This window comes from Myxosarcina sp. GI1(2024), from assembly GCF_053543375.1.
Window position 1 is genome coordinate 1479526 of sequence record NZ_JBKGTY010000001.1, and the last position, 57671, is coordinate 1537196.

The 57671-nt window shown below is 41.9% G+C and carries 42 protein-coding genes, 13 pseudogenes and 1 riboswitch (1 of these 56 running past the window's edge); of the genes and pseudogenes, 24 read left to right on the plus strand and 31 right to left on the minus strand.

All coding sequences use genetic code 11. The annotated features are described in order from the left end of the window. Nucleotides 1–10: 10 nt before the first annotated feature. The 9 genes and pseudogenes from ACLFKQ_RS07080 to ACLFKQ_RS07120 form a co-directional block, all read right to left on the minus strand. Nucleotides 11–169: a hypothetical protein gene (locus ACLFKQ_RS07080; protein ID WP_448999123.1), complete on the minus strand. Its 159-nt coding sequence runs from the start codon at nt 167–169 to the stop codon at nt 11–13. A gap of 2 nt (nt 170–171) precedes the next feature. After that, nucleotides 172–543, minus strand: a complete 372-nt coding sequence (locus ACLFKQ_RS07085; RefSeq protein WP_448999124.1) for a Lin0512 family protein — start codon at nt 541–543, stop codon at nt 172–174. Nucleotides 544–924: 381 nt separating this feature from the next. Then, nucleotides 925–1188, minus strand: coding sequence for a type II toxin-antitoxin system RelE/ParE family toxin (locus tag ACLFKQ_RS07090; RefSeq protein WP_448999473.1), 264 nt, complete (start codon nt 1186–1188; stop codon nt 925–927). Between the two features lie 158 nt (nt 1189–1346). Further along, nucleotides 1347–2129, minus strand: a complete 783-nt coding sequence (locus ACLFKQ_RS07095) for a class I SAM-dependent methyltransferase (RefSeq protein WP_448999125.1) — start codon at nt 2127–2129, stop codon at nt 1347–1349. 43 nt (nt 2130–2172) lie between these two features. Continuing rightward, nucleotides 2173–4299, minus strand: a complete 2127-nt coding sequence (ptsP, locus tag ACLFKQ_RS07100; protein ID WP_448999474.1) for a phosphoenolpyruvate--protein phosphotransferase — start codon at nt 4297–4299, stop codon at nt 2173–2175. 57 nt (nt 4300–4356) lie between these two features. After that, a pseudogene (gene dhaM, locus ACLFKQ_RS07105) lies at nt 4357–4655 on the minus strand (dihydroxyacetone kinase phosphoryl donor subunit DhaM); the annotation flags it as partial. Nucleotides 4656–4819: 164 nt separating this feature from the next. Beyond that, complete coding sequence (gyrA, locus tag ACLFKQ_RS07110) at nt 4820–7372, minus strand: DNA gyrase subunit A (RefSeq protein WP_448999126.1); 2553 nt, start codon at nt 7370–7372, stop codon at nt 4820–4822. Nucleotides 7373–7595: 223 nt separating this feature from the next. Continuing rightward, a complete protein-coding gene (locus ACLFKQ_RS07115) occupies nt 7596–8600 on the minus strand; it encodes a glycosyltransferase (RefSeq protein WP_448999127.1) in 1005 nt (334 codons plus the stop codon). A 71-nt stretch (nt 8601–8671) separates the two neighbouring features. Beyond that, nucleotides 8672–9985 (minus strand): sensor histidine kinase, encoded by a 1314-nt coding sequence (locus ACLFKQ_RS07120; protein WP_448999128.1) that lies wholly within the window; start codon nt 9983–9985, stop codon nt 8672–8674. A gap of 359 nt (nt 9986–10344) precedes the next feature. On the opposite strand from ACLFKQ_RS07120, the gene ACLFKQ_RS07125 reads away from it, so the two are divergent. Then, nucleotides 10345–10671: a DUF3155 domain-containing protein gene (locus tag ACLFKQ_RS07125; RefSeq protein WP_448999129.1), complete on the plus strand. Its 327-nt coding sequence runs from the start codon at nt 10345–10347 to the stop codon at nt 10669–10671. A gap of 106 nt (nt 10672–10777) precedes the next feature. Here ACLFKQ_RS07125 and ACLFKQ_RS07130 read toward each other — a convergent pair whose 3' ends face one another. The 3 genes from ACLFKQ_RS07130 to ACLFKQ_RS07140 all read right to left on the minus strand — a co-directional run bounded on the left by ACLFKQ_RS07130 (nt 10778) and on the right by ACLFKQ_RS07140 (nt 15387). Beyond that, a complete protein-coding gene (locus tag ACLFKQ_RS07130; protein ID WP_448999130.1) occupies nt 10778–11296 on the minus strand; it encodes a cofactor assembly of complex C subunit B in 519 nt (172 codons plus the stop codon). A gap of 37 nt (nt 11297–11333) precedes the next feature. Beyond that, entirely contained in the window at nt 11334–13694 is a 2361-nt protein-coding gene (locus tag ACLFKQ_RS07135) for a GumC family protein (protein ID WP_448999131.1), read from the minus strand. A 103-nt stretch (nt 13695–13797) separates the two neighbouring features. After that, on the minus strand, nt 13798–15387 hold the full coding sequence (locus ACLFKQ_RS07140; protein ID WP_448999132.1) for a polysaccharide biosynthesis/export family protein: 1590 nt from the start codon (nt 15385–15387) through the stop codon (nt 13798–13800). A gap of 70 nt (nt 15388–15457) precedes the next feature. Here ACLFKQ_RS07140 and ACLFKQ_RS07145 point away from each other — a divergent pair, with 70 nt between their 5' ends. The 9 genes from ACLFKQ_RS07145 (at nt 15458) to ACLFKQ_RS07185 (ending at nt 24464) form a co-directional block, all read left to right on the plus strand. Further along, a complete protein-coding gene (locus ACLFKQ_RS07145; protein ID WP_448999133.1) occupies nt 15458–15736 on the plus strand; it encodes a TIGR02450 family Trp-rich protein in 279 nt (92 codons plus the stop codon). Nucleotides 15737–15999: 263 nt separating this feature from the next. Next, nucleotides 16000–17286, plus strand: a complete 1287-nt coding sequence (gene hisS, locus ACLFKQ_RS07150; RefSeq protein WP_448999134.1) for a histidine--tRNA ligase — start codon at nt 16000–16002, stop codon at nt 17284–17286. Nucleotides 17287–17377: 91 nt separating this feature from the next. Then, nucleotides 17378–17737, plus strand: a complete 360-nt coding sequence (locus tag ACLFKQ_RS07155; RefSeq protein ID WP_448999135.1) for a single-stranded DNA-binding protein — start codon at nt 17378–17380, stop codon at nt 17735–17737. Between the two features lie 8 nt (nt 17738–17745). After that, complete coding sequence (locus ACLFKQ_RS07160; RefSeq protein WP_448999136.1) at nt 17746–19320, plus strand: ArnT family glycosyltransferase; 1575 nt, start codon at nt 17746–17748, stop codon at nt 19318–19320. Between the two features lie 4 nt (nt 19321–19324). Next, nucleotides 19325–20077 (plus strand): class I SAM-dependent methyltransferase, encoded by a 753-nt coding sequence (locus tag ACLFKQ_RS07165; RefSeq protein ID WP_448999137.1) that lies wholly within the window; start codon nt 19325–19327, stop codon nt 20075–20077. Nucleotides 20078–20094: 17 nt separating this feature from the next. Further along, nucleotides 20095–21261, plus strand: a complete 1167-nt coding sequence (locus ACLFKQ_RS07170; protein WP_448999138.1) for a glycosyltransferase — start codon at nt 20095–20097, stop codon at nt 21259–21261. Nucleotides 21262–21336: 75 nt separating this feature from the next. Further along, nucleotides 21337–22068, plus strand: a complete 732-nt coding sequence (locus ACLFKQ_RS07175; RefSeq protein WP_448999139.1) for a sugar transferase — start codon at nt 21337–21339, stop codon at nt 22066–22068. Nucleotides 22069–22397: 329 nt separating this feature from the next. Next, entirely contained in the window at nt 22398–23474 is a 1077-nt protein-coding gene (gene gmd / locus ACLFKQ_RS07180; protein ID WP_448999140.1) for a GDP-mannose 4,6-dehydratase, read from the plus strand. Between the two features lie 51 nt (nt 23475–23525). Further along, the gene (locus ACLFKQ_RS07185) at nt 23526–24464 is read left to right on the plus strand and encodes a GDP-L-fucose synthase family protein (protein WP_448999475.1); all 939 of its coding nucleotides are present in this window, start codon (nt 23526–23528) and stop codon (nt 24462–24464) included. Here ACLFKQ_RS07185 and ACLFKQ_RS07190 read toward each other — a convergent pair. Both ACLFKQ_RS07190 and ACLFKQ_RS07195 read right to left on the minus strand, forming a co-directional pair. After that, nucleotides 24376–24738, minus strand: a complete 363-nt coding sequence (locus tag ACLFKQ_RS07190) for a DDE-type integrase/transposase/recombinase (RefSeq protein ID WP_448999141.1) — start codon at nt 24736–24738, stop codon at nt 24376–24378. The two genes, ACLFKQ_RS07185 and ACLFKQ_RS07190, sit on opposite strands and share 89 nt — an antisense overlap. A 23-nt stretch (nt 24739–24761) precedes the next feature. Beyond that, on the minus strand, nt 24762–25982 hold the full coding sequence (locus ACLFKQ_RS07195; RefSeq protein ID WP_448999142.1) for a PQQ-dependent sugar dehydrogenase: 1221 nt from the start codon (nt 25980–25982) through the stop codon (nt 24762–24764). Between the two features lie 509 nt (nt 25983–26491). Here ACLFKQ_RS07195 and tnpC (ACLFKQ_RS07200) point away from each other — a divergent pair. The 4 genes and pseudogenes from tnpC (ACLFKQ_RS07200) to ACLFKQ_RS07215 all read left to right on the plus strand — a co-directional run bounded on the left by tnpC (ACLFKQ_RS07200) (nt 26492) and on the right by ACLFKQ_RS07215 (nt 30728). Further along, nucleotides 26492–27950 (plus strand): annotated as a pseudogene (gene tnpC, locus ACLFKQ_RS07200) (IS66 family transposase). Nucleotides 27951–27971: 21 nt separating this feature from the next. After that, nucleotides 27972–28769 (plus strand): annotated as a pseudogene (locus tag ACLFKQ_RS07205) (glycoside hydrolase family 15 protein); the annotation flags it as partial. 36 nt (nt 28770–28805) lie between these two features. Next, a complete protein-coding gene (locus tag ACLFKQ_RS07210) occupies nt 28806–30386 on the plus strand; it encodes a glycoside hydrolase family 15 protein (RefSeq protein ID WP_448999476.1) in 1581 nt (526 codons plus the stop codon). 129 nt (nt 30387–30515) lie between these two features. Further along, entirely contained in the window at nt 30516–30728 is a 213-nt protein-coding gene (locus ACLFKQ_RS07215) for a hypothetical protein (RefSeq protein ID WP_448999143.1), read from the plus strand. Between the two features lie 121 nt (nt 30729–30849). Here the strand turns inward: ACLFKQ_RS07215 and ACLFKQ_RS07220 are convergent, their stop codons facing one another. The 6 genes and pseudogenes from ACLFKQ_RS07220 to sufB form a co-directional block, all read right to left on the minus strand. Beyond that, nucleotides 30850–32112: a SufS family cysteine desulfurase gene (locus tag ACLFKQ_RS07220; RefSeq protein ID WP_448999144.1), complete on the minus strand. Its 1263-nt coding sequence runs from the start codon at nt 32110–32112 to the stop codon at nt 30850–30852. A 16-nt stretch (nt 32113–32128) separates the two neighbouring features. Further along, a complete protein-coding gene (gene sufD / locus ACLFKQ_RS07225; protein WP_448999145.1) occupies nt 32129–33469 on the minus strand; it encodes a Fe-S cluster assembly protein SufD in 1341 nt (446 codons plus the stop codon). After that, on the minus strand, nt 33469–34245 hold the full coding sequence (sufC, locus tag ACLFKQ_RS07230; RefSeq protein WP_448999146.1) for a Fe-S cluster assembly ATPase SufC: 777 nt from the start codon (nt 34243–34245) through the stop codon (nt 33469–33471). Before sufC ends, sufD begins: the two co-directional genes overlap by 1 nt. A 247-nt stretch (nt 34246–34492) precedes the next feature. Next, nucleotides 34493–35022 (minus strand): annotated as a pseudogene (locus ACLFKQ_RS07235) (RNA 2'-phosphotransferase). A gap of 96 nt (nt 35023–35118) precedes the next feature. After that, nucleotides 35119–35583 carry a DUF29 domain-containing protein gene (locus ACLFKQ_RS07240; RefSeq protein ID WP_448999147.1) on the minus strand — a complete coding sequence of 155 codons (465 nt, stop codon included), beginning with the start codon at nt 35581–35583 and terminating at the stop codon, nt 35119–35121. A gap of 152 nt (nt 35584–35735) precedes the next feature. Then, nucleotides 35736–37178, minus strand: coding sequence for a Fe-S cluster assembly protein SufB (gene sufB / locus ACLFKQ_RS07245; protein ID WP_448999148.1), 1443 nt, complete (start codon nt 37176–37178; stop codon nt 35736–35738). A 258-nt stretch (nt 37179–37436) separates the two neighbouring features. Between sufB and sufR the strand changes: the two genes are divergently transcribed. The 7 genes and pseudogenes from sufR to ACLFKQ_RS07280 all read left to right on the plus strand — a co-directional run. Continuing rightward, entirely contained in the window at nt 37437–38084 is a 648-nt protein-coding gene (gene sufR / locus ACLFKQ_RS07250) for an iron-sulfur cluster biosynthesis transcriptional regulator SufR (RefSeq protein ID WP_448999149.1), read from the plus strand. A 295-nt stretch (nt 38085–38379) separates the two neighbouring features. Further along, nucleotides 38380–38450: riboswitch (Glutamine riboswitch) on the plus strand. 32 nt (nt 38451–38482) lie between these two features. After that, nucleotides 38483–38803 (plus strand): DUF4278 domain-containing protein, encoded by a 321-nt coding sequence (locus tag ACLFKQ_RS07255; RefSeq protein ID WP_448999150.1) that lies wholly within the window; start codon nt 38483–38485, stop codon nt 38801–38803. 272 nt (nt 38804–39075) lie between these two features. Next, the gene (locus ACLFKQ_RS07260; RefSeq protein ID WP_448999151.1) at nt 39076–40248 is read left to right on the plus strand and encodes a cysteine desulfurase family protein; all 1173 of its coding nucleotides are present in this window, start codon (nt 39076–39078) and stop codon (nt 40246–40248) included. A gap of 9 nt (nt 40249–40257) precedes the next feature. After that, nucleotides 40258–40764: a hypothetical protein gene (locus tag ACLFKQ_RS07265; RefSeq protein ID WP_448999152.1), complete on the plus strand. Its 507-nt coding sequence runs from the start codon at nt 40258–40260 to the stop codon at nt 40762–40764. A 126-nt stretch (nt 40765–40890) separates the two neighbouring features. Beyond that, nucleotides 40891–43344 carry an ATP-binding cassette domain-containing protein gene (locus ACLFKQ_RS07270; RefSeq protein ID WP_448999153.1) on the plus strand — a complete coding sequence of 818 codons (2454 nt, stop codon included), beginning with the start codon at nt 40891–40893 and terminating at the stop codon, nt 43342–43344. Between the two features lie 520 nt (nt 43345–43864). Next, nucleotides 43865–44554 (plus strand): annotated as a pseudogene (locus ACLFKQ_RS07275) (transposase); the annotation flags it as partial. Nucleotides 44555–44819: 265 nt separating this feature from the next. Beyond that, nucleotides 44820–45050 (plus strand): annotated as a pseudogene (locus tag ACLFKQ_RS07280) (IS21 family transposase); the annotation flags it as partial. Nucleotides 45051–45239: 189 nt separating this feature from the next. Here the strand turns inward: ACLFKQ_RS07280 and ACLFKQ_RS07285 are convergent. The 8 genes and pseudogenes from ACLFKQ_RS07285 to ACLFKQ_RS07320 form a co-directional block, all read right to left on the minus strand. Continuing rightward, on the minus strand, nt 45240–46418 hold the full coding sequence (locus ACLFKQ_RS07285; protein WP_448999154.1) for an IS4 family transposase: 1179 nt from the start codon (nt 46416–46418) through the stop codon (nt 45240–45242). A 263-nt stretch (nt 46419–46681) separates the two neighbouring features. Beyond that, a pseudogene (locus tag ACLFKQ_RS07290) lies at nt 46682–47745 on the minus strand (IS110 family transposase); the annotation flags it as partial. Between the two features lie 496 nt (nt 47746–48241). Next, nucleotides 48242–49837 carry a calcium-binding protein gene (locus ACLFKQ_RS07295; RefSeq protein WP_448999155.1) on the minus strand — a complete coding sequence of 532 codons (1596 nt, stop codon included), beginning with the start codon at nt 49835–49837 and terminating at the stop codon, nt 48242–48244. Between the two features lie 448 nt (nt 49838–50285). Continuing rightward, nucleotides 50286–50579 (minus strand): IS1/IS1595 family N-terminal zinc-binding domain-containing protein, encoded by a 294-nt coding sequence (locus tag ACLFKQ_RS07300; RefSeq protein WP_448999156.1) that lies wholly within the window; start codon nt 50577–50579, stop codon nt 50286–50288. Nucleotides 50580–50624: 45 nt separating this feature from the next. Then, the gene (locus tag ACLFKQ_RS07305; protein WP_448999157.1) at nt 50625–50981 is read right to left on the minus strand and encodes a transposase; all 357 of its coding nucleotides are present in this window, start codon (nt 50979–50981) and stop codon (nt 50625–50627) included. A gap of 23 nt (nt 50982–51004) precedes the next feature. After that, nucleotides 51005–51992, minus strand: a pseudogene (locus tag ACLFKQ_RS07310) (IS630 family transposase). Between the two features lie 37 nt (nt 51993–52029). After that, a complete protein-coding gene (locus ACLFKQ_RS07315; protein ID WP_448999158.1) occupies nt 52030–52254 on the minus strand; it encodes a hypothetical protein in 225 nt (74 codons plus the stop codon). 283 nt (nt 52255–52537) lie between these two features. After that, nucleotides 52538–53854: a hemolysin family protein gene (locus ACLFKQ_RS07320; RefSeq protein WP_448999159.1), complete on the minus strand. Its 1317-nt coding sequence runs from the start codon at nt 53852–53854 to the stop codon at nt 52538–52540. A gap of 342 nt (nt 53855–54196) precedes the next feature. Here ACLFKQ_RS07320 and ACLFKQ_RS07325 point away from each other — a divergent pair. Together ACLFKQ_RS07325 and ACLFKQ_RS07330 are read left to right on the plus strand one after the other, a co-directional pair. Further along, nucleotides 54197–54368: pseudogene (locus ACLFKQ_RS07325) on the plus strand (IS701 family transposase); the annotation flags it as partial. 57 nt (nt 54369–54425) lie between these two features. After that, nucleotides 54426–54567, plus strand: a pseudogene (locus ACLFKQ_RS07330) (IS701 family transposase); the annotation flags it as partial. A gap of 10 nt (nt 54568–54577) precedes the next feature. Here ACLFKQ_RS07330 and ACLFKQ_RS07335 read toward each other — a convergent pair. After that, on the minus strand, nt 54578–54769 hold the full coding sequence (locus ACLFKQ_RS07335; RefSeq protein ID WP_448999160.1) for a hypothetical protein: 192 nt from the start codon (nt 54767–54769) through the stop codon (nt 54578–54580). Between ACLFKQ_RS07335 and tnpC (ACLFKQ_RS07340) the strand changes: the two are divergent. Next, nucleotides 54768–56302, plus strand: a pseudogene (gene tnpC / locus ACLFKQ_RS07340) (IS66 family transposase). The gene ACLFKQ_RS07335 and the pseudogene tnpC (ACLFKQ_RS07340) sit on opposite strands and share 2 nt — an antisense overlap. Nucleotides 56303–56319: 17 nt before the next feature. Here tnpC (ACLFKQ_RS07340) and ACLFKQ_RS07345 read toward each other — a convergent pair. Together ACLFKQ_RS07345 and tnpC (ACLFKQ_RS07350) are read right to left on the minus strand one after the other, a co-directional pair. Continuing rightward, a pseudogene (locus ACLFKQ_RS07345) lies at nt 56320–56691 on the minus strand (IS630 family transposase); the annotation flags it as partial. 9 nt (nt 56692–56700) lie between these two features. After that, nucleotides 56701–57671: pseudogene (gene tnpC / locus ACLFKQ_RS07350) on the minus strand (IS66 family transposase); it runs 488 nt beyond the window's last position.

The window sequence follows — 57671 nt, forward strand, 5'->3', positions numbered from 1 at the left end:
TCATTATTGGCTACTTTAATCTCTTTTTCCTTTTTGTCAACCCTGATACCTGAATTCTTACGATAAAGTTAGGTTCTAGATTAATTTTAATCAATTCGGGATAAGCTAAAGCCATTCCTTCAAGGCTTTCGGGGACATAATTATCGGGATTATTAATTAATTTTTTCATAATTAATTGTTTTCAATTAAAACAGTTACAGCCGCAACTGCAATTAGTATTTCATCATTTTTATCCTTCAATTCTGCGATCGCTCGTCCCTCAACCACCATACCACCAGTCTCTACAGTCAGGGTTTTCCGTCCAAAAGGCAAGACAGCTAATACCTCTTTTTCCCTAACTTGCTCTGGATAAGGTACTGCTACTTTAACTTCTACAATCATTCGATCGGGATGGCTTAAACCAGCCACTTCCCAAACTCCAGGCAAGGCATTGTCAGCAATAGCATTACGTACTGCCCTTGCTGCTGCTACAGTAGGGTCTTGACCATGTTGGTCTACTCCCATACCCATTTCAATAATTAAACGTTTACGCTCTACAGTCATTTAAATTAAAATTTTAAATTAACAATACTCATGCCGTAGTTGTTTCACAGTTATCATTCTAAGTTTTTCTCAGTTTTTTGCTTGCCTTTAATAGCAATCTAGTTTAAGAATTTTCTTGCTGCTGCTGAATTCAACTGCAAAACAGAAAGAGCGATCGCTTTTCTCTTGTTGAATTAGGAAGTCCACAACTCGAGCTGCTTAAACCAACTCAGATCTCGATAATCTAATGTCCACACTGAAGCCTAGTGCTGAGTGGCGATCGCTACATTAGTTGATTTCTGTCTGATGGTCTAAATAAAATTAGTTGATCGGTAGGTTTTCTAGTTTAGTAGTGCGATCGCTCATTATTTTTAGTTTTTTATCTTTGTTTAAAACTATTAACTAATACACCTCATCGTGATTGCCAATATCAACTAAAACAGTGTTGCCATCATCTGTGAAAGTAAAAAAAAGTTCGTCGTATTCTACGCTAAAGCTCCATAAATCTTTTAGTTTTCCCGATAATTTATGAATTCTAAGACTTGGATCGAAAGAATCGTTGGTAAACACTTCCAGTTTTGACCAAACTCTTGATTCTAATTCTTTTTTTTCTTTAATTCTTTTTTTGAATGCTCGTCGAAAAGATGAACTAAAGCTAACTTTAATTCATTCATTAATCTTCCATTAGTTGTTTTAATTCATCAATATTCGAGGAAAAGTTTAATTCACCTTTTTGTTGTTCGCTGTTAAATTATTTTGAAATTAATTTAACATAATCTCACTGGTTTAAAATCGCGATCGCTTGTTGTGCTGCATCCGCATGGTTATACGGCTGGGCGATGAACAAAGCAATACCCAGCATCATACTGGCTTTGCTGGCGTAGATGTCCATATTTTCGATCCCACCTGCCTCTTTCCAAATCTTCACCTAAGCGGGAAAGACCACTATTTAGCTCACGAGCGTCAATCTTGTTAAACGAAGAAATTACCCTGCGAACACCACTATCTAGGTATAGTTCCGGTCTCGCCCAACCAACTGCTGCAAATGAGTCTGACAAGTCATTCGGCAAAGGAAAAGGAATCACATTCACCACACTATCTGCAATCGTTTGAATCTCCTCTACTAACTTTGGAATTGGTAAAAAAGTAGATTTAACCTCTCTAGTAAATGAGGGGAAATACTCGGACAACCAGAAGCTAGAAATCATCTCTGGATCGTATGTAAAGAATACAATTTGCCCATTACCTACAACTCTGTGAATCTCGTTCAACGCTTGTCGATAATCTGGGAAATGGTGAAAAGCAAGCATGATGATAGCTGCATCTACTGCTCGATCGGATAATGGTAGGTTCTCAGCGTATCCATCGATCCATTCAATTGCGGGATGGGAAATTGCCTGATTCCGCATTGTCGCTGAAGGCTCAATCGCTAAAACACGATACCCATGCTTGGCTAGAACAAGTGCATAAGAACCCGTACCAGCACCAATATCTGCAACAGTAGAAACCTGTGAGGATGCTAAAATCTCTAGCAAATTTTCAGCAATGCGCGTATCGCTTCTTCTCGTTTGGGCATAGGTTTTTCCGATCGCGTCATAGAGTGCCATCCTGTCTTCTCAAATCGTTGCAGTAAATTTACACTTGCTTGCATTACACTAACGCTACATTAGAGGCACACTTCCTTACTGCTGTTACTGAATCCAACTGCAAAACATTAATAGCGATCGCCCGTACTTCAGTTTTACTCAAACTCTCAATCATAGCTTTAATTACAGGTATAGCAGGGGGGTTAACACTCAATTCGTCTACTCCTAACCCCAATAAAATCGGCACTGCTTGAGGATCGCTGGCTAACTGACCGCAGACGCTGACGGTAATTCCTGCATTGTGAGCAGCATCGACGGTTTGGCGAATCATTCTCAATACCGCAGGTTGGTAGGCATCGGCTAAGGCTGCAACTTTGGGATTGGTGCGATCGGCTGCCATGATATATTGACTGAGGTCGTTAGTGCCAATACTGAAAAAATCTACTTCCTTTGCCAACAAGTCAGCCATAGTCACAGCAGCAGGGGGTTCTACCATAATACCGATCGCAATTTCTGGATCGAAATTAATTTTACTTTCTCTCAATTCTGCTTGTACTTCTAATACTAGTTGTTTGGCTGCTTTGACTTCTCTTACGGATGTCATCATCGGGAACATCAGTTTGATTTTATGTTCTGCAGCAGCTCGTAGTATGGCTCTTAATTGAGTTTTAAAGAGATCGGGACAATCTAAACTCTGACGAATACCGCGCCAGCCCAAACCAGGATTAGTTTCTGCGGGGAGATTTAAATATCCAACGGGTTTATCTGCACCGATATCGAGGGTGCGAATAGTTAGGGGACGCTCTTCCATAATTGCACCTATCTCGGTAAAGATGTTGAATTGTTCTGCTTCTGTTGGAGGATTAGAGCGATCGAGATACAGTAATTCAGTTCGCAATAACCCCACTCCATCCGCACCGCATTCTAGGGCATAGGTAGCATTATTTAAACCCACAATATTAGCTAAGACTGGAATTTTATAACCATCTAGGGTAATTGCTTCGGAAACGATCGCTTCTTTAAGATTACTTTGGGTTTGTATCTGTTGGCGTTGTTCCGTATTGGGTTCGAGCCAAATTTGACCAGTTGCTCCATCGATCGCGATTTCTGTCTTAGGTACGATAGAAAATAAATTTTGTCCTACTCCGACAACCATCGGTATTCCTAACTGACTGGCAACCAAAGCACTATGAGCCGTTGCATTACCCCCAGCCAGACAAATTCCCGATACCTGACCCAATTTTAGTTGCGCTACTTCGGAAACGGTTAGATCGTTAGCAGCCAGAATTACTCCTTGAGCAATATCAATGGGTTGTTTATCTACTCCTAATAAAAGACGCAGTATTCTTTGTCCTACATCTTCCACATCCGCAGCACGAGCTTGTAAATAAGAGTCTTCCCGAGCTTGATAGGATGCTGCTAGTTCTGCGATCGCTTTTTGCCAAGCGGTGGCAGCAGTTAAGGATTGCTCGAAAATTAGTTGGCGAGTTTTCTCGATTAATTCTGGGTCTTTTAAATAAAGTAAATAAGCGTTAAAGATACTGGCAGATTCTGCCGATCCTTCTTGGACGAATCGTTCTAGTTCTTCAATTCCCTGACCGATCGCTTGTTGTAGTTGCTGCCATTCTCGGTCAGGGTTGTCTGTTGTTTCGTCGATCTCTTCTAGGATAGGAGGTTGATAGAAAAAGACTGGTGCGATCACTTTTCCGGGAGCAGCAGGAATACCTGTTAGGAAGGATGGAGTGGATAAGGAAAATGGCGGCTGGAGTAGAGATGTTGCATCTAAGGTCTGTACAGTTGATTCGCCAAATTCTGCTGCGATTAATTCCTGTAAAGCTATTAAAGCTTCAGTAGCATCTTCCCCCGTAGCGGTAACAGCTATTTTGTCTCCCTGACGCACTCCCAAGAGCATGACTTGATTGATGCTTTTGGCACTTACTATCTGACTTTGGGTAGTTAGATTTTGCAGCTTAATTTCGGCTGAAAAACTAGAGGTTGTTGTTACCAACTTAGCTGCGGGGCGAGTATGAAGCCCATGAATATTAGGTACGGTAAGTTGTATTTGGTGTTCGGGGATAGTCATTTTTACCCCCCTAGCTCCCAGATCTTGAGGGAAACTATTATCCAAGTTTTCCTTGTCCCCTCTTAACTGGGATGTTTTGGCATTCAGAGAAGCTTGAGCCGATGCCATAACTCGCTCTAGGGAGGCACCAGATGTTGCTTCTACGACTGCGGCGATCGTTCCTTCTACCAACGGAGCTGGGCATAATCTGACTTTCTCGCGCTCCTCTTCTGGGAGAAATTCCACAGCCATTTCTGCACTCAGAATGGCACTCCCTAAGTCCATTAAGACAATTACTCCTGCTGAACTCTTACCGATTCGATGGCAGCCTGAATCTGAAGTGGATCGGTGCCAAAGGGATTTTCCGGGTCATCTATTCCTGCAGCGAGCGCCAAAGAAATATCGGTCTGAATCATTTGTTGGGCTAATTCTATGACCCCCGCTGCTAACTTGGCACTATGGGAAACAATAACAATCCCAACCATATCATATTCGCCTCATTAATCTTTTGTCTTATACATACATTTGTACTTAAATGAGGTTCTATTTTAAATCATTTAGGTCTAAACAGAATTTTGGTGCTTTCTCTTCTCAATTATATTTATGGGTAATCAAGCCGATTCGATCTAATCTGCTTAGTTTTACTTCATTATTCCGCTTCCTCGAGTGCTTCTTCGACTACTGGAGGTACTAAAGCAACGGCGGCAATCGCATCATCGCCATCGAGTTTTTGTACTCTAACTCCCGTAGCGTTACGCGATTGTTGAGATATAGCATCTACTGCTTGACGAATCATAATGCCTCGGTTGGTAATAATGAGGAATTCATCTTCTGGATTGACTACTCCAATTGCCGCTAGACAGTCTTCAGCAGATTTAAATTTAATCGCTCTAACTCCCATGCCGGCACGGTTTTGCAGACGAAATTTAGTTATGGGAACTCGTTTGCCATAGCCATTGGTGGTAATTGCCAGCACCCAAGGTCCTCGCTCACCTCCTTCGGAAATCAATTCTTCTGTGTCCTCGTCTTCGTCGTCACCGCTAGCATCGATGGTTGCCACAATTTGAGCGGGAATGATATCCATACTAATCAGTTCATCTTGACCCTTAAGCTTCATTGACTTTACGCCTTTGGTCGCTCTCCCTAGAGGACGTAGCTGCTGATTGTTAGCTTGAAAATGAATTGCCATTCCCTGACGAGTGCCAATAATGATGCTGTCTTCTTCTGTTGCCAAACGTACCCAGCGTAGTTCGTCACCTTCTTCTAAGCAAATGGCGATTAAGCCGTTAGAGCGAATGTTGCTAAAGGCAGAAAGTGCGGTTTTTTTGATATTACCTTTACTGGTCAGCATCACCAAATACCGTTCGGGGTCGAATTCGCTTACTGCTACGATGGAAGTAATTTTTTCCTCCTGGGAAATAGGCAGCATCTGCACTATAGGAATTCCCCTAGCGGTGCGAGAGGTAGCGGGAATTTGGTAGGCATAAAAAGAATACACTACACCCCGATCGCTAAAAAACAAGACCGTATCATGATCGCAACAGGTTATAAAGTGTTTGACTACATCATCGTCTTTAATTTTGGCAGCAGCTTTACCTCGAGTAGCCCGACTCTGAATGCCAAAACTGCCTACGGGCATCCGCTTGATGTAACCCTGTTCGGTTAACAAAATTACTGACTGTTCGTTAGCGATGAGATCTGTGTCTAATAGTTCTCCTTCACCCTGAAGAATTTCGGTGCGACGTGGAGTGGCATGAGTATTTTTAATTTCTGTAACTTCTGTCTGAATTATTGCCTCAATGCGCTCTCGTCTTGCCAGAATATCTCTCAAATCGGTAATTTGACGCTCCAGGTCTTCGTGTTCTGCCTGAATTTTTTCTGCTTCTAAAGCAGTCAGCCTTCTGAGCTGCATTTGTAAAATAGCATCGGCTTGAGTTTGCGAAAAACCAAATCTGGCAGTTAATTCTTCTCTAGCTGTAGAAGTATCGGCAGCATTGCGAATCAGCTGAATAATAGCATCGATGCTTTCTAGAGCAATTAACAAACCCTGTAATAAATGGTCTCTTTCTTCGGCTTTCCGCAGTTGATACTGAGTACGTCTGGTGATGGCTTCAATGCGGAAGTCAATAAATACCTGCAGGAATTGCTTGATGGTTAACAGTAGAGGTTCGCTACTGACTAGTGCCAACATATTTGCCCCAAAGTTGGCTTGCAGGGGAGTTTGTTTGTAGAGATTATTTAGTACGACGCGGGGATAGGCATCCCGTTTGAGTTCGATGACAATTCTCATGCCGTTGCGATCGCTTTCATCCCTAATATCGGAAATCCCTTCAATTTTTTTGTCGTTTACCAGGTCGGCAATTTTTTCAATTAGAGAAGCTTTATTAGTTTGATAGGGCAGTTGAGTAATAATAATCGCTTCTTTTTGTTGTCCGCCTCTGGGAGAAATAGTTTCAACTGATGCCACTCCACGCATGGTAATCGAACCCCGACCTGTAGTATACGCATCTTTAATTCCCCCTCGTCCGATGATTTGTCCTCCTGTGGGAAAGTCGGGACCCTTAATATGCCGCATCAACTCGCGATCGCTTATTTCGGGATTTTGAATCAGAGCGATCGTACCATCGATCAATTCTCCTAGATTGTGAGGAGGAATGTTAGTTGCCATCCCTACGGCGATCCCCGAAGAACCATTAAGTAGTAACTGGGGAATTCTGGCAGGAAGCACCACTGGTTCTTGTTGCGAACCGTCAAAGTTATCGGCAAAATCTACGGTTTCTGCTTCGATATCCCGCAATAAAGCATCAGTAGATAGAGCCTGTAGGCGACACTCGGTATAACGCATTGCCGCCGGGGGATCGTTATCAATGGAGCCAAAGTTGCCATGTCCGTCAATTAAAGGACTCCGCATCGAGAAACTTTGCGCCATTCTGACTAAGGCTTCATAGACCGCAGTGTCGCCGTGGGGATGATATTTACCCAATACTTCCCCGACTACACGAGCACACTTGCGAAACGGACGGTCTGAAGTGAGTCCCAATTCGTACATGGCATAGAGAATGCGACGATGAACTGGTTTGAGACCATCCCTAGCATCTGGTAGAGCTCGTCCTACAATTACGCTCATGGCGTATTCCAAATAAGAGCGAGACATTTCGTTACTCAGATCGGTGGGGATAATCCGTTCCTGGGAAGTGGTCATATAATTAAAAACTCCAAATATATGCCATAATTTGGATTAAAGGCTAATAAATTGCGCTTTTGTTGCTTTTTTAGCCTGGAAAACCCAATAAATTTGCATTTTATTCTAAAATTTTAACACAAAATGCCCCTCAAATGCAGGAAGAAGCGAGCCGCCCCACAAGGGCAAACTCATGGTTGTTTCTGTTGGTAGTTATACTGTTTCTCATAGAGTCGACTCGCTCCTATTTTCCCGTTAGCTTTAATTTTTGCTGCAGTTTAAACAGCGATCGCTGCAACCATAACTGCTTAATACGCCAAGAATTTAGCTCGGGAATTGGAGAATTATTTGAGGTTTGAAAGTCAAAAAAACGATTGATTTCCTCGAAAATAGTCATTAATCGCTGGCTCAAATGTTCGCGACGATATCGAGCGAAAAAAGACTCGGGCAATACCAAATGGTCGTCAGATTCTAGAACGGTCGCGATTCTCTGTAGATCGTACTCTAGAGAATAACCGGCAATTTTATGACAATTAAAGCCAGGATCTAGATAGTCAGCCAGAGCGTGATTGACGCTAGAGAATACCTGACAACCACAGGCTAAGGCTTCTAGAGGCGGTAAACCAAAACCTTCGCTAACGCCACTCGTCGCCCAGTATTCGGCAGAGTCATAAAGATAAATTCGGCTGCGATTAAACAGCCCTGCCAAATCTTTCACGTAACTGTCTACCAGTTCGACGCGAAAGCGCGATTGCATGGCGGGAACTAGTTTCTGGAGTAAATAAGTTGAAGATTTGCGAGTCTGCACCAAAACATCGATATCTCGCACTCGATTTAAGTTGCGAAACTCATCGCTAATTTGGTTGGGCAAATAGAAAATTAAATTATTCGCTCCTTGTTGTCCCCAATATCCCATCGTGTTGCGACTGACGGTAATTATGGGTATATTGCCTGGTAGTCTAAAACCGTAATTTGCACTATGGGCGTGATAGACGAGATGATAATTGCTAAGTCTAGCTACCAGTTGCGGTACATCAAAGCCCCAGCCAATAATAAAAATACTGTTTTCTAGACCGCTACCCTGTAAAACTGCTTCAATAAACGAATAGTTGGCTTCTCGTTGCCGATAAGTAACAATTTCTGCTTCGCAAATCTCCCTTGCCAAATTATAGGTCTTGATTTCTGCCCATAGCCCACCACCACTAAACTTGCCTGTAGTTCCTGGCAGTAAAAAGTAGAGTTTTCTCATTTAAATTCAACCTTCACTACTGTCTGAGGCTAGCGCTCGCGTTGTCGCTCGGGCAAATCGTTCATTAATTATTATTCTGCTACCAGTAGCCAAATAATAAAAGTCGTCCCCACAAAAGCCTCATCCTCTGCCAAATTATTGGGGCTAATTAATTCAATTTCGCCGTTCATCTGTTCCACCAACTCTTTGGCGATCGCTAAGCCCAAGCCACTACCGAGAATATCTCCTTCTGCCTGAACGCCGCGATAATGACGCTCGAAAATATGTTCTCTGTCTTGGGGACTAATTCCGCAACCGGTATCTTTAATGGCAATTCCCAGCCAGTTTTGCTTGTCGGTCGAACGCCGACACGTTAATATCTCTACTTTACCCCGAGCAGGGGTATATTTCAAAGCATTATCGATGAGATTATTCAAAACTTCTCTTAAAGCTTTTAAATCACCCCGAACTAAAGGTAAATTCTCTGGAAGATTAGTAATTAAAGTAATGTTTTTTTCTGTGGCGATCGCTTCAACTGTATCCAGTAAAGGTTCTAAAATCCGATCTAAGTCTACTGGTGCCGATTTGGTCTTAGATTCGGGTAACAAAAAATTGCTGCCTACAGCATCTTCTTCTAGTAAAGGTATGGAAGTCGCGCTGAGAGTTAGAGGTATCTCTCGATTTTCCTCATGGTCTATTTCATTTTCAAATTGTTCGAGTAATTCGGCAAAACGCTCGCCCTCTTTGAGGATATTTTTCGCAATCGAACGGTCTTTTTCTGGTAGAGAATGTTTGAGCAAGAGTTTACTAAAAGTTTTAATTGCCGTTAGGGGATTGCGCAACTGATGTAGCAGATCGTCTAGGCGATCGCGACCGATACGGCGCAGATTTTGTTCTGCCGCTAAGCGTGCTTGAGTAGACTGATACTGTATATCGAGCCACCTGGCTAGCGCCATAGTCCGGGCAATTTCTTCTACTGATGCTAATTCTGCTTCCTGCCAGTTGCGGTCTTGGCGTTCGGCAACTAATAAACCGAAAATTTGTTCTTCATACATTAAAGGCAAAAGCAATCTTCTGCCTTGAAGTTCTTCATTCCATTCTGATGTCTTAGCAGTAGCGATCGAGCCCATTTTGGGATCGCCGGTTAGCAGACGAGGCGAAGTATTTGAGAATTGAGTTGGTTGCTGCCAAATTTCTGATAATTTAATTGGCGGTAATTCTAAGAAACTCTTGCTATCGGTTTGGGGATAGATTGCAAAGGGAAACAGTCGCGCCTGCCAATCTTCATTTAGTCCTGAGGTTAAATAAACCACACTGCAAACAGCACCTACTCTGTAATCCAATAAAGCCATTTGAGATTGACACAAAGTAGCGAATTGGGAACTGGCAAGACGAGAATAAGACATAAAAGTTTGATGGACTTAGTTGTAAACAGGATAATCCAAAATTAATCCGACTGGATGCAACCGCAAGCGGATATATTATTAAATTTAGAGGGCTAAAAAACACTCCGCTCTTTCTATTTTGCTGATTTTCTTAAAAAAATGTAAAGGCTTATTAGGAAAAGTTGCGCGGTTTAAAAACTTCAATCCTACGAGCTATAGCAAGCAAAAGTACGATTAATCGAGCTTCTGTGCCAATTTTTCGCCTGGCATTTACTAGTATAGATGCTTGATTCTTTAAGCCTATCACGATACAATTCCTAAGTATTCTGTAACTATGATTACAACTATTTAATAATTAAATAAACTAGGAGGTAAGCGGATTGGCAAGGAAACGCAAACGTAAGAGCCGCCGTCGTCAAGAGGGACGCAAAATCTTAGAGCTTGTACCAAATTATAATATTGAAAGTGGTGATGAGAAACCCGTGACAGCTGCTCGCAAATATATAGCTTCTCTCGGCATCGTCCCCCCAGCTTTATTAATAGTAAAAAGAAACGAACACACTACAGACCGTTATTTCTGGGCTGAAAAAGGTTTGTTTGGAGCGCAATACGTAGAAGAAAATCATTTTCTTTTCCCAAGTCTGCAAGCGTTCGACCTTCAAGAATCAGGTAAAAACCAAGTAGTTGCCACAGCAATAAGACATTAAAACTATTTATTGTATATATTGGCAACTCCGGAAAAATGGCAATCGACAGGAGGCTATCTCCAGCCTCCTTTTTTATTTCTCGTAGTATTAAATCGTCAAATTGCTTCTACCAATCTATCATTTGAAAAGTTGAATTTTCTCGTAACTGAATTAATTCATCTCGATGAGCGGTAATGCTCAAAAGTTTTCGCTCTTCTGACTCGACCTTCAGTATAACTTTTTCCCACCGTCCTGCTTTACGCCAATAAAAAATACCCGAAATTGGTGCTAATGCTAGTAATAACCAAAACCAGCCGCCAAACCTGGGAAAAAGTAAAGTCAATACTAAGGCAATACAAGATAGACCAACTACCGCCAAGATAGTTAATAAAGTTGCTAAAAACCAACTCGGTCGAACGAAACCTTGGAATGTAACCTGCTTTTGAGTATCATTTACTTCTACTAGTTGATAAGCACGAGCCTCAAAGTGCTGTTGCAATCGAGCGATTAAAAGATCTGTAGACTCAACTGCTTTTAGTTGAATTTGCTGGGTTCGGTCTTTGACTGAAGCACGAATAAAGAAAAATAATCCTACTACCATGAGTAAGGTCAGTAGAAAAGTTGAAGCAGTAATCAGGGAGTTCACAATTTTAATTAAACTTGACAAGCAAACGAACGGTCGATTATTTTCGGTCAGCGTAGTAATGACTGTAGTAATGATAGCCACGAGAACTTCGATTGACCTGATTGGCAACTAATCCCAAAACAGGAACGTTATATACTCTGAGATTATCAATATTTTGCTTGAGCAGAGCGCGATCGGTATTACCAATTCTGACGACTAGAACCACACCATTGGTACGAGATGCCAAGATGCGACCATCAGCGAATCCCAAGATGGGAGGAGTATCGTAAATAATCAGATCGTAATCGGATTCGCTTTTCAATTGTTCCATCAAATGTCCCATTTTTTGAGACGAAAGCAAGCGTGTGGGATCTGGCGGTAGTTCTCCTGCTGTAATTACCGATAGATTTTCCCACTGAGGAACTTTAAGCACTGCATCATCCAAATCCACACCGGTAGCTAGAATATTGCTCAATCCTACTTGATTGGGAACTCCGAGCCAACTATGTACTTGTGGACGACGCAAGTCGGCGTCAATTAACAACACTTTTTGCCCCATTGCGGCAGCTGCTTGAGCTAAGTGGCTGGAAATAGTCGATTTGCCTTCAGAAGGAACAGAAGAACTAATAACAATAGAACGAATTGAAGTGTCCGAACCCAATAATTTGATGTTGGTATTTAGGGAACGGAAAGCTTCTAAAAAAGGAGAAGAGCCGTGCCATTGGGGTTGAGCTTCGGTGCGATCGCTTGAAGTTGAGGAACTGTCGATCTTGAGGGTAGTGTTACCAATGTTCAATTGTGGGATGCCAAATTTTTCTGTCTTGGAAAGGGTTACGGACTCGCCTAAAGGTTTGAGGTCTTTTTGTATGGGAATAGTACCGAGTATTGGCAGTTGAACGCTTTCTTTAAGTTCTTCAGGAGAGTGAAACACGGGATCGAGGCGTTCTGCTAACAAAGCTGCACCCATTCCCAACAGCAAACCGCCAAATAATCCTAGAGTCAGATTTCGAGGAGTATTTGGTGAAATGGGGTTTTCTCCCAAGTTCGTCCGGGCAATTAGCTGCCAGGGTGAACCCTGTTTTGCTCCTTCAAGTTGAAGCTCTTCTTGAGCGGCAAGAAAACGATTTAAACTCTCTGTAGCTACCGTTAGTTCTCGTTCTAAGTCCGTGTATTGACGAGCAATTACTGGCATCTGCTGGATTTGTCGTTCGAGTTTGGCGATCGCGTTTTGTAGTGCCTGCTCTCTAAGCGATAAAATTTGAACTTTGTTGGCAGCCTCGATATATTGCTTGCTCAATTCCAATCGCAAAGTACTGGGAGATGCGATGTTGGAATTATCGTTGACTGAGTTAGATAAAGTATTACCAAAAATTGCTGCTGCTTCTTTTTCTAGTAAAGGCAAGAGTTCTTTTCTTTTATCTTGTAATACTTGTATGTTAGGATTATCGGGCAAAAAACGTGCTGATTCTTTTGCCAACTCTACTTCTACTTCTTGGAGCTGGTCGAGTAAATTTTGATATCGAGGGGATTCGCTCAGATAACTGGCGGCTAATGCTTCTTCTGGTGCTAATCCTAGCTGTCCCTGAAGTAAATCGTATAAAGATGAAGTTTCATTGAGCTCGACTTGAGTTTCAAAGTATTTTTCTTCGAAGTTTGCCAGTTTTTCAGCTAGAAACACTGCTCTTCCTTGAGGATCGAGTAAATTATATTGTTGGCGAAATCTTTGCAATTTAGCCTGTAATTCATCTACTCTAGCTCTGACTCCAGGCAACTGCTCATCTACAAAATCGATACCCTGTTTGACCTGAGCTTTTTTTTCGTCTACAGAATAAGTTAAATAAGCTTCTGCTAGATTATCGAGAACGAAAGCAATTTCTTCAGGATCGCCATCGCTATAGGATACTTCCAAAATTTTGGTTTGGTTTAGCTGTTCGATCTGTAGAGGAGAATCTTTGGAACCGATGAGTTTTTTATACTCAATTTCGGGATATTTAGCGTTAAGCTCGGCAATTATTGGCTTTAGAACGCTAGGGCTTTTTAATACTTCTATTTGAGTTTCATAATCTAGACCAGATGAATCTTGAGACAGAATTGATAGAGGGGAATCAGTTTCATCTTGGCTTACCGGCTCTACCAAAAGCTGAAAGCTACCCCTGTATACAGGCTCTTGGATAAAAGTCAAAATCGCCGAAGTTGCAGTCACTCCAATAGCTATTCCTAAAATCAGCCGCAGCCGATGTTTGAAGACGATGGCAAGCTGCCGCAGATCGATACTTTCCTCATCTTCATCTATTGAAGCGCGATCGGAAATAGGGAAAGAAGTTAAATAACTGGTGTTGCCATTTTTGACTTGATTGCTATTGCCATGTCCATTTAATATGGCAGAATAAACGGGACGTTCGGAATTTGTATCTGGCACGCTCGCTAATCCTCACAACACAAATTAATTTTTAGCTAGTGGCATAGTAACTTATTGTTGCTCCAGATTGCTGGAGCAACAATAAGTAAATATTTCGATTAGATTAGAAACCGAAGAACAATCTAATTACGCCCAATGCTCCGCCAATTGGACCTAAAACTTTACCAGCAGCATCTGTGCCTTTAGTCACATTAGAACGACTGACAACGACAACATCGTTATGACGTAAGGTAGGATTAGTTTCATCATCGATACCAGAGGCAAGGTCGACCTGAATTTCACGTTTTTCTACAGTACCGTTAGGTTGCAGTCTTACTAATTCTACATCGCTAGTGTCGGCTCTAGTATTGTCAAAGCCTCCTGCAGCCAGGATTGCCTGGTTTAAAGGGGTGTTGGGCTGTACTTCTTGTGCGCCGGGATTTGCCACTTCGCCGACTACATTAACCCTAATAGTATCGCGGGCAAAACTAGCCGTAGCGATTGTTTCCGATTCCTCCTTGGCTAAAGCTTCGGCTTGAGGAATTACAATGCGATCGCCTTCTTGCAGAATCACATCTTGTTGAGTGTCTCCCGTCTGAATTAATTCCCAGAGATCGACGGCGATCACTTTTTCGGAGCCGTCCCAAGTTTTACGGTATATTTGGACGTCTCTAACATTAGCGAGAGGTTTAATTCCTTGAGCTACACCAATAGCTTGAGTGAGTTTGGGAGGTAAAGAAGCATTTACCTCATTGAGGTCGTTATTATTATTGCGGTTTAATTGTTGTGGTTCTACGGTATGAGAACCAGGACGATAGACTTCTCCTACTACTGCTATACTTATTGGCTCGTCTACCTGCAAACCAAAACTAGCTTGAGAGAGTCTAGTTAATTCTGAAGTATTGATTTCTTCTGTGGTAGGAACGAAAACCGTATCCCCGTCTCTCAGAGAGATATCTTGTTTAATTGCTCCTTTAGTCAACAGATCCCAAAGATTGGCATTGTATACTACCTCTCTATCTTTAAGAGTTCTTTTCACTCTCACGTTGCGGACATCGGCAATGGTATTAATTCCCCCTGCTTGCTCGATCATGTCGGTAATGGTGGGAAATTTCTGATTCTCACCCGACAGAGGTACTTCGTAAGAACCAGGATTATCTACTTCTCCCGAAACGGCAATTTTGAGAGGACGAGGAGTAACCAAACCGACGGTGACAATGGGGCGTTTGAGATAGGTGGCATATTTATTGGAAACCGCATCGGAAGTTTCTGCTAAAGTGAGTCCTTGAACGCTAACTCCGCCTACCAATGGTAAATTAATGGTACCGTCTACAGCTACGGGATATTCCCCGCTATACTCTTCTACCTGAAAGATATTGAGAGCAATTACGTCTCCGGCACCCAAAGTATATGCGGTTTCGTCAGTAGCAAATTCTGCACTATCGCTGGCGGTAGCGGGAAGTGTTGGCACATCATCTGTCGATTCGCTAGGATTCAATCTAGGTAAGGGTTTAGAAAAATCACCAATTGGCAATCTTTCAGATTCGGAAGATTCCCTTGAGTTAGGATCTTGTAATTCAAGCGTATCATTCTCTTGAGTCTCTTGCGCGACCACGGGAAAAGCAGCAGTCGCTAGAGTTACTGATAGAGCGATCGCGCCATAACAATTGACTTTTTTTAAAAATAATTGATACCAAACAGATTTAGGATTCATAAAAAAATATCACAATTTGAAAACTACAATTATTGCGACTAAACTATCATTATTATTTCTATTTGTTAAAATGTCGAAAAAGCAAAAGCAGAGGTTCCCTTACTTAGTTGGGTCTAAGTGGACTGCTACTAAAAAAACATGGGGATGGCGGCATTTTCAGGTAGTCGACCGCCAGGATCGGGGTAAATGGGTATTTGCTGAGATGGTTGCCTCCTGCGATGCCCAAACCCGTTTTTGGCTCAATGCCGCACAGCTAAAAGATAAATCTTTGTGGCTTGCCGGCTGGAAAACTCTAGAGGAAATCAATCTACTAGAAGCAGACACTAGTGATAACAACATTTATTCTTGACGTTGCACTCGGGAATAATACTAAATCTCGCTGTACTCCAAAACATATTTACGTATAATTGCTTAGATACTAGCACGCTAGCAAGATGATTACTGTTTTATTTTAGTAAGGGAAATCTATAGTTTTGATGAAGTTTGTTTAAAGTTTCAAACTGTCTGAAAATTAAGGGATGAAGCTAATTTGCTTGAGAGTGAAATAGAAAAATAAAGCTAGCGACTCGTCTTTAAGTCTATAAAAATTGCTATTTGCAAGTTACGAATGAGATGGAAGAAATTCAAGCATTACGGGGAACACGAGATATATTACCAGAAGAAGTGGGCTATTGGCAGTTAATTGAAGATATTGCCCGGAATATATTATCTAAAGCCGTCTATCAAGAAATACGTCCGCCAATTATCGAACAGACTTCATTATTCGAACGGGGTATTGGTGAAGCGACTGATGTGGTTGCCAAGGAAATGTATACTTTTAAAACTCGCGGCGATCGCTCGATTACTTTGCGTCCCGAAGGCACGGCAGGAGTAGTACGGGCTTTTATTAGTAACAAACTATACGCTCGAGGGGGAGTACAGCGCCTTTGGTACGCGGGACCGATGTTTCGCTACGAACGTCCCCAAGCTGGTCGGCAACGGCAGTTTCACCAAATTGGTTTGGAGTTAATTGGCAGTGATTCGCCTCGTGCCGATGTAGAGGTTATTGCTTTGGCTACAGCTATTTTACAGACATTGGGCTTAAAAAATCTCAGATTGGATCTCAATTCTGTCGGTAAGGGAGAAGACCGTCAAAATTATAAAGCAGCTTTAGTTGACTATTTAACTCCCTATCGTAAAGAGCTAGATCGAGATTCTCAAGAGCGTCTAACTCGCAATCCCTTGAGAATTTTAGACAGCAAAGACCCCAAAACTCAAGAAATTGCTCGCAATGCTCCCAAAATAATCGATTGTCTCGGTAGTGAATCGAGAAAGCACTTCGATACAGTTTTGCAACTCTTGAGTGATTTGGAGATTAAATATCGCATCAATCACTGTTTAGTTAGAGGTTTAGATTACTATACCCATACTGCCTTTGAAATTATCTCCGACGAACTGGGAGCACAGGCAACAGTTTGTGGTGGTGGTCGTTACGATGGTTTGGTTGCCGAACTCGGCGGACCCGATACTCAAGCTGTAGGTTGGGCGATTGGCATGGAAAGATTGGTGTTACTCTTACAAAAAAAATTACGGAACGCTCCTAGGGAGTCTCCGGAATTTTATGTAGTTTCTAGAGGCGATCGCGCCGAAGCTCAAGGGTTAATCTTAGCTCATAAATTAAGGGATGCCGGTTTTAGAGTCGAACTAGATTTGAGCGGTAGTGCATTTGGCAAACAGTTTAAACGAGCAGACCGCAGTGGTGCAGTTGCCTGTCTGGTTTTGGGAGAAGCTGAAGCCGAAACTCAAACCGTAAACTTAAAGTGGCTGGCATCGGGAGAACAGCAGTCGATCGCTCAAAACCAATTATTAAACCTAACTGAAGAACTCAATCTTAAAATCTCTCAACTCAAAAACTCTTAACTATTAGCTTGTTTTAAGCTAAGAGCTAAAGTCAATCAGAATTTGTTAAACTAGGGCACGTTCTTAGTTCATCAATACTATTAAGTAATTTATGGGTCTTAATGTTGTCAATTTAGTCGGCCGTGCGGGAGCCGAACCAGAAATCATTCACTTTAACTCGGGCTCGATTTTGTGTAAATTACCTTTAGCGGTAGACCGCCGCAGCCGCAATAGCGATAAACCAGACTGGTTTAACTTAGAAATTTGGGGAAAAACTGCAGAAATAGCGGGAAACTACGTTCGCAAAGGCAAATTGCTCGGAATTCAAGGCTCTTTAAAAATTGATACTTGGGCAGATCGTAATAACAGTAGTATCCAGCGTTCCCGTCCCACGATTAGAGTCGATCGCCTAGAACTTTTGGGCTCGAAAAGCGATAGTGAATCTAATATGGTCAGTGGTTATCCCGAGTAACAGTAACCATGGATGAGGGGAAAATCTTAAATAGAGATCGCTGGTGGTTATGGGGATTTTCTGTCGCTGCCCTGATTATTTATGGATTTAATTTAGGAGAAGTACCACTCAGAGATTGGGATGAAGCAATTGTCGCCAGTGTCGCTCGCAATATTTGGCGATCGCCAGAAAACTCTCATAGTTGGCTTTATCCGACAATCGGTCACCAACGTCCCTACTGGAATAAACCACCTCTAGTTCACTGGTTTATCGCCTATGCTTATAGTTGGTTTGGAGTGAGCGAATGGAGTACGAGATTGTTTCCCGCCCTGCTTTCTGCAATCTCGGTTCCCTTGCTTTACCTCCTCGGTAGGGAAATTTTTATCACCTCTACCGGAGCGATTTGGGCGACTTTAGTTTATTTGACTTTATTACCTATGGTGCGTCACGGAAGACTCGCCATGCTAGATGGGGCGATTGCCTGTTGGTTTATCTTCGCCCTGTGGTGTCTGTTGCGATCGCGTCGTCGTTCTCGGTGGCTATTGGGATTTAGCTTGGCAATTGGTTTGGCTTGTCTGACCAAGGGCATCATGATTGGAGTGTTACTGGGGATAATTGCCATAATCTTTCTGGCTTGGGATAGTCCTAAGTTACTTAGAAGTGGCTACTTTTGGGGCGCATTGGTTTTAGGGACTATACCCTCGGTTGCCTGGTATGGTATGCAATATCTTCACTACGGAGAGCAGTTTCTGGGAATCAACCTAGGAGAAGAGACTTTTAGCCGAATTTGGCAGCCTATAACTAATAATGTTCATCCCCCTTGGTATTATTTACTAGAAATTGCTAAATATACTCTGCCCTGGCTCTTGTTTTTACCGGGAGGAATCAAACTAGCCCTGAGTAATTATCATTCGGCTTGGGCAAAATTGAGTTTAACTTGGGGAGGAGTATATTTACTTGCCGTATCCCTAATGGCTACTAAGCTACCCTGGTATATTATTCCGTTTTATCCCGCTTTTGCTTTACTAGTAGGAGCTAATCTGGCTCGTATTTGGCAGAGTCGCCGGCAAAGTTATCCCCTAGTTTGGAAGATTATCCTGGGTTTTCTAGCAGCCGTCGCTTGGGGAGCTAGTTTATACTACGGTATTATTCGCAGTCCTGGCCATAGGGATTTACAGCTAACTTTGGCAGTAATTGGCTTGAGTTTGACCTTGGCAACGGTATTACTCTGGTACAGTCGTTACTTTATTGTGGCGATCGCTGCTGGTTGGTACCTTGCTTTACTATTATTATTTGACTCCAGCCATTGGGTTTGGGAACTAAACGAAGCCTATCCCGTCAAACCAATTGCCGCTCTCGTGCGACAACATACTCCAGCTCGACAAGTGATTTACACTTCCTATGCTTATTTTCGTCCCTCACTCGATTTTTACAGCGATCGCCAGATAATTCCTCTAAAAGATGCCGAATTAAAAAGACGTTGGCAACAAGAGAAAAAAATTTATTTGTTGGTTGAAGCCGATACAATCTTCCATTTGAATCTAAAATCGGTAAAAAATCTGGGACGTGCTATAACATGGCAATTAATTACTAAAAGCAATTAAAGTAATGGAAACCAGAAGCAAGCGAGAAAAAGATAGCGTCGATGATAGTGATATTTATCGAAACAGCGAACGACTACATCAAAGTTTTTCTCATGTGTTTGAATGTCCTAATACTTTAAGAGCCGAAAAAATCTTACAAAACATAATTGCCCATTCCGTTCCCAATAAAAATGTTTTAGATATTGGCTGTGGTTCTGGTAACAGTTCTTTAGCTCTCATAGAACACAATCCCATATCCGTTTGCGGGATAGATATTTCCGAAAGATTTATCTCTTATGCCAAACAATTCGAACAAGAGAATCAATTGTATTTTACTCTTCATGACATAGCCACGCCAATTGAAGGTAAGTTTGACGTTATTTATGGTAGAGCTATTTTACATCATCTAGACTATCGAGAAGTTGTAGAACGACTTTATCTAGAAAATCTCAACCCTGGTGGCATTATGCTCTTTATGGAACCGTTGGGTTCTAACTTGTTGCTGAGATTGTATTGGCAATTTGCCCAAAAAGTCCATACTCCTGACGAAAAACCATTTATGAGGCATGATTTAGCTTGGCTTTCTCATAGATTCGAGCGTTTTTTTATAATTCCCATTAACTATTTTTCATTTCTTTTTGGAATTTTGTCTTCTAAAGTTTTCGAGCGACCTGACAATTATTTAATGAAAATTTGCGATTTTCTCGATATCAATTTAGCTAAAATTGACTACTTAAAGCCAAATTATAGGCAAGCTATTTTTATTATTAAAAAATAAACAACCCAAAGTAAACTGTGAATCTAAAATATGCTTTAGTACATGAATGGTTAACTCCTCAAGCCACAGGGGGTTCGGAACTAGTCGTTCGAGAAATCTTAAAGCATATCGAAGCCGAGCTCTATGCTCTGGTGGATTTTGAATCGGTTAACCCCAAAAGCTACCTCTACCAACGCTCTATCGGTACTACTTTCTTGCAGCATTTTCCCTTAGCCCGTAATGGAGTGCAAAAATATTTACCTCTATTACCGATAGCAATCGAACAACTGAATTTGAAACAGTACGACGTGATTTTGTCTTCATCTCACGCCGTTGCTAAAGGTATTTTAGTTAGCCCCGAACAATTACATTTATGTTACTGTCATACTCCTATGCGCTATGCTTGGGATTTGACCTTTGACTATTTAGAAGGCGATCGCCTAGGACGAGGAATTCCAGGGATATTTACCAGATACATTTTGCATCGCCTGCGACAGTGGGATGTAGTTTCTGCCAATCGAGTGGATTATTTTATTGCTAACTCCCAACATACAGCCAGGCGTATTTGGCGTTGTTACCGTCGTCGGGCTAAAGTCATCTATCCTCCCGTAGATGTTGCCAGATTTAGCTTTCAAGCTCAAAAAGAGGACTTTTATCTAACTGTTTCTCGGTTGGTCAGCTACAAACGAGTACATCTAATTGTAGAAGCATTCAATCAGCTCGAGAAACCCCTAGTGGTGATCGGTGAAGGTCCCCAGCTCAAGCAAATTCGTAAATTAGCCAATTCTAACGTACGGGTTTTAGGCTGGCAAAGCGATCGGGTAGTCCAAGAATACTTACAAAAAGCCAAAGCTTTCGTTTATGCTGCTTGTGAAGATTTTGGTATTGCTTTGGTAGAAGCTCAAGCTTGTGGAACTCCAGTAATTGCCTATGGTAAAGGAGGTGCTTTAGAAACGGTTAAAGATATTCGTTGCGATCGACGAGGTACGGGTTTATTGTTTTCAAAACAACAGCCAGAAGAATTAATTCGAGCCATTGCAACTTTTGAAGAATTACATACTAAAATCGATCTCGAAAATTGTCGTTTCCAGGCAATGAAGTTTCAACCGACAATTTTTAAACGGTCTTATCTAGAATTTATCGATCGCTGCTATGAAGAGTTTCAACAACGGTCACGGATTACTCCGTTTTTTAAGTCAGAGTAATCCGTGACTTACTCAGATAAAAACAGCTTTCTAGATTTATGATTGAGACAGTGTGGTGTGATGTGAAGGAGTAAGATGACTGCTAACAGCCAACTTATTTCCGTCAAGCTCTTACAAAGTCTAGTTAGAAAAGGTCTACAGCCGCTAATAGGCTTAAATAGATTATCTAGCGTAGCAGTAGCAGCTTGGGACGGAAATTTTGCTAAACGTATGTTTGATATTGTATTTTCTCTGTTCGTGCTAATTTGTTGTTCTCCTCTGTGCTTAATTTTGATGGTACTGATTACAATTAGTTCGTCAGGACCAGTTTTTTATCGACAGCAAAGAATCGGCAAAAATTATCGCTCGTTTAGCTGTATTAAATTTCGCACGATGGTCGATCGCGCTGATTCTCTTTTAGAGACAATGATGATTGATTCACCTCAGATTCGACAAGAATTTGAAGCTGATTTTAAACTGAAACAAGATCCTAGAATTACTAAAATCGGCAAATTTTTACGCCTGACTAGCTTGGATGAATTTCCACAATTTTGGAATGTTTTGAGAGGGGATATGAGTGTAGTCGGACCCCGACCCCTAGTACCTGAAGAACTCTATAAATACGGACGAAAAATCGATACCGTTTTGACCATCAAGCCTGGAATCACCGGACTATGGCAGGTTTCTGGAAGAAATGATATTCCCTATCCCAAACGAGTACAAATCGATGTCTATTATGCGAATAGCCATAACTGGTTGCTAGATCTTTGGATTATCTTTAAAACCATTGGTATAGTTATTTTTCCCAGTAATAATGGTGCTTATTAAGCTGAAATAACTGCGATCGGACTATAGACAACCGCTGCGTTAGACCTAAAGCCGTAGTGTTTTTTCGGCAGCCTTTAGGCGGTCAAGATTCTTTCGCCTTGAAATGAGCAAAGCTGACTTAAGTTAGTAAACATTTTGAAATAATTCCTAATTTGTCTGATGTCTGAGATTTGGCATTGTTAAATTTCGATGCTAAAAATTATTAGTGCGATTGGTGAGTTTTTGAGTTAGCCTCGGCGTTGCCTGTAAAGCTTCGTACTTGGTTATACTACATAAATCCGATAGTAATATCGATCGAATTTTGAAGGCAACTGCAAATACATAAACATATGGCAAAATCTAAAATAGCTCTAATTACGGGTATTACCGGTCAAGATGGCTCTTATTTGAGTGAATTTTTGTTAGATAAAGGCTATGAAGTTCACGGTATTATTCGCCGCACCTCTACTTTCAATACGGATCGCATCGACCATATTTATATCGATCCTCACAGTTCCGATGCCCGACTCTTTCTACACTACGGTGACTTAACTGACGGTACGACTCTACGACGTATTTTAGAAGCAGTGAAACCAGTAGAAATATATAATCTGGGTGCGCAGTCTCACGTGCGAGTAAGTTTTGATTCTCCAGAATACACCGTAGATTCTGTCGGTATGGGTACTTTACGATTATTAGAGGCAATTCGCGATTATCAACAAAGAACCAGAATAGAAGTTAAATTTTATCAGGCAGGTTCTTCGGAAATGTTCGGTAAAGTCAGAGAAGTGCCTCAGAAAATAACTACTCCCTTTTATCCTCGTAGTCCTTACGCCTGTGCTAAAGTCTACGCTCACTGGCAAACGGTAAATTATCGGGAATCTTATAATTTATTTGCCTGCAACGGTATCTTATTCAATCACGAATCTCCCAGGCGCGGTGAAACTTTTGTAACTCGTAAGATTACCAGAGCAGTAGCGCGAATTGTAGAAGGTTCCCAGAAAAAACTTTATTTGGGTAATTTGGACGCAAAAAGAGATTGGGGCTATGCCAAAGACTACGTTAAAGCAATGTGGATGATGCTGCAGCAAGACCAGCCCGATGATTACCTGGTAGCTACAGGAGAAACCCACGAGATTAGAGAATTTTTAGATATTGCTTTTAGTTATGTTGGTTTGGACTGGCACGATTATGTAGCTTTTGACCCGCGCTATTTGCGTCCTGCCGAAGTCGAGCTGCTAATTGGCGATCCGACTCCAACTAAGGAGAAACTCGGTTGGCAACCTTCGGTAACTTTTGAAGAATTGGTACAGCTAATGGTAAATGCCGATTTAATGTCTTTAAATCTAACCATTCCTAACAGCAAACTTGGCGATTATGAAGAAAATGCTCACGTACGACCAAGTTTTGCTCAAATTGTAGATTAAGACCGGTCGAAACCAAAACTGTAGAAGTAATCGAACCAAGATTTAACCATGATGCAAAATTTAAGTGGCAAACGGATTTTAGTTACAGGCGGTGCGGGATTTTTAGGTAAGCAAGTAATCGACCAATTATGTCAGGCTGGAGCTAGTTTAGATAAAATTACCGTACCGCGATCGCGCCAGCTAGATTTGCGTAAGTTAGAAAATTGTCATCAGGCAGCCGCACAACAAGATATTATTATTCACTTGGCGGCTCATGTCGGTGGTATTGGCTTGAATCGCAAAAAACCAGCAGAATTATTTTACGACAATTTGATGATGGGGGCGCAGTTAATTCATGCTGCTTATGAGGCGGGAGTATCGAAATTTGTCTGCGTCGGTACGATTTGCGCCTATCCCAAATTCACTCCCGTTCCTTTTAAGGAGGACAGTCTTTGGGACGGTTATCCAGAAGAAACTAATGCTCCCTACGGTATTGCGAAAAAAGCTTTGCTGGTGCAGCTACAATCCTATCGCCAGCAGTACGGCTTTAAAGGCATCTATTTATTACCAGTAAACTTGTACGGTCCTGAAGATAATTTCAATCCTGGTAGCTCTCATGTAATTCCCGCTTTGATTCGAAAAGTACACCAGGCTAAACAACAAGGAGAAAAACAACTTCCCGTATGGGGTGATGGCAGTCCTACCCGTGAGTTTCTCTATTCTACCGATGCAGCGCGGGGAATTGTCATGGCAACTCAAAAATACGAGGAACCAGAACCAGTTAACCTGGGAACTAATTATGAAATTTCAATTCGCGATTTAGTCGAACTAATTTGCGAGGTGATGGAATTTGAAGGAGAAATTGTCTGGCAAACCGATAAACCCAACGGTCAACCCCGTCGCTGTTTGGATACTCAAAGAGCTAAAGAAAAGTTTGGTTTTGTCGCCCAAACTGAATTACGCCAAGGGTTAAAAAATACCGTTGAGTGGTATCGTCAGCATGGGGAGTAACCAAAACTTGGAGAAAAATTGAATGGAAAAGCGATCGCTGGTAACCAAAGTATTGCTGAAGTCGTATGTCAAACAAAAGTAATTTATATAGTTTAATAAAAGCTTCCCTAATCACACGTCGGTAGGAATAGATTCCATCGGTTACGACTTTTTTCGGAGGGTCGGCTGCAGTTGTTGCCTGCTCAAATAAGTCTCGCTTCGGACTCAGCATCGTGTCCACCAAATTCTCTCTCTCGTCAATCCCTCGGTAAAAATAGCACCATTTTCCTTTCACTTGGATGCGAAAAAGCTAGGCACTTACCCGTCACCTCGAGTAATGCGAAGGATTTTGTCTTTCTCTGGAGGGCAAGTCCCGCGTCCGTCACAATTACTGGTGGTGACGTAAAGTTCGCCGTCTAGACTCATCACTACTTCCCGCAGCCGCCCGAATTCATTTTGGAGGTACACCTCATGACTCTGAACCTGGTAAGGAGAGTCTGGAAAAAAGGTAACACGATGTAAGTGTTCGGCTCCAAGAACGCCGACGATCAGGCTTCCCTGCCACTGCGGAATTGCCTCTCCCGTATAAATAGCGGCTCCCCCTGGAGGCACGGCTAGATCCCAGGTTAGAGAGGGAGGCACTAACCCTTCCTGGTCTTGGCAGCCGTAGATGGGGGGCCAGCCAAGATTAGCCCCAGCACTAGCGACGTTGACCTCATCGTGTCCGCTTCTCCCCAGTTCGCCGCTAGGACCGTGGTCGGTTATCCACAGCGTCGATTCGTCGAACCAGTCGAATCCTTGAGTGTTGCGAATACCGAGAATAAAGGTAGGGTTGTCGGGAAAAGGATTGTCTTGGGGAACTTCGCCATCTGGGGTTAGGCGTAGAATTTTACCAGCCAGACTATCAACATCCTGGGAACTTTGGGGATTTCTGGCATCCCCCGTACCGATGTAGAGCATATCGTCAGGACCGAAGCGCAGGCGACCGCCGTTATGAAACTGGGCTACCGGAATGTTGTCTAAAATCATTTTGTCTGGTGAGGCGCTAAGTCCATCTGGTGAGAGTTCCCACCGCTCGACTTGATTGACGGTAGAACCGTTGCGATCGGCAGTATAGTAGACGTAGAATAGCCGATTCTGTTCAAATTGGGGATGAGGCGCAATGCCCAACAGTCCCCCTTCTCCGCGAGCAGCTACTGGGATGGTCGCAATCGGCTGTTGCTGAAGTTGTCCGTCCCGCACTAGCCGAATTTGTCCGGCTCTTTCCGTCACTAATAGAGCTCCTTCTGGCAGAAAAGCGATTCCCCAGGGGACTTCTAAACCCGATACCACTTCTTCGGCTCTAACGGCAACCTGTCCCTGAGTTCCAAAGCCCTCTTCGACCAGAAGACAGTCGCGTCTCTGGGAAACTGCCCCTTGAGATATTTCCACCTGTCTGATAGGAGCAGGGGCGGGTGAGGAGGAAGAACCGGTCTCGGTAGAATTCAGGTTAGGAGAGGGAGTAGTACAGGCGGTCGCAATCGCAGAACTTAGTAACATTTCTAAAATTATTTTGTATTTCATATTAGCTCAACACTGGTTTTTTCTCATGGTGGCACAAGCTGAAGACAACTCATTCCCAAAACCCCTAAGCTGATAAGCCTTGCCGAAGTCAAAAGCGGAAAAGGCTAGTGACCTAGTGACTTTCTCTAAAGCGATCGCGCTAGTGTAGCGATTTGGATCTTAAATAAATAAAGCCAGATGTCATCTTGGAGTCCAATCTTCAATCTAGTTTTGGACTTTACTATTGCCAGTAAAGCTTCTGTCGAGTAGAGTTCTGGCGATCGATGGATGGAATTATAAGAGTGCAATATTACCGTTAATACTGTTTCCCTAAATTCGTCAGCAATCGAAATGTTAATTGTTAATTAATTCTGGTAAAGATTTAACGCTCGTCAGACGAAGTTTTTATGGAAGTAAGAGTTACAGCATATCTAAAATAAAAAATATTTGTAAGGATTCAGGTATCAGGGTTGACAAAAAGGAAAAAGAGATTAAAGTAGCCAATAATGAGCGAAGCTAATCACCCCTTCAAAGCCGAAGAACTGCGCCAGTTGTCCAATGAGAAACTGGCAGAAATCGTGACTACCCAACAAAAGCTGATTGAGAAGCTAGAAAAAAGAATAGAACAACTGGAACAGAGCCTCAACCTCGACAGCCAAACCTCATCGAAACCCCCTTCAACTGACTTGCTGAAAAAAAGCGAGAGAAAACCAGAAGTAGGGTTGGAAGAAGCCAAAAAAGAGACAAAAAGAAAACCAGGAGGACAACCAGGACATCAAGGGAAGACGAGAAAAGGATTTGGGCGTGTAGACCGCTACGAAGTATTGAAACCGACCATCTGCTCCAACTGTGGAAATCAACAATGGAAGACTAAGGGGGTACGAGTAGATACTCAACAGGTAGCCCAGTTGGTGGCAAAACCGATACAAGTCGTAGAGTACCAACGTCATCACTGTCAATGCGGCAAGTGTGGAGCAATAGAGGCAGCTCGACGGTCTCCCACAATGATTCCAGGTCAAGACTTGGGAGTCAGACTACAGGGGTTACTTTCCTGGCTGGGAAACTATGCTCATATGTCCTATGCTAAACAGCAAGAACTGTTGTGGGAACTGGGAGCAATAGAAATTAGTAGGGGAACTTTAGTTGCCACCAATGAACGAACGAGTACAACAAGCGAGTATCAACAGTGTTGAAGGGTTGAAAAAGTCGATTAATTCAGAGCATCCTCCTCTACATTGTGACGAAACCCCCTGCTCAGTTAAAGGAGTCAAAGAATGGCTCTGGGTTTTAGCTGGGTCAGAGTTCTGCCTGTTTCATGCCGGCGATACTAGAAAACGCAGAGAATTGGAAGCTGTATTAGGAGTATTCTATGATGGAGTTTTGATTAGCGACGATTTTAGTGTCTACAACGGCTATTCAGTAGCAGGACAACAAAAGTGTTTGGCTCATCTACGTCGTCATTTTCAAAAACTGTTAAAGACTAAAGGGGTAGATAACCAAGAAATTGCTACCACCTTTCTGTCTCTAATTGATGAGGCATTTAAGCAACATCGGGTTTGGCGACAGACCCATCAGGAAAGCCACTATCGAGATTGGGCAGAGGATTTCCGAAGGCGAGTGACTAGCGCAATTAAGACTTGGCTCAAGAATGCTGGTCATGAAGCTGGAAAACTGCTACGTTCGCTGCGTGATAAGGCGGAGCAATGGTGGTATTTTCTGACACATCCTCAGATACCCCCCGACAATAATCTAGCTGAACGATGTTTGAGAACTGCTGTAACCAAGCGGAAAGTTTGTGGTGGCTCTCGTTCCATCGAACGGTTTCAACATACAGCCAACCTGCTGAGTGCAATTCAATCTTGTCGTTTGCAAGGACGTTCGGTGATTACTTTTTTTCAACAGACTTTACAAGCTACAGTTGGACATTGTTCTTATCCTTCTCTTATTCCTCATGCTTGCACCTGAATCCTTACAAATATTTAAATCATGGTTAAGTTATTTCAAGATAATAAGGCATTTGGCGCGCCTGGAATGGAACCTCGTTGGACCCATTCCAATAAAAGTGGTGTGGGTACGGCATACTCTACCTCAAGTAGGGTCTGGTTTACCCTCTGGAGGGGAATCATTACCGAAATCTATTACCCGACGATCGACCAGCCTCAAGTAAGGGATTTACAGTATCTAATTAGCGACGGTCAAAGCTTCGTTCATGAAGAAAAGGCCGATCTAAACTCAGAAATAGAACTTCTCTGGAATCGAGAATTAGGTTATCGCATTACTAATACCGCGCCAGATGATAGTTACACCATTGTCAAGGAAATCATCTCCGATCCTCATGCAAGTTGCATCTTGCAACATACCAAGCTGACGGGCGAACCCTCAGTTCTCTCCTAACTCAAACTCTATAGTCTTTGTGCGCCTCATTTAGATGTTTGTGGTCGGGGTAATAATGGCTACGTAATTGAAACCTGCGATCGCCGCTTTCTAGCTGCCAATAAAAATGACCGATGGCTGGTATTGGGCGCAAATATTCCCTTTAAAAAACTTTCGGTAGGATACGTCGGTCAAAGCGATGGTTGGCAAGATTTAGCCGAAAACTATCAACTGGATTGGCAATTTGACTGCGCTACCGATGGCAATCTCGGTCTAACTGGAGAACTCGATCTAGATCGGACTAATGAATTTACTTTAGGGTTAGCCTTTGGTTCTAGCTTGCAAAGCGCGATGACAACGCTCTTGCAGTCGCTCAGTATACCCTTTAAGGCACAAAAAGCCAAATTTAGAGAACAGTGGGGGCGCACCTGTAGCGATCGCTTACCCCTGGAAAGAGAATCTAGCGACGATGGTGCTTTATTTCATAGCAGCGTCAGTTTACTACTCGCCCACGAAGATAAAACCTATAGTGGTGCTACTATTGCCTCGATGAGTTTTCCCTGGGGAGAGCAAAAAGGAGATGGCGATCGCGGTGGCTATCATTTAGTCTGGACTAGAGATCTGGTTAACAGCGTTGCGGGATTACTCGCCTCGGGACATAGGGAAACCGCAGTGCGCTCGCTAATGTATCTAGTGACCTGTCAGCAAGAAGATGGCAGTTTCGCTCAAAATTTTTGGCTCGACGGCGAACCCTACTGGCATGGGATGCAGCTTGATGAGATTGGTTTTCCCATTCTACTGGCGCAAAAACTAGCTCAGTTTGATGCTCTACCAGATTTCGACCTATATCCGATGATTATTCAGGCAGCGGGTTATTTAGTTCGTCAAGGTCCAGCGACACAGCAGGAGCGTTGGGAAGTAGACAGCGGTTATTCTCCTTCTACCTTAGCCTGTAATATTGCAGCTTTAATTTGTGCGGCTAGTTTTGCTCGTCAGCGAGAGGATGAAACTGCTGCTGAGTACATCGAGGAATATGCAGATTTTCTCAGAGACCATATCGAAGCTTGGACGGTAACTACTGAAGGAACTCTAGTACCGGGCATCGAGCGTCATTTTATCCGCATTACTCCTGCCGAAGTAAATGTACCCCATCCCAATGAAGATCCTAATAACAGCAAAATCTGTATTTCCGCACGTCCTCCCGGTACCGAATCACAATTTTCTGAAGATAAATCTCAACAGTTTCTTGCTAGAGAAATCGTCGATGCGGGATTCTTATTACTCGTCCGCTATGGCATAATCGCTCCTGACGATCCTCTAATTATCGATTCTCTTAAAGTGGTCGATGCCATCTTAAAAGTCGAAACGCCTTTTGGTCCTTGTTGGCGACGGTATAACCACGACTGGTACGGGCAAAAAGAAGATGGCAGTGCTTATGAAGGTGTAGGAGTAGGACGTACTTGGCCTTTATTAACTGGCGAACGCGCTCACTACGAACTGGCTGCAGGAAATGATATTACACCCTATATTCAAGCAATGGAAGGATTTGCTACCGAGACGGGTTTACTGACAGAGCAAATTTGGGACAGCGAAGACATTCCTGACGCTCATATGTACTTGGGAAGACCTACTGGTGCGGCAATGCCCTTAATGTGGGCGCACGCGGAATATATCAAACTGTTGCGTTCTCGCAAAGATGGACGAGTCTTCGACTTCGTTCCCGAAGTAGGCGATCGCTATCTGAATAATTACAACTCCAAACCAATGGAAGTCTGGAAGTTTCATCGCCAGGTAACGACCATCGATAAAGGAACGATTTTAAGAATACAAGCAGACAAGTCGTTTAAACTACATTGGACTAACGATGAATGGCAAGCCATACAGGATCTAGAATCTACCAGGATCGCCGCTCTAGGTCTTAACTATGTCGATCTCACTGCGGATAAGTTATCTCCCATTGAATTTACCTTTTTCTGGACTGGGAGTAATAACTGGGAACAAAGAAATTATCGAGTTAAGGTGGTCTAAATTCGAGCGAGTTAGACAGACTAAGTCCTATCTGCGATCGGTGCTAAGACAGAGCCTAAAAAGTAAAGTTAGAAAAAACAGTTAATTGGGAACTATAGCTGTGAAAAATCATGTATCTTTCCATCACCGATGAATATTCAAACCTCAATAGATGTCGATCGCTATAGTTTACGTATCTGTCATGGTTCGGGAAACTTTTATCGTTTGAGTATTGCCGAGGGCGAGATCGTCGTTCATAGTTTTGAAGGAATTTATCCTAATCTGCAAACTGCTATAGAAAGAGGCAAGTCGATAATTCAAAATCTTGGGTATTTGAAGCAAAACTCTACTCCCTCGTCCTGAATCAGTCGGAAATTAGCACCAATGCTTTAAGATTATCTCTAAACTACTATTTTTTGCCTTACTTATCGTCCTGGATAATTAAATCCAGGACTTTTTTATATCGATTCACTAGTAACTATATCTATGCCATCATCATGGTGAAAAAATCAATTGTTTCCTGCAAAGCTGTGGCAAAAGCATCGATTTCAGCACGAGTATTATAAAAGTACAGACTGGCTCTAGCACTGCCGGAAGCGCCAAAGATACGATGCAGTGGTTGAGTACAATGATGACCAGAACGAATGGCAACTCCTTCGCGGTCTAGTAAGGTTGCTAAATCGCTGCCGTGTATTCCTTCGACGTTAAATGCTACCAATGCAGCTCTACCTTTACCTTCAGCAGTTGCAGGGGGTCCGTAAATTCTGAGATTGGGAATTGCGGCTAATTTTTGATATAGATAGGCTGTTAGTTCTTCTTCATAAGCATGAATTTTAGCCATGCCGATATTACTTAAATAATTTACTGCCGCACCCAGAGCAATTGCTTCACCGATGGCGGGCGTTCCTGCTTCAAATTTATGAGGTAATTCGCCATAGGTAGAATGGTCTAAAAACACTTCGTCGATCATCTCGCCACCACCCATAAATGGCGGCATTGCTAGCAGTAAATCTTTCTTACCGTAAAGAAAACCAATCCCGGTAGGAGCACACATTTTATGTCCCGATGCTACCAACCAGTCGCAATCAATCTCTCTGACATCAACAGGCATATGGGGAACGCTCTGGCAAGCATCGATTAATACTTTGGCATTGTATTGATGCGCCAGTTGGACAATTTTTCTCACCGGATTGATGCAGCCTAGAGTATTGGAAACGTGAACGAGAGCTACCAACTTAGTTTGACTAGATAGTAAAGATTGGTAATGTTCTAGATCTAGTTCTTCTGTATCTGTAAGTCGAACGTATTTAATTACCGCGCCAGTCTTTTCAGCTATTAACTGCCAGGGAACGATGTTGCTGTGATGTTCCATGACTGAAAGAATTATCTCATCGCCCTGTGTTAAATTAGTCAAACCCCAACTGTAGGCAACTAGGTTAATTGCTTCGGTAGCATTACGAGTAAAGACAATCTCTTCCCGTGAAGCCGCATTGATAAAACTGGCTACCTTATCTCTAGCCGCTTCGTAAGCATCGGTGGCTCTAACACTTAGGGTATGTGAACCGCGATGTACGTTAGCATTGTCTTGTTGGTAGTAATTTTCCAATACTTCTAGTACCGCTGAAGGCTTTTGGGAACTAGCCGCATTGTCAAAATAAATTAATGACTTTTCGTGAATTTGCTGTTGGAGAATGGGAAAATCTTGACGTAGGCGATCGCCAAGAGTGGTTTCTTTAATTAAGGTCATTATTATCGGTTACTTACTAACTTTTTGTCTTTTGTCTGATGATTTGAGCAACTTTAGAAGCTAAAAATTCCGGCGAGAGGCGATCGCTAATTTCACCAGCAAAGGCATCGATTAATAATTGACTGGCATTTTGTTGGTTCAAACCGCGACTGCGAAGATAGAAGATTTCCTCGGCTTCTAGCTGGCTGACTGTCGCCCCATGAGAACATTTAACATTATCGGCGGTGATTTGTAACTCTGGTTTGGTATCTACCCTAGCTCGGTCGGAGAGTAACAAATTGCGATTTAGCTGAGCGGCATTGGTAAGTTGCGCTTCTTTAGGCACGAAAACTTTACCATTAAACACGGTATGGGCGCGATCGCCGACGATACATTTATGTAATTGGTCCGTGTTACCGTAAGGTTTGGTTAGGGCAATAATGCTGTGAGTATCGGATGTCTGGTTTCCCGTCGCCACAGTCAAACCATTCAAACAGGTTGTGGTTTGCTCTCCCTGCTGTAAGACTTCGGGATTGTGACGCAGTAGTTTACTACCGAAATTAATTTCATTCAAAGTGTAGCGACTATCTTTTGCTTGAGCGGTCGCGGTTTTACCGATGTGAAAGCTGCGATCGCTTTCTTGTTGCCATCGAGTATGTTTGACTTCGGCGTTTTCTCTAACTACAACCTCTGTTACCGCATTGGTAAAGTATTCACCAGCACCAGAATATTCTTCGATTAAAGATAAACTCGCTCCAGTTTCGGCTACTACTAAAGTGCGGGGTTGGGTAAAACTCGTTTGCTCTCGAGCATCAGCTACAAACACTAGATGTATGGGAGTTTCTACCACGACATTTTTATCTACCCAGATAACTGCCGCATCTGCAAAACTTGCCGTATTGAGAGCGGTAAACACATCTCCTGCGCCGTGCTGAAGAGCAAATAATTCTGCTACTGGGTAGGTTTGAGGTAAATTTTCTAGATTGCCGACATAGACACCAGAAGGCAATGCCGAGAGATCGGATAATTCCGCATTGTAAATCCTGTTGACAAAAACCAGGCGACTATTTTGGGTTTCTGGAAACGATTCAAGTAAAGACGATTCGGGTAAGGACGAACGACCGTTCGTCCCTAAAGGAACGAAATTTGTCTCAACCAACTCAGACAAATCGATAAAGCGCCAATCTTCGTCTTTTTTTGTCGGTACGGATAGATTAGCTACCCAGGAGGCGGCTTGCCGACGGCGAGCGCTCAACCACTGTGGTTGGTTCTGAGGAAGTTGGGTTCGTTCGAACAAACCCATCAAGAAATCATTTTTATATAAAGTAGCGCGATCGCTCTTTAAAGGTTCAATCGTAAAAGGAACTTTTACTGCCATTACACTTCTACCCCCGCAGTTTCAAGATCTTCTAAAAAGTCATAACCGCGAGACTCTAACTCTAAAGCCAATTCTTTACCGCCACTGGTAACAATTTTGCCATCCTGGATTACGTGAACGAAATCCGGTTCAATGTAGTTGAGTAAACGCTGGTAGTGAGTAATTACCAAATATGCCTTGTCGGGAGTTCTTAACTGATTCACGCCATCGGCAACGGTTTTTAAAGCATCAATATCTAAACCCGAATCGATCTCATCCAAGATAGTCAAAGTAGGATCGAGTACCGCCATTTGTAAAATTTCATTGCGTTTCTTTTCACCACCAGAAAAACCTTCATTGAGACTTCTGGCTAAAAAGCTAGACTTCATTTTTACCATTTCTAGCTTTTCTTCTACCAAGTCTTCAAAGTCAAAAATATCAATTTCTTCTTCTCCTTGATGCTTGCGTTTGGCGTTATAAGCGACTCGCAGAAAATCTAGATTACTCACCCCGGGGATGGCAACGGGATACTGAAAAGCCAGAAAAATACCGCTATTGGCTCTTTCATCTGGTTCTTTATCGAGGATATTTTCTCCCTGATAGATAATTTCACCACCAGTCACTTCATAATCGGGATGTCCTGCAATAATTTTAGCCAGGGTACTTTTACCCGAACCGTTACGCCCCATAATAGCGTGTATTTCTCCTGCTTTGATTTCTAGATTGACCCCCTTGAGAATTGGCTCATCCTCTACATTAGCTGTTAGGTCGTGTATGGATAAAATTGTTTCGCTCATTACTCACTCAATCGCAGTTTATCAATAATTCCTCAACAATATCCATAACTATGATGGCGTACGTGATACGCTAGTTAAAACTAAGCTATAGATATCTATTAAAACAACAAAAATGTTGTTTAAGTATATTGTAGAATACATTAACAATTTTTTTGTTGTCAAAGTCAAATAATTTGGTTTGACCGTTCGCCGGATAACTAGCAATTCCGTCAGTTTGGACGAACTAGATTTGAAGATTTGCGCCTATTTAGGGAAAATTAATATATTTTGGCGGAACCCGATCCGTGAGCCAGACTCCATTTTTCGACAAAAAGAAAGTATATCCAGCATGGTACATTTTCTCTGCTTGAATCTTTAGCACTACTGATTTTCCGTGTCTTTGCCCTACTCGAATTACCGTAGATTCATCAGAAGATAAATGAACGTGGTGTCGCTTTCTGCGGAGCAATCCCTGAAGGTAAATTGAGCTAATAAACTTGGTAGCCTTACCGTGAAATAAATATTCTGGCGGCTTTTGAGATATGAGAGCTAAATCGACTGCAATTGAATGACCCTGATTAGCCCGAATCTTAGATTTATCTTCGTTAAAAGAAAAACGCTTTTTGTCATTATTTACCACAATTCGTTCTACTATCGAGCGCTCGAAATAGGTCCTTCGTTGACAGACTAGTTTAATAAGCAAATCTACTTCTGCCATCCCTGACGATCTAGAGGTAGATCGATAATTTTGGGTTTGTGGCCTAGGATGAGACTGAGAAACTTACTAAGTTTAACCAAATTTAGATTTTTTTCTCTACCCGACTATCCTGAGAGTTAAAGTTCATAATTTTTCAACGGAGATCGATTTTGTCAAATCAAGTTAGGTTGCGCCGACTATTCAGGTAAATATTCAAGATCGAGAGTTTGTTCTTTGCTAAAAGGTGCGTTTATGGGAAAAGTTTCGAGTGGCAAACCAGTTTCATCTGCTGCCAGTTTTCTAGCGTTTTGATATGATTTGGAAAACTGCTCTACAAAGTAGTTTTTTAAACTAGAATTATCTTCAAACAAATCATGTAAGCGAAGCCGATGTTCTCTAATGGTAAAACGCCAACTATTGGTTCTTTTTTCTGGCTGATACTCGTACTTGAGTAGATGAATTAAGACAATTCTCAAATTACTAACTATTGCTCTTTTTTCCGACCTACTCATATCTTTAATTTCTTCAATTAGATTGGGAATATCTAATTCTTTAAATTTTCCTGCTTGTAAAAGCTGAATTGTATTTTCTAACCATAAATAGTAGTCTCGTTCGTAAAGATTATTTTTATTTGGTAATGATTCGGATATTTCTGTACTCATGGCGATCGCAAGTTAAAAATTCCAATAGTATGTGGTATTAGTTTCTACTGTACTGTGCTATTTGCAGCCCAATAAAAAAAAATATAAAAATATAGGGGCATTACTCAGAACGCCCCTGTGAGAGATTTATTTGTGTGTTAATGTCGTTTAATTTAACCGACAGTGCCTTCTAACTTGAGACTTAATAGCTTATCAGCTTCAGCGGCAAATTCCATCGGCAACTCGTTTAAAACATCTTTACAGAAGCCACTGACCATCATGGTTACGGCATCTTCTTCAGAAATACCCCGCTGAGCCAAATAAAACAGTTGTTCCTCACCGATTTTAGCGGTTGAGGCTTCATGTTCGAGTTTGGCGGTATTATTATCAACTTGAATATAGGGAAAGGTATTGGCTTCAGCATTATCGCCAATTAGCATCGAGTCGCACTGGGAATAGTTACGGGCACCTGCGGCTTTAGCACCAATTTTAACCAGACCCCGATAGCTGCTTTCAGAATTACCTGCCGAAATACCTTTGGCGATAATCGTACTGCGAGTATTTTTACCAATGTGGATCATTTTAGTACCTGTGTCGGCTTGTTGCTTGTTGTTAGTCAGAGCGATGGAATAAAATTCTCCTACAGAATTATCGCCGACTAGAACGCAACTGGGATACTTCCAAGTAATTGCCGAACCAGTTTCTACCTGAGTCCAAGAAATTTTAGAATTGACTCCCTTGCATAAACCGCGCTTGGTAACAAAGTTATAAATTCCGCCTTTGCCTTCTTCATCTCCGGCAAACCAGTTTTGAACGGTAGAGTATTTAATCTCAGCATTATCTAAAGCTACTAATTCTACCACTGCAGCGTGAAGCTGGTTAGTATCGAACATTGGCGCAGTGCAGCCTTCGAGATAACTTACCGAGGCTCCTTCTTCAGCGACGATTAAAGTACGCTCGAACTGTCCGGTATCGCCTGTATTGATGCGAAAATAGGTAGACAATTCCATCGGACAAGTTATGCCTTTAGGGATAAAAACAAAGGAACCATCGCTAAATACAGCCGAGTTCAAAGCTGCAAAGTAATTATCGCCGACGGGAACGACGCTACCGAGATATTTTTGTACCAATTCTGGATGTTCCTGTAAGGCTTCGGAAATCGAGCAGAAAATTACACCTTCTTCTGCTAATTTTTCTTTAAAAGTAGTGGCTACAGAAACGCTATCAAAAATGGCATCTACGGCGACATTACTCAATCTTTTTTGTTCGGAAAGGGGAATGCCTAGCTTTTCAAAGGTTTCTAGTAGAGTGGGATCTACTTCTTCCAAACTGCCTAATTTTTCTGGTTTTTTCTTCTTCGGCGCAGAGTAGTAGATAATATCCTGATAGTCAATGGGAGGATACTTTGCTTGAGACCACTTGGGTTCGCTCATCTTCAGCCACTGTCGATAAGCTTTGAGGCGAAACTCTAGCATAAACTCTGGTTCGTTCTTCTTAGCCGAAATCAGACGAATCACTTCCTCATTTAAGCCGCGAGGAATGGTGTCCGCTTCAATATCGGTAACGAAGCCGTATTTGTATGGTTGGTTGACTAAAGTTTTGACTGTGGCACTCATAATGGTAATGGCAAACTTGCGTTGTGGTGTTCCAGATATAATCTGTTTTTATTTCTAGGAGCGAAATGTGAGTAAAAGCTAATCGCTTTGTACAATTGGAATTAGCAACTACTTCTGTTGAATAGTTTAGCAACAAATTTGTTGTTTAAGTCTATTATAAGTTACATTAACAACAAAGATGTTGTCAAAGTCGGGAATTTTTCTAAATTTTTTGGTTCTGACACATTATTCTAAGACTCAAAATTAAATTACAGGACGATGACGACCACTGGTTTACCGTCTACCAAACAGAGTATTTTACAATACCTACTCAAACACGACCAAGCTACGGCAAAACAGTTAGCTGAAGCTCTAAAAATTACTACTCAAGCAGTTCGCCGTCATTTGAGCGAATTAGAAACCGAGGAACTAATCGAATACCACTCGGTTCAACAGGGTATGGGAAGACCGCAACATTTGTATCGGCTAAGCGATAAAGGACGCGATCGCCTCAGTCCCCATCGCTATGGAGAATTTGCCGTGGCTTTTTTGGATACCCTTGCCGAAACCGTAGGCGAGGAACAGGTTAGTAAAGTTTTAGAAAAACAGTGGCAAAGAAAAGCCGCCGAATATCGCGATCGCCTGGGTCGTGGTTCTTTATTGCAAAGAGTAACTAAATTGGTGCAGCTCAGACAAGAAGAAGGATACATGGCAGAGTTACACTCAATTTCTCAGTCTTCACAACAGAATAAATTTGTCCTAGTCGAACACAACTGTGCGATTTCTGAAGTAGCTGAATCATACCCTAGTATCTGCGGACACGAACTAGAAATGTTTGCGGCGGTATTACCAGACTGTATCATCGAACGTACTCACTGGATGAATAATGGAGAACATCGCTGTGGCTATTTAATTGAAGCCAAGTAAGCTAGGGAATGGGAAAAACTAGAGAAAAGATAAAAAGTAAAGCAAGATAATTAACTGCTACGAAAACCTTCCTTTTCCCTTTGTATTTATCAAAATCTTCTTGTCTCGTCTCCATATCTCCAAATTTTGTCTTAATACTACAGTTTTTGTTATCCAATGGCTAAATTTTTAAAGTAAGTATGAAGAATTTTTAAAGTTTCGGTAAACCGCAATGAAAAAATTAGTTTTCCACCGTTAGACAGATCGACATAATTATAAAAACGGTTACAATTGATACAGAAAATAAATTAAATCAATCGTTCATCTCTCTTTAAATCAAAATTTAGAGAGACGGAAGTAGGGAAAAGTTTCCCGAAGGAACGCGCCTCACTTATCAACGCAATCGGAGGCGAATCTATATGAAACTTAATTATCGTGGTGTAAGTTACGAGTATAATCCACCTGTTGTCCAAGTTGGCGAAGGTGGAGTTGCAGGTAAATTTCACGGTTTGGACTGGAGATTTCGCAATTTGAAAAAACCACCAGTGCTACAACCACCTGTCAATCTTACTTATCGCGGCGTAACTTACAAAAATCGACCAGAACCTACTTCTAAAATGACAGAAAAATTGTCAGTCAAAGAACAAGCTCGTTGGTTAATGCTCGATAAAGAAAGAGCAGCTAAAAACCGAACTGAGTCTATGTTGAGACGCTCTGCTCATGAGGTTGGTCTGATCTAAATCGGTCGATCGCACCCACTTAATTTTTAAATGCGATCGTTGCTTGAATAGATGGCGATCGCAGATACTATAAGCCGTTAAAATTAACTTAGCGGCTTTTTTTATATTTGCACCCTCAACCGAGGTGACAGAACAGATTACTCCGCCCTAAACGGACGGAGCCTGCTGTCACCGTTGGTCAATTCTAATTAAATCTCTTGCTCTTGGCGATCGCTACAAATCCGATAATTAAAAGCTAGTTAAAATTCAAATAAATTTTCAAATAAATTTAAATGTCTCAACGTCCGATATATTTAGATATTCACGCAACTTCACCAATGGATGAAAGAGTATTAGAGACAATGATTCCTTACTTTACAGAAAAGTTTGGCAATCCTTCTAGTAATACTCACGCCTATGGTTGGGAAGCTGAAGCCGCAGTCAAGCAAGCCAGAGAAACCATCGCCTCGGCAATTAATGCTGCTCCCGAAGAAATTGTCTTTACTAGCGGTGCCACTGAAGCCAATAACTTGGCAATCAAAGGTGTTGCGGAGGCTTATTTTAGTAAGGGAAGACATATCATCACCGTCGAAACTGAACACAGTGCCGTACTCGATCCTTGCCGCTATTTAGAAACGCTGGGTTTTGAAGTTACTTATTTACCCGTACAACCTGATGGGATAATCGATCTGTCAAAACTAGAAGCAGCAATTCGCGATGAGACAATTTTAGTTTCGGTAATGGCAGCTAACAATGAAATTGGCGCGATCCAACCGCTTGCAGAAATTGGTGAGATCTGTCGCGATCGCGACTGTTTGTTTCATACCGATGCCGCACAGGCGATCGCTAAAATCCCTTTAGATGTGGTGGAGATGAACGTCGATTTGATGTCTCTCACCGCACACAAAGTATATGGTCCTAAAGGCATTGGTGCGCTGTATCTGCGCCGTCGCGATCCTCGAGTAAAAATTGCCCCTCAAATCCAGGGAGGAGGACAAGAAAGAGGTAGACGTTCTGGTACCCTTTATCCGCCTCAAATTGTAGGGTTTGCCAAAGCGGTAGAATTAGGATTGGCAGAAATGTCGACTGAATCTCAACGTCAATTGGAGTTGCGAGAAAAGCTGTGGCAGATGCTTAAAGAATTACCCGGTATTCATCTCAACGGTCATCTTACTCAAAGACTGCCTGGTAATTTGAATATTAGCGTTGAAGGTGTGGATGGTTCTGCTTTACTACTGGGTCTACAGCCTACCGTAGCCTTATCTTCGGGTTCTGCTTGTTCTAGTGTTTCTACCGCACCCTCTCATGTTTTGACTGCATTAGGACGCTCGTCCCAGCTTGCTCATGCTTCTTTAAGATTCGGCATCGGTCGCTTTACCACTGCCGAGGAAATCGAAACTGTAGCTCGAGCGACGATCGCGACAATTGAAGCTCTGCGTCAGGCAAAAAATTATTCTAAGATGTAATTTTTTAAGATGAATCCCAATAACTGGATTACTGTCAGTTTATTTATGGCGATCGCTACTCTGCTAAGCGTGGAGGTAGGGTGGTTAACTAAACGAGGAGTATTACCTCTTACATCTGAGATCCCTTACTCGGAAGCACAGCAGCAGTTTCTAAAAATTTGGGTCAACATTGCTTTGGCAATCGGAGTAATTCTACCCTTAGTTATGGCGATCGTTTTTTGGGAACAGCTGGTTCTCCGTCAATTTTTTAGTTATTATTTTTTAGTAGTCTTCGTTCAGCTAACTAGCGAAATTACTTTTAGCCGTTGGTTGTGTAAAAGTGTCGTAGTAACTATTGGAACGCTTTACACCGGATTTCGGATCTGGCAGTTGTGGTTCGCTCTTCAGCTAACAATCTATCCTCAGCCTTGGCTAGGTTGGCTGTGGTTGATTTTACTTTTTTGGGTAGCAAATCTAGTTATGCTGTTGTCAATGGCGTATCCAACCATTATTCCAAAATCGAAGCAAACTTTTTAAAGTGGCGAATTTGTATATCTCCCTTAAAGAACTAATTAAAAACCTATACAGATTGGTCTGAGAATCAGAGGTTAGCTATATAATGCTTGAAGCTCATCTGTCGGTAAGAATTATCTTATTAAGTTAATGGCTGGTAGTTATTCTCAAGCAACCGTTGTCAACACAGAACCCTATATCGAGTTAAATAATCAGGGTAAAGTTGTAATCTTAAAATTAACCGATAAAGTTAACTATTTAGGTCGAGATCCACAATGGGCAACGATCGAAGTACCACAAGATTGGACGATCGTCTCCCGCCGACAGGCAATCATTCAAAAAGAAGGCAACAGCTATCGCATTTTTGATGGCGATCGCGCCAAAAAAAGAGGCAACGGCATTTTTCTCAACCAAACTAGAATTAACTTTACTGAAGGACATTTACTTAAAAGCGGCGAGCAACTATATATCGGTCAAGACCCCCAATACCAAATTAGCTTGACCTACTACAATCCTAAAAGCGGCACCATGTCTATGCCTAGTCTGCGCCGCCTGAATTTAAAGGGTTTGCAAGATGAGCCAGTAGAACTGGGTAGAACTCCTAACCCCGACCATCGTGCCTCAATTCAACTAGATGCCCCAACAGTATCTCGCCTCCATGCAACAATCTATTCTGATGGCAAAGGCGGTCACATCTTACAAGACCGCAGTACCAACGGAACTTTTGTCAACGGCAACCGCTTAGAAAAACGACAGCTTCTTCAGCGTGGAGATACGATTCAAATAGGACCCTACATTCTACTCTATACCGGAGATGCACTAGAACTCAAAAACGCCACCGATCGCGTCCGCATCGATGCCCATCAACTAGTACGCAAGGTTAAGGATAAACGAGGCAAGGAAAAAATTATTCTCAACGATGTCTCTTTAGTCATCGAACCAGGACAACTAGTAGCTTTAGTCGGAGGAAGCGGTGCGGGCAAATCGACTCTGATGAAGTCTTTATTGGGAATTGCTCCAATTTCTTCGGGTAATATTTATCTCAATGGCGACAATCTCCGTCAAAATTGGGCGATTTACCGCTCTCAAGTGGGATACGTTCCTCAAGACGATATTATTCACCGCGAACTAACCGTTGAAGAAGTTCTCAAATATGCCTGTCAACTGCGCCTTCCTCCCGATACTAATATCAGTCAAGTAATTACCAACACCTTAGAACAAGTCAAACTCTCCCACGTGCGGCATACTCTAGTATCCAAACTCAGTGGCGGACAGCGCAAGCGGGTCAGTATCGGTGTAGAATTGCTGGCTAACCCCAAGTTATTCTTTCTGGACGAACCTACTTCTGGTCTAGATCCTGGTTTGGATAAAGAAATGATGCAGCTACTGCGCGAACAAGCAGACTTAGGCAGAACGATCGCTCTAGTTACCCACGCTACCAATAATATTGGTATTTGCGATCGCATTGCCTTTATGGGTTTGGGAGGCAAGCTTTGTTATTATGGACCGCCTCAAGAAGCTTTAGCTTTCTTCCAAAAGCATTCGGGAAGATTTATCGACGAAAAATTTAACGATTTTGCCGATATCTACATCGAACTTAACAAAGGAAAAAACGAAGCGGCGATTTTAGAAAGAGTCGATTATTGGTCTGCAACCTACACTCAATCTCCACTCTATGAAGCTTATGTTGAAAGTGCTCTCAGTCCCGGTAAGGAAATCCAACAAAAATCTAATGCGGCAGTCAAGACCGGTATCTCCTCCGTAGCACAGTTATCTTTATTAGCTCGGCGTTACTGGAAATTAGTCAGTCGCGACACTAATAGCCTGATATTAACTTTGTTGGCAGGACCGATTACGATTGCCTTAACGGGCTTACCTTTACGTAACGAACAGCCATTGAGTATTGATGGCGATCCCAGCGTAACTCAAGCCTCTCTAGCACTGCGATTATTATTTATTTTTAGCAGTGTTGCCATTTGGATCGGTCTTTCTAATGCCATTCGCGAAATTGTTAAAGAAGGCGCGATCTATTTTCGCGAACGATTGTTAAATTTGGGTTTAATACCCTACTTATCCTCTAAACTACTGATCCGAGAAGGACTTGCCCTAGCCCAGACTATTTTGATTACTCTAGTAGTTCTCTTGGTGTTTGAGTCTCCAGAGTCCGAGCTGATTCCTTGGTCTCTTGGCTTTGGGATTACTACCTTTTTAACCTTAATTGCTAGTACCAGTCTCAGCTTAATGCTCTCGGCTTTGGTAAAAACTGAAAATGAAGGCAATGGTATTTTACCTTTGGTAATGATTCCCCAAATTATTTTTTCAGGGGTACTATTCACTTTAGAGGACTGGTCGAGCAAAATTTCCTGGCTAATGCTAAGCCGTTGGTCGATTGGTGCTTACGCTTCTCTAGCAGATGTCAATGGCATGGCACCCTCGGAAACACCCGCTTTGGATGCAGAAATGTTGGAAGAAATTTTTCAGCCTAGTTCGGTATACGATGCCACTTGGGAAAACTTAGCTTTGAACTGGGGCATTTTAATCGTTCATACTTTGGCTTATGCAGTTATCACTCTGATAGTACAGCGACGCAAAGATGTTTTTTAACTCGCTTTGCTTGAAGCAAGAAGGAAAATAATAATAAACCTCTGTTGTTGTGTAACCCTTATTTACCCTAGGATATGATGACTTTCTATTTCGCTGCGTTTGCCCTTAACGAAAGGCGCACTGAAGGAAGCTAAGTGCTTTTGTGCTGGAGGCAAGTTTCTGAAAAAGATGCCGTAACTCGGGAGTTTCAAGAGTTTTCCTCGTCGCTGTTCACTAGTGCAGCTTGGCTAAAATAATCCGTCAAGTAAAACAAGCAGTAAAATTGGGTGTAGTGACAGTTGGGATAATTAAGTAAAAAGTAGGAAAAAGGACTCGATGCCAATTAATAAAGCTTTGCCAATCAACCTCTCAAGCAGACAAGAAAAACTACTCCAACAGATAGCTAGACTTTGCCCAAAAAGTTTCAAATGTTGAGCTAAAGAAGGTTACAGACATTCTTTGGCGACGAAAAAGTTAGGTTCAGGGGACGGAAAAGCCCTAAAATTGGTGAAACCCCCTGGCACTCACTGGGCAAGAACAAATGTACCGTAAATCTAACCAGCCTGAGCTGATTCCAGAAAACTTTGAATTGCCTGTTGCTGTCCAATTGTCACCAGATAATCGGTGGGTAATCATGGCAGAATTGATTCCCCGGACAAATTTTGAAACAGAATATGCAGAAAATTTCTCAGCCAACTTTGGTGCCCCAGCCAAACCCTTTCGGATGGCATTAGGAGCTTTAATTATTAAAGAAAAACTAGGGACTTCGGATAGAGAAACAGTAGAACAAATTAGGGAAAACCCATACCAAATATAAGATGTTGTTGGTAGTTACAGAAGTATATCGCCAACAATTGTGGATGTATGAGAATGAATCCAACAGAATTGACGATAGAATTGTGAGTATAACTCAACCTCATATCCGACCTATAGTGAGAGGAAAAGCAGGTAAATCTGTAGAGTTTGGAGCTAAACTCTCAGTAAGCTTTTTGATAACTATGTCTTTTTAGACCATTTAAGTTGGGATAATTTCAATGAATCAGGGGACTTTAAAACACAAGTAGAAGCCTATAAAAACTTCACTGGCTACTATCCTAACTCTGTTCATGTTGACCGAATTTATCGAACTAGAGCAAATATAGCATGGTGCCAAGAAAGAGGCATTAGAATTAGTGGTCCCCCATTAGGAAGACCTCCTAAAAATCTTAGTAAAGAGACTAAAAAACAAGCTTTAAGATAAACGAGATAAATATCAAGAAATTAGAGGCTAGATACAAGATGAATCCCTATTGGGATTCCATACTATAAAAAGAAAGAAAATAACGATAAAAGGAGTACAATCTGTTGGAATACATCAATATAAGTAGCCAGGGGAAGAAAAGGTTAGGTATGTAACACATTATGAAGGAGCTAATTTGGAAGGAAATCGAAATCGTTCTGCTTGATATCCCCCGACTCGGCTCTGGAATCCACCTCATTGATAACGGCATAGCTGTACCGATAGCTTGAGTGCCGCTTACAAAAACTCAAACTCAAAAGCCAGACGAGATTTGACTGAGAAATATCAAGCGTTGTGTAGTCATTACCAAATGCACCCGACCAGAAATAATCGGGGCAAATCCCATGAAAATGGTGCGATCGAATCATCTCCTGGTCATTTTAAACGACGACTACATCAAGCCCTACTGCTGAGAGGTTCGAAGGACTTGGAAACTGTTTCTAGTTATCCCTCTCCTAAGAAACAAAATCAGTCACAGAGGGTGAGACGGACTGAGGAGTCAAATCAAAGCCGAGAGAGTGAGATTTTTTGGTCAGGTTTTGAACGAGTCGCTCTTGATATTTTTGTTCGTAATAATCAACTCCTGGATCGACATAAGCCTCACCTCTGGTCCAAAGCTGACGGGGAGACAACCAAGCTAGACCATACTCTGTATGCGTTTCATAGCTTTAAGACCTCGAAGATAAAATGGCAGTTTATTGATAGCAGCTCTCATTAACTTTTCGACCCACTCCCAACATATATCCATAGATAAGATCCAAGTAGTGCCATATAGTCCCGTCCAGAAATAACTGTGTCTGGGTCGATTTTTACCTTCAAGCTTTAGTCTATTGATATACTTGGTTATACCAGTATTTCTAATTTTTAATCCTGCTATACAACTAGCAGTATAAGCGAATGCTATTAACAAAATTAGATTAGTTAAACGTTGAGTATTAGCTTGGCTTTCTTCTAGATTATAACCGCCACTCTTACAATCCCGAAACATTGCTTCAATTCCACCACGAGAGGCAAATATTTTAATAACTTCCTGTTTATTTTCGAGGTTGGTGAGCAGATACCAAGGAGCAGGTAATTGTTTATTATCGTACTTTCTGTTCCAGTAAACTACGACGTTAAATCTGTCTATTTTATTTTCTTGTGTTACTAAAACTTTAGAGTACAAAACTCGTGTTCCTGGATTAATACACAAAGAATCTAGAGATTGATATTGTTGGTATCTGAGCTTAATTTTAGTATTTTTGTTCAATCTAAAAACGAAGTGTATTTTTTTCTTGGTTAACCACAGGGCAAATGCCGTACTCCTATATTCTCGATCGCCAATAACTACTAAATGATATTCTTTCATTAAACGTAATACGGGTCTAATAACAGCTACCTGCTCATAAAAATTACTACTACCTTTCTTAGATAACAGCAGCCAGTATCTTGGTAATGCCCGCTTTTTCCAAATTACACTTACCATTAAAATATTATTGGCTTTCCACTGTGTTCTATCGATAGTTATTATTAAGCGATCGCCTGTTTTGAATTGACTATTAATTATTTTTTTAATTAAGGGAAACCAAAGTAATGGTAAGCTTAATCGCGGTAAAACTAGAAACCTTTGTATTTTCTTTCTTCTAGTTTCACACTTAATTGGATATGGAAAGCTCGAAGCCAATCTTTCGATTCTAACTTGACGGTGAACTTGTAGTAACCACACTAGAATTTGTAAGGTTAATAATTCTGAATCAGGGAGATAAGTTTTGAGATAATCTAGATAGAATTGGGGCAACATTTTCTTGAATAATTGTCTGTTTAATTTATCAGACAATTATTTTTCCTGATTTTTAAATCGACCCTTCATCTTGCTCAAGATGATTTAAGTATTTGCCTGGTTCTCTGTAACTCTTTGTATTTATACGTACTTCCTAGACTCATATTTTGGGAAGGTGACTAAACGCGCTTTCTCTCTTGCTGTCTCTAGTTTTTAGCGGTTGTCTCCCCGTCACCTCTGGTCCAAAGATAATAGAAAAGCCGTGCTATTGTCTTGGTGCGCGTTCCCATGCTGGGGAAACCCCAGGGGGGTCGCACCGCTTTATGTGCTGTAGCTGTAAGTGCTTGAGGAGTACCCAAACGGGTTCGCAGACGACGAGAGAATGCACCCAAAGCAGAACGACTATTTTTGAGAGCTTGAGCTGCCATTCGGAAGGCATTAGCTGCTCGATTAACGACACAACGAGTCTGAGAACTTTTAATCTTACCTCCAGTTATACGAGAAGCAGGACATAAACCCAACCAAGAACAAAAATGTTTGACAGAAGCAAAGCGAGTCGGGTCAAGCCCAACTTCAGAAAGAATTGTCTGTACCGTCAAAACCCCAAGCCCATCAATTCGAGTGAAATCAACACCACTAATACGATAGAGATGAGTTGTCAAGTCAAAATTAGGTTGATTCCCTTGAGGTTTATGGCGTCGATTTTTAGCGGGAAGAATGGGTGAAGTTTCGACATCAATTTGATTAGCAAACTAAGCTAGACATTGCTCAATTTTTCGGTCGCATTCAGCGATCGCTTTTTGATAGACTTCATAAAGTTGTAATTCCTGTTGCAGCACAAAAATGTGTTCGACACGGTAATCTCCAGTTAAGGCTTGAGCTATCTCTGAGACACTACTCTTGATGCGGGGATTTTTCAAAGCAGTAAGACTTGGGGGTTTCTTTCTCCAGCCACAATAGCACGAATAATTGCTATGCCAGTGATGCCAGTAATATCACTAATCACCCGATGCAGTTGCAGATTCATTTGCCTAAGAGCTTTCTGCATTCGTTGAACGTGAGTACTGGCACTTTTAATTAGCCTATCTCGTTGACGAATATAACTACGCAGAACGCAGATTTGGTCATCGGGTCGAAATGAACCAGATAACAGACCATAACTGTGTAATTGCTGTAACCATTGACAGTCAAGTACATCACTGTTACGTCCAGGGACGGTTTTGACATGATGGGCATTGACTAACTTGACTTCCAAACCTTGAGTTTCCAGAATTTGCAATAGAGGAATCCAGTACACTCCCGTTGATTCCATTGCTACTGTCTTGACTTGGCACTCTTTTAACCAATTGGCTAAAGCATACAAATCACTAGTAATTCTCCTAAACGGGATAGCCCAATTGTGGCTTCACCAATTTCATTCCCTTAAACATCTAGAACCACGCTTCTGTGCGGGCGCAATCGCACCAATGAGGGTTCGGTCTTAACTGTCAGGCGACCACCATTAATATTAAGGGGTTTTCTCCTCTGTGACTGATTTTGTTTCTTTTATTCATTATGAGCAATCGCCGCTCATGGAACGCTTCTGTCAGACTCCGAAAACTAGAGCAATTTCTAAGTTCTGTGACCATTATCTACTATCTATGCGCTCGCGGAGTTGTTTCTGAATAGAAATTTTTTTAGGCGGGCGGATGACGAAAATTTGACTACAAATGGCTCAATGAATTGATATTGTTTCCCTTGAAAACCTTTTCCTAATATGAAATATCGGAAAGTGACATAAGAGGGATAACTAATCAAGCGGATTTCATATCATATCAATTTTTTGGCTGACGATCGCCTGAAGAAAAAAACTTGTTGATCTACTAAATCTAGGTATTAAACTAGATAGAAGTAAAGTCAGCTTCTGAAATTGAATCAATATCGACACCTGCTAAGTTAAAGACGGGAGCTGGAGTATTATTGACAAGAGTAAAAACATCAGTACTGTTACCATTAGGAACAAATATTAATTGTTCAAAAGTTAAACCACCTGATAAGGCGATTACATCTGAACCAACTTTAAAGTCAAGAATTACATCAGGACTAAGTGTTAACTCAATTACAAAAGTATCCTTTCCACTACCACCAATGACAATATCAGTTCCTAGATCTCCATCAAGAAAATCATTACCAAATCCACCTAAAAGATAATCATCCCCATCATTGCCAAAAAGAGAATCATAACCATTACCACCTTTAAGATTGTCACCTTCACTACCGCCTAACAGTAAATCGTTGCCATTTTCTCCAAGTAACGTACCTCTTCCTGGTCCACCATCAAGTACATCATCGCCATAACCCCCGCGAAGAAAATCATTTCCACCTTCTCCGTTTAAAGTATCATCTCCATAACCTCCATTGAGACCATCTGGTCCATCACCTGCATTAAGAAGATCCTCACCTTTTTCTCCAACCAGAAAATCCTCTCCTGCTTCGCCAAAAATTGAGTCATCTCCTTGACCTGCTGAAATAAAATCATTACCATCTCTTGCTAGGATTTCTTCACCTTCTCTGCTACCATTGAGCATGTCATTACCAGAAGTTCCCTCAATATTAAATATATTGGGCACTATCTGAGAAGAGTTGCTATTATCTCTACCTAATCTAAAAGGCGGTTGGATGGGCTGATCGTCTATGATTTGATCAAAAGTAGTTAGATCCGAAGCTGATATGGGTACAAAAGTAGTAGAAATTGCCAACGCCAGAACCTTTTGTGAACTAGCATGACTAATAAGATTAAATGGTGAAGCACCCCCAAATAAAACATCTATTTGAATATCTTCTGTAGAAAGTGTATTTGTTAAACTAATAAAATCTTCCCCTACTGTAAAGTCGGTGAAAAAGTCAATTCCATAGTCATCTGATAACACAAATATATCATTACCAGTTCCAGAGTTAACAACATCAAACCCCGAATTACCAATTAGTAAATCATTTCCATCCAATCCATCAAGAAAATCATTTCCTAATCCAGCATCGAGGGTATCTGAATTACCAAAGCCTAATACTATATCATCTCCTTCTTCTCCAAAAAGAATATCCATTCCCATATCTCCAGCGACAAAGTCGTTACCATCACCGCCAAAAATGGTATCATTACCCAGACTATTGATATTTGGTTCTTCTAAAAGGAATTTAGAACCAAGAGCATCATTGTTTGAACCTCCTACAATATAATCAGAACCATCATTAGACAAAACTATATTATTACCATCTCCGGTAAAAATCACATCGTTTCCTACATTAGAAGAGACAGATATTGGCTCTAAATAATCTAAATCTCCTACAATTGAATCATTTCCTAAACCGCCGATTATAGTATCATTATCTCCCAAACCAGTAATATAATCATTACCTTGGTTGCCATAAATGAAATCTCGATCATCGAAACCCTTAATAATTTCACTGATCTTTCTACCTATAATATAATTTTTCATAGATTTTAGATTGCGGATTGGAGATTGAAGAATTGATTAATGAATGAAAAAGAATTCAAAGCAAGAACCAACTTCCAGATTAAAAAATCTCATGGCAGAGACTGACGAAATTGTAGCAATGTTGGTGGCTTCTCTCAAAACACTACGATCTAAATCCCAAAAATCCAGAATTTGGCGGAAATAGAAGGTTGCTGCAACGAGGGGCAATCAACGCCTGAAACCTTTGCCTGATGATAGTTTCAGCCCAGGTCAACTTCCAAGAACTAAAATTGGTTTTTCTAGCTAATTGATAAGTTTTCCAAATATATTACTCTCAGGGTATTTGACAATTAAGCTGAAATCTGAGTCAGGAGTTATACCAATTGGATCAAAAAATGTTATAAATACTTAACAGCGATCGCTAGTAAATTGAGCTATGTCTGGAGTACTAAAAATTGAAATTACCGAGTCAGAAGAATTTTTTTTGGGTAACGTTAACAATCCTAGGGATTTGATAAAATTTCTGATTGACGTACATTTGTAACCAACGTTGAGCAACACCTGAGACTCTGGCGATCGCTGCCAACGATAGGCGTTCGAGTAGCAGCTTGTCAATCAACTGGCGAGTTGCCTCCTCAATCGGTTGACGGCTAGCATTCTCGACAAATTGTCGTCCACATTCTTGACCGCGGAATCTTGGTTTACCGTAATGGGTAGAACCGTATTTGATGATTCGAGCTGATTGGCATTTGGGGCAGTTCATTAGCTCGGCTATAATTCCTAAAATGTTTCGACTTTTAGATTACCATTACAATGCATTACTACCTCCTTTTTGACGTAGACGATCGCGAAACTGCTGAATAATGGGATTATGCCGTTGAGCGACAACTGCTGGCATATAAAGAGCTTTACCTACTCGGGAATTACCTTTTTTCGACAAGCAGGACTTACCTTGTACTGAAGTTCCAGAAACTCTTTGTTGAGTAGTTAATCCAGCATAGGCAGCAGCTTGACGAGCAGTTTTATAATTTTTGAGATTGGGTATTTCTGCTAAAAGTTTAGCAGCAGTAATCTCTGCAATTCCAGGAATCGAGAGGAGTAATTCTTTTTGCTCTAGCAAAAGTGGGTGTTTTTGAATGTGTTGCCTAATTATACCAATTCTCATAAATAGCTAGAGAGATAGAGCATCTAAAATATATTCCAACCAGTCAAAGAATGAATAAGAGCTTTTGATAAGGAATTAAGAATATTAGCAACTTTATATTTGACATCATCAATGCAAGTAAAAAATAAGTTCTTAAGTCGTTGTTTTATATATTGCCAGACTCGTTCAATAGAATTAAGTTCAGGACAGTAAGGTGGCTGAAAGAAAAGAATTACATTGTCAGGAATTATTAGTTTATGTGCTGTATGAACGGGAGCATTATCTAGCTGAATAATATGTATTTCCTGACTGTAGGCTTGCGAAAATTGCTCGAAAAAAGCTGTCAAACAATTAGAATTAAAATGTGAGAATTCATAGAAAAAGCTTCTGCCCTTTAATGGGTCAGCTAACCCATATATATAATAGTAGCTATAATGCCATTGTAAAATCTGCTCTGGTTTCGTCTTGACACCAATAAGATATAGTCGGCTTGTTACCCCATTTTTCTCTAATCTCATTGATTAGTCCTTTGATTCTGTCGGGAAAGTGATTCTTAAACGCTGTTATTATACCTGGTTCTTGCTTCTCATGAATAGGTCTAGCTACTTTGAGTTTTCCTTTCAATTCATATCTAACAATCCTGTGTACTGTCGGATAACTTATGTCAATATCTTGGCAGATTAAAAGCCATATTTTTATTTCTTTATAACTACTAAATCCCTCGGAATCTGATAACTCTTGTTGAATTTTAGCTAGGGTTTCTATTTCTAGTTTTTTGGGTCTTCCTGTTTGTGGTGGTTCTTGTAAAAGTTTTGACATTCCTCCAGTTTTATATAACTGAAGCCAGTAATACATGGTTGATTCAGCTCTCCCCATGATTACGGCTAAATATCTAACCGTTTCTGCTACATTTATTTTGAGTAAATATAGGCTCTGCACTTTAGCATGATTTAAGGCGGTTTTTTGTTGCTTCATTAGAGATTTTAGTGTCTCTACTGATTCGGCAATCTCAAGTTTTGCTACTCCAGACATTAGCTTTTTTTTGTTATTTTACATCTAAACTAAGTCTCTAGTGACTTTTGAGAACTGGTATTAGATTTTTGATAGTTTGAATTTGCTCCTCAAGATACTCAACTAGATTTTCTAAAGAGTCTTGAACTGATTCTAGGTGGCAACTGGCTTTGATTCGATTCATCTCTTGATGACGCATTTCCATTAAATCATCTAGCCGTCTAACTAAAGCCTGTAACTCTCGGTTTTTCTGTATATTTGAATTTTTTGCAACAGAATCCAATCTGGTAGATATTCACCAAGAGCAGGAACTGAGGCAGGTTGTTTTTATATTTGCCTTTATAAATACTGTCTTTTCTGCTGCAAATCACCAGTAAGATGCTGAATTGAGGGAAGAAAACCTGATGTAATAATGGGAGTCTGATATCCAAAAATTTGCATCAGACGGGATTAATTTACTCAAAGCTTATGTTAGTAAATTGAACCACTACCCTCAGCCCGTCAGCCGACGTTCACTAAATTTTCCATCCTGACACGAATTAATCGGCTCTTCAATGTTAGACAAGTTATGACTTAGAAAGAGAATTATCAGCCGGTGTGACCAATACTTTATCCACCCGATTGCCATCCATATCTACCACTTCAAAACGCAGTCCCTGCCATTCAAAATAATCGCTAGAAGTGGGAATCCGTCCCAGATGGGCAATGACCAAACCACCCAGGGTTTGATAGTGTCCTCTTCTAATTCCAATCGACTCGTCGAGTTTCAACACCTGTTGTAATTCATCAATCGCCAACATACCATCTAACAACCACGAGCCGTCCTCACGCTGGATTGCCTGCGGTTCGTTCTGTTCTCCGGCAGAGGGAATGTCCCCGACGATCGCCTCCAAAATATCATTGAGGGTTACTAGTCCTTGTATCACATCGTACTCATCAACTACCAACGCCATGTGCATTTCTGTTTGCTTAAATATCTCCAGTACCTTCAGCGCCCACAAGCTTTCAGGGATAAATAACGGTTGCTGTAAGTAGTCCGTTAGAGCGGTTGACGGTTCTGCCACACTACGAACATAAAAATCCTTGATTAGCACAATCCCCAAAACTTCATCTAAACTGTCCTGACACACTGGAAACCGAGCATGAATGCTGTTGGCAATCTTTTGGTGATTTTCCTCGAATGAGTCTTCTCGATCTAACCAAACAATTCGACTGCGAGGTGTCATGATGGCGCTGACGGGCAAATCATCGAGGCGAAACACTCGCTCTACAATCTCTTGCTCTGCTTGCTTAAAAGTGCCGAATTTTGTGCCCTGATGGATGAGTAGCCGGATTTCATCTTCGGTTACAGCAGGTTCCTCCGAAGCCCGAACCCCTAGCAATTTGACAACGGCTTGAGTGGAAACGCTTAACACCCGCACCAGCGGTGCTGCCACTTTAGATAGCCGCTGCATGGGTCGAGCAACTTTGCAGGCAATCCCTTCTGGGTCGTTCAAAGCCACCTGTTTGGGTACTAGTTCGCCAATCACTAGGGATAAATAGGTGATACAAACTACCACCACGCCAAACCCAAGGGCATCGCTGTAGGGGGCGAGTGCGGGAACCAAACGTAGAGCTTCTGTCAATTGGGCGGCGAGCGTAGCTCCACCGAATGCTCCTGCCAGAATCCCCACCAGGGTAATGCCGATTTGCACCGTAGCGAGAAAGTGGCTGGGTGAGTTGGCTAACTTTAAGGCGGCGCGTGCTCCTGAATTTCCTCGATTGACCTGCTGTTGCAAGCGAGCTTTGCGGGCAGAGACAATGGCGATTTCTGACATGGCAAATGCACCGTTGCCAATAATCAGCAGCAGAATGAGCAGAATTTCCGAAACTATACCTGTCATGAGCGAGCGCCTAGACTACCAACACTCCGTATTAGAAGCCGTTGTGACAAATTGTACATCGATCGCTGGTTAAAATATATAATTCTTCTCCATACAATTTCACCTCACCAATCTTGCCAACTTGATTAAATAAGATTCTGATTTACCCCTTCACTCCTAACACTACCAAAATTTCCCTCACTGGAACTTTCTCCGCCTCCATCTTCTCTATCCTTGCTAGTAAACCCTTAGGGATATAACGAGACTTTTTCGTCAGGTGATCGCCCTCCCGCCACTCTTCATAGTGATACCAATACTGTCAGGAGTTACGCAGTTGAAGAAAAAATGCGATAAAAAGGAGAGATGAACCGACCAAAATACACAGCCATCGAATATATCAATTTCTTGATTGCGACTCAGAAAGCTTACAGTTGTAGTGAAGCTGGTCGAGTACAACCAGAGCAGCCAGAACCACCAAGCTCATGATGCCATCACTCGTTTACTACATCGTTTGGAACCAAGACCAGATGAGTTATGCTCCCATCCCACTCGTTAATTACCTAGTCTTCGTTCCTCCCGTGCACAGCGCAACCACATTGGTTTAGCTATTCGCGCTTTCCTGCGCTTAGAAATCCACTGGTTCAACACGGGCATTAGTTGGTACTAGCATTGTACGCGAGGCGGTACGTTCCTATTTGGCTTCTCCCTGGTTAACTCTCTCGCCAACTGCGTAATACCAATTGGCTAAATGTTTGCTACACATAAAGCATCAATAATAAATTTCCATCCAGTAATTTTAGCAATAGTTCGAGTGGTTAATTTATTCAAATGTTTGGTAATATCTTTTTGTAGTTCTTCTACCGACTCAAAGTTAATCCATTTAAAATTTTCGTAACCGTTCAGAGGGGGAACGAAATCTGGTAATCTGAGAGGCATGGATGAGAAGCAGCTACCAGAGATACCAGGAATTGATGCCGACGATTGGGAGCAGACCCCACTCAGCGTCAGAAAACTAATGGTGCAGTTAGTCTTGAAGGTAGAGCAGCTAGAGCAACAGCTGAAAGAATTACAGGTTGAGAACCAGCAACTGAGGGAAAAAACCAATCGGAACTCACACAACTCCCATAGCCCTCCCGCCTCAGACCCCCAAAACCGTCAGAAGCGAGAGAAAAAGAAGCCAACGGGAAAAAAGCGAGGGGGACAACCAGGTAATTCCGGTCATAGCCGGATCTTGTATCCAGTAGAAGAATGTGCCCGAGTAAGCGACTACTATCCCCAGACCTGTACCTGTTGTGAAGAGGAACTAAGAGGATTTGACTCTAAGCCCTATCGTCATCAAGTGGTAGAGATTCCCCCCTCCAACTCCACATCGAAGAACATCGCCTACACCAACTCGAGTGCAGTCATTGCGGTCAAAAAACCAGAGCTTGCCTACCTGAATACGTAGAAGCCATTGGCTACGGCTCAAGAGTGGTAGCTATGGTCTCGTTGATGAGTAGGATATATCGTCATTCCCATAGAATGGTGGTCTCTGCCATGTCCGATTTTTTTGGGGTGAAGATGTCAGTAGGCAGTGTCAATCGTCTGAGAACGGAAGTGAGTGAGGCAGTGTCGGCACCAGTAGACGAGGCACAAACCTACATCCAATCCGCGGCGATAGTCGGAGCCGATGAGACAGGCTTCCAACAGGGAAATGCCGATGGGCAAAATCCTCACCAAAAGAGAACTTGGTTGTGGGTAGCCGTCACTCCTTTGGTCAGTTTCTTCTCTTTGATGCTGGCTCGCTCTACCACTGCGTCTCAGGATTTATTGGGTCAAGATTTTAGTGGGATTCTCAATAGCGATCGTTATAGCGCCTACAACTGGCTTGATGTTGGTCAAAGACAACTATGCTGGGCACACCTGAAGCGAGAGTTTACCAAAATTTCCGAACGCAGTGGTGTATCTCGTCAAATAGGACGAGACTTGCTCGCTCAACAGAAGAAGTTGTTTCGCTTATGGCATCGAGTCCGAGATGGTACTCTCAGCCAGACTCAGTTTCGGTCGTTAGTCTCACCGATTCAAGAGCGTGTGAGAAGTTTACTCTCTTCAGGAGCTGATTATCAGATTGGCTTCCAGGAGAAAACTCCTCTAGCTAAGACTGTGCGTACTTGTCGCCAATTGCTGAAAGTCGAACCGGCCCTGTGGCTGTTCGTCACGATAGAGGGCTTGGAACCGACTAACAACGCTGCCGAAAGAGCCATTCGTCCCGCTGTGCTGTGGCGGCGGACTAGCTTTGGCTCCCAAAGTGAGGCAGAAAGTATTTTTGTCGCTCGGATGCTAACGGTGGTGACGAGTCTGCGTTCTCAGAACCGCAGTGTCTTAGAATTCATGAGCGACTCGATTCGAGCAGCTCGTCAGGGAAGTTCTCCTCCTTCTCTGCTGCCCCAGGAGAGTTCTTCAACTGAGTCAATGCCCCTAGCTGCTTGATACCCCCTGAACGGTTACAAATTTTCTTTGAGAGCTTCCCATAATCTTTCTATAGGATTAACTTGCGGTGAATAAGGGGGTTGAAAAAGTAAGATAATATTTTCGGGAATATTCAAGCTTAAAGCTTTGTGTAAACCCCCATTATCTAACTGGATTATATGTAGTTCATTCGGATCGGTTTCGGAAAATAATTCCAAAAATATTTCAAAACAGACACTGTTTAAGTGAGTAAACTCCCAAAAAAAGCTTTCTCCTGTTAACGGTTCAACTAATCCATATAACCATCGATACAAAAACTTCCATTGTTCAATTCCTATCGGTTTAACCCCTTTAGCAGTAATCTTTCTTCGCGAAACAGTTTTTAATCCAAATCGGCTTTCATCTTGACACGTAAGGATTCAGGTGCAAGCATGAGGAATAAGAGAAGGATAAGAACAATGTCCAACTGTAGCTTGTAAAGTCTGTTGAAAAAAAGTAATCACCGAACGTCCTTGCAAACGACAAGATTGAATTGCACTCAGCAGGTTGGCTGTATGTTGAAACCGTTCGATGGAACGAGAGCCACCACAAACTTTCCGCTTGGTTACAGCAGTTCTCAAACATCGTTCAGCTAGATTATTGTCGGGGGGTATCTGAGGATGTGTCAGAAAATACCACCATTGCTCCGCCTTATCACGCAGCGAACGTAGCAGTTTTCCAGCTTCATGACCAGCATTCTTGAGCCAAGTCTTAATTGCGCTAGTCACTCGCCTTCGGAAATCCTCTGCCCAATCTCGATAGTGGCTTTCCTGATGGGTCTGTCGCCAAACCCGATGTTGCTTAAATGCCTCATCAATTAGAGACAGAAAGGTGGTAGCAATTTCTTGGTTATCTACCCCTTTAGTCTTTAACAGTTTTTGAAAATGACGACGTAGATGAGCCAAACACTTTTGTTGTCCTGCTACTGAATAGCCGTTGTAGACACTAAAATCGTCGCTAATCAAAACTCCATCATAGAATACTCCTAATACAGCTTCCAATTCTCTGCGTTTTCTAGTATCGCCGGCATGAAACAGGCAGAACTCTGACCCAGCTAAAACCCAGAGCCATTCTTTGACTCCTTTAACTGAGCAGGGGGTTTCGTCACAATGTAGAGGAGGATGCTCTGAATTAATCGACTTTTTCAACCCTTCAACACTGTTGATACTCGCTTGTTGTACTCGTTCGTTCATTGGTGGCAACTAAAGTTCCCCTACTAATTTCTATTGCTCCCAGTTCCCACAACAGTTCTTGCTGTTTAGCATAGGACATATGAGCATAGTTTCCCAGCCAGGAAAGTAACCCCTGTAGTCTGACTCCCAAGTCTTGACCTGGAATCATTGTGGGAGAC

Bases quoted from the DNA above. Each gene is read 5' to 3' on its own strand.
- ACLFKQ_RS07305 (WP_448999157.1), bottom strand. From the start codon at position 50,981: ATGAGAATTGGTATAATTAGGCAACACATTCAAAAACACCCACTTTTG.
- ACLFKQ_RS07095 (WP_448999125.1), bottom strand. From the start codon at position 2,129: ATGGCACTCTATGACGCGATCGGAAAAACCTATGCCCAAACGAGAAGA.
- ACLFKQ_RS07175 (WP_448999139.1), top strand. From the start codon at position 21,337: ATGACTGCTAACAGCCAACTTATTTCCGTCAAGCTCTTACAAAGTCTA.
- ACLFKQ_RS07320 (WP_448999159.1), bottom strand. From the start codon at position 53,854: ATGACAGGTATAGTTTCGGAAATTCTGCTCATTCTGCTGCTGATTATT.
- ACLFKQ_RS07295 (WP_448999155.1), bottom strand. From the start codon at position 49,837: ATGAAAAATTATATTATAGGTAGAAAGATCAGTGAAATTATTAAGGGT.
- ACLFKQ_RS07145 (WP_448999133.1), top strand. From the start codon at position 15,458: ATGTCGAAAAAGCAAAAGCAGAGGTTCCCTTACTTAGTTGGGTCTAAG.
- ACLFKQ_RS07255 (WP_448999150.1), top strand. From the start codon at position 38,483: ATGAAACTTAATTATCGTGGTGTAAGTTACGAGTATAATCCACCTGTT.
- sufR (WP_448999149.1), top strand. From the start codon at position 37,437: ATGACGACCACTGGTTTACCGTCTACCAAACAGAGTATTTTACAATAC.
- hisS (WP_448999134.1), top strand. From the start codon at position 16,000: ATGGAAGAAATTCAAGCATTACGGGGAACACGAGATATATTACCAGAA.
- ACLFKQ_RS07335 (WP_448999160.1), bottom strand. From the start codon at position 54,769: ATGCCTCTCAGATTACCAGATTTCGTTCCCCCTCTGAACGGTTACGAA.
- ACLFKQ_RS07240 (WP_448999147.1), bottom strand. From the start codon at position 35,583: ATGAGTACAGAAATATCCGAATCATTACCAAATAAAAATAATCTTTAC.
- ACLFKQ_RS07160 (WP_448999136.1), top strand. From the start codon at position 17,746: ATGGATGAGGGGAAAATCTTAAATAGAGATCGCTGGTGGTTATGGGGA.
- sufB (WP_448999148.1), bottom strand. From the start codon at position 37,178: ATGAGTGCCACAGTCAAAACTTTAGTCAACCAACCATACAAATACGGC.
- ACLFKQ_RS07220 (WP_448999144.1), bottom strand. From the start codon at position 32,112: ATGACCTTAATTAAAGAAACCACTCTTGGCGATCGCCTACGTCAAGAT.
- ACLFKQ_RS07155 (WP_448999135.1), top strand. From the start codon at position 17,378: ATGGGTCTTAATGTTGTCAATTTAGTCGGCCGTGCGGGAGCCGAACCA.
- ptsP (WP_448999474.1), bottom strand. From the start codon at position 4,299: ATGGCATCGGCTCAAGCTTCTCTGAATGCCAAAACATCCCAGTTAAGA.
- ACLFKQ_RS07185 (WP_448999475.1), top strand. From the start codon at position 23,526: ATGCAAAATTTAAGTGGCAAACGGATTTTAGTTACAGGCGGTGCGGGA.
- ACLFKQ_RS07115 (WP_448999127.1), bottom strand. From the start codon at position 8,600: ATGAGAAAACTCTACTTTTTACTGCCAGGAACTACAGGCAAGTTTAGT.
- ACLFKQ_RS07140 (WP_448999132.1), bottom strand. From the start codon at position 15,387: ATGAATCCTAAATCTGTTTGGTATCAATTATTTTTAAAAAAAGTCAAT.
- ACLFKQ_RS07270 (WP_448999153.1), top strand. From the start codon at position 40,891: ATGGCTGGTAGTTATTCTCAAGCAACCGTTGTCAACACAGAACCCTAT.
- ACLFKQ_RS07195 (WP_448999142.1), bottom strand. From the start codon at position 25,982: ATGTTACTAAGTTCTGCGATTGCGACCGCCTGTACTACTCCCTCTCCT.
- ACLFKQ_RS07085 (WP_448999124.1), bottom strand. From the start codon at position 543: ATGACTGTAGAGCGTAAACGTTTAATTATTGAAATGGGTATGGGAGTA.
- ACLFKQ_RS07120 (WP_448999128.1), bottom strand. From the start codon at position 9,985: ATGTCTTATTCTCGTCTTGCCAGTTCCCAATTCGCTACTTTGTGTCAA.
- ACLFKQ_RS07165 (WP_448999137.1), top strand. From the start codon at position 19,325: ATGGAAACCAGAAGCAAGCGAGAAAAAGATAGCGTCGATGATAGTGAT.
- sufD (WP_448999145.1), bottom strand. From the start codon at position 33,469: ATGGCAGTAAAAGTTCCTTTTACGATTGAACCTTTAAAGAGCGATCGC.
- ACLFKQ_RS07215 (WP_448999143.1), top strand. From the start codon at position 30,516: ATGAATATTCAAACCTCAATAGATGTCGATCGCTATAGTTTACGTATC.
- sufC (WP_448999146.1), bottom strand. From the start codon at position 34,245: ATGAGCGAAACAATTTTATCCATACACGACCTAACAGCTAATGTAGAG.
- ACLFKQ_RS07265 (WP_448999152.1), top strand. From the start codon at position 40,258: ATGAATCCCAATAACTGGATTACTGTCAGTTTATTTATGGCGATCGCT.
- gyrA (WP_448999126.1), bottom strand. From the start codon at position 7,372: ATGACCACTTCCCAGGAACGGATTATCCCCACCGATCTGAGTAACGAA.
- gmd (WP_448999140.1), top strand. From the start codon at position 22,398: ATGGCAAAATCTAAAATAGCTCTAATTACGGGTATTACCGGTCAAGAT.
- ACLFKQ_RS07300 (WP_448999156.1), bottom strand. From the start codon at position 50,579: ATGAACTGCCCCAAATGCCAATCAGCTCGAATCATCAAATACGGTTCT.
- ACLFKQ_RS07260 (WP_448999151.1), top strand. From the start codon at position 39,076: ATGTCTCAACGTCCGATATATTTAGATATTCACGCAACTTCACCAATG.
- ACLFKQ_RS07080 (WP_448999123.1), bottom strand. From the start codon at position 169: ATGAAAAAATTAATTAATAATCCCGATAATTATGTCCCCGAAAGCCTT.